Source organism: Amycolatopsis thermalba, assembly GCF_003385215.1.
Taxonomy (GTDB): domain Bacteria; phylum Actinomycetota; class Actinomycetes; order Mycobacteriales; family Pseudonocardiaceae; genus Amycolatopsis_E; species Amycolatopsis_E thermalba.
This window is the reverse complement of the sequence record NZ_PQHW01000003.1, coordinates 107825-156100: the sequence shown is the minus strand read 5'-3', so window position 1 is coordinate 156100 and position 48276 is coordinate 107825. Positions and strand designations below refer to the sequence as shown.

The 48276-nt window shown below is 71.2% G+C and carries 37 protein-coding genes (1 of these 37 running past the window's edge); 24 read left to right on the top strand and 13 right to left on the bottom strand.

Features of this window, described 5'->3' with window-relative positions:
- Positions 1-81 precede the first annotated feature (81 nt).
- From D0D15_RS02645 to D0D15_RS02625, 5 genes are read left to right on the top strand one after another with little or no spacing between them, the layout of a single operon-like run.
- On the top strand, positions 82-5148 hold the full coding sequence (locus tag D0D15_RS02645; RefSeq protein WP_115944206.1) for a toxin glutamine deamidase domain-containing protein: 5067 nt from the start codon (positions 82-84) through the stop codon (positions 5146-5148).
- Positions 5149-5176: 28 nt separating this feature from the next.
- On the top strand, positions 5177-6685 hold the full coding sequence (locus D0D15_RS02640; RefSeq protein ID WP_115944205.1) for a TNT domain-containing protein: 1509 nt from the start codon (positions 5177-5179) through the stop codon (positions 6683-6685).
- Positions 6685-8793 (top strand): ADP-ribosylglycohydrolase family protein, encoded by a 2109-nt coding sequence (locus tag D0D15_RS02635; RefSeq protein WP_115944204.1) that lies wholly within the window; start codon positions 6685-6687, stop codon positions 8791-8793. The genes D0D15_RS02640 and D0D15_RS02635 overlap by 1 nt, the downstream gene beginning before the upstream one ends.
- Entirely contained in the window at positions 8760-10544 is a 1785-nt protein-coding gene (locus tag D0D15_RS02630) for an ADP-ribosylglycohydrolase family protein (RefSeq protein WP_115944203.1), read from the top strand. Before D0D15_RS02635 ends, D0D15_RS02630 begins: the two co-directional genes overlap by 34 nt.
- A 5-nt stretch (positions 10545-10549) precedes the next feature.
- A complete protein-coding gene (locus tag D0D15_RS02625) occupies positions 10550-12397 on the top strand; it encodes a TNT domain-containing protein (RefSeq protein ID WP_233157027.1) in 1848 nt (615 codons plus the stop codon).
- Here D0D15_RS02625 and D0D15_RS02620 read toward each other — a convergent pair.
- From D0D15_RS02620 to D0D15_RS02610, 3 genes are all read right to left on the bottom strand, one after another.
- Entirely contained in the window at positions 12394-12786 is a 393-nt protein-coding gene (locus tag D0D15_RS02620) for a hypothetical protein (protein WP_094003304.1), read from the bottom strand. The two genes, D0D15_RS02625 and D0D15_RS02620, sit on opposite strands and share 4 nt — an antisense overlap.
- 72 nt (positions 12787-12858) lie before the next feature.
- Positions 12859-14148: a sensor histidine kinase gene (locus tag D0D15_RS02615; protein WP_094003305.1), complete on the bottom strand. Its 1290-nt coding sequence runs from the start codon at positions 14146-14148 to the stop codon at positions 12859-12861.
- Positions 14149-14182: 34 nt separating this feature from the next.
- Complete coding sequence (locus D0D15_RS02610) at positions 14183-15616, bottom strand: CCA tRNA nucleotidyltransferase (RefSeq protein WP_115944202.1); 1434 nt, start codon at positions 15614-15616, stop codon at positions 14183-14185.
- A gap of 131 nt (positions 15617-15747) precedes the next feature.
- On the opposite strand from D0D15_RS02610, the gene D0D15_RS02605 reads away from it, so the two are divergent.
- The 9 genes from D0D15_RS02605 (at position 15748) to D0D15_RS02565 (ending at position 26458) form a co-directional block, all read left to right on the top strand.
- On the top strand, positions 15748-16272 hold the full coding sequence (locus D0D15_RS02605) for an NUDIX hydrolase (RefSeq protein ID WP_162830491.1): 525 nt from the start codon (positions 15748-15750) through the stop codon (positions 16270-16272).
- A complete protein-coding gene (locus D0D15_RS02600) occupies positions 16269-18398 on the top strand; it encodes a DUF6049 family protein (RefSeq protein WP_115944201.1) in 2130 nt (709 codons plus the stop codon). Before D0D15_RS02605 ends, D0D15_RS02600 begins: the two co-directional genes overlap by 4 nt.
- A 355-nt stretch (positions 18399-18753) precedes the next feature.
- Entirely contained in the window at positions 18754-20589 is a 1836-nt protein-coding gene (murJ, locus tag D0D15_RS02595) for a murein biosynthesis integral membrane protein MurJ (RefSeq protein ID WP_094003308.1), read from the top strand.
- Positions 20590-20668: 79 nt separating this feature from the next.
- The gene (locus D0D15_RS02590; RefSeq protein WP_115944200.1) at positions 20669-22258 is read left to right on the top strand and encodes a protein kinase family protein; all 1590 of its coding nucleotides are present in this window, start codon (positions 20669-20671) and stop codon (positions 22256-22258) included.
- Positions 22259-22268: 10 nt separating this feature from the next.
- Positions 22269-22904: an RNA polymerase sigma factor SigM gene (gene sigM / locus D0D15_RS02585; protein ID WP_094003369.1), complete on the top strand. Its 636-nt coding sequence runs from the start codon at positions 22269-22271 to the stop codon at positions 22902-22904.
- Positions 22901-23665, top strand: a complete 765-nt coding sequence (locus D0D15_RS02580; protein ID WP_094003310.1) for an anti-sigma factor — start codon at positions 22901-22903, stop codon at positions 23663-23665. Before sigM ends, D0D15_RS02580 begins: the two co-directional genes overlap by 4 nt.
- A gap of 101 nt (positions 23666-23766) precedes the next feature.
- On the top strand, positions 23767-24759 hold the full coding sequence (gene trxB, locus D0D15_RS02575) for a thioredoxin-disulfide reductase (protein WP_094003311.1): 993 nt from the start codon (positions 23767-23769) through the stop codon (positions 24757-24759).
- A gap of 35 nt (positions 24760-24794) precedes the next feature.
- Entirely contained in the window at positions 24795-25121 is a 327-nt protein-coding gene (gene trxA, locus D0D15_RS02570) for a thioredoxin (protein WP_094003312.1), read from the top strand.
- A 203-nt stretch (positions 25122-25324) separates the two neighbouring features.
- Positions 25325-26458: an N-acetylmuramoyl-L-alanine amidase gene (locus tag D0D15_RS02565; RefSeq protein ID WP_094003313.1), complete on the top strand. Its 1134-nt coding sequence runs from the start codon at positions 25325-25327 to the stop codon at positions 26456-26458.
- Positions 26459-26536: 78 nt separating this feature from the next.
- Here D0D15_RS02565 and D0D15_RS02560 read toward each other — a convergent pair whose 3' ends face one another.
- Positions 26537-27184 (bottom strand): GNAT family N-acetyltransferase, encoded by a 648-nt coding sequence (locus tag D0D15_RS02560; RefSeq protein WP_027933192.1) that lies wholly within the window; start codon positions 27182-27184, stop codon positions 26537-26539.
- 180 nt (positions 27185-27364) lie between these two features.
- Here D0D15_RS02560 and D0D15_RS02555 point away from each other — a divergent pair, with 180 nt between their 5' ends.
- Together D0D15_RS02555 and D0D15_RS02550 are read left to right on the top strand one after the other, a co-directional pair.
- Complete coding sequence (locus D0D15_RS02555) at positions 27365-28678, top strand: aminotransferase-like domain-containing protein (RefSeq protein ID WP_094003314.1); 1314 nt, start codon at positions 27365-27367, stop codon at positions 28676-28678.
- Positions 28679-28729: 51 nt separating this feature from the next.
- A complete protein-coding gene (locus D0D15_RS02550) occupies positions 28730-29680 on the top strand; it encodes a D-alanine--D-alanine ligase family protein (protein ID WP_115944199.1) in 951 nt (316 codons plus the stop codon).
- A gap of 95 nt (positions 29681-29775) precedes the next feature.
- Here D0D15_RS02550 and D0D15_RS02545 read toward each other — a convergent pair whose 3' ends face one another.
- From D0D15_RS02545 to rpmH, 8 genes are all read right to left on the bottom strand, one after another.
- The gene (locus D0D15_RS02545) at positions 29776-30774 is read right to left on the bottom strand and encodes a ParB/RepB/Spo0J family partition protein (protein ID WP_094003316.1); all 999 of its coding nucleotides are present in this window, start codon (positions 30772-30774) and stop codon (positions 29776-29778) included.
- Entirely contained in the window at positions 30771-31673 is a 903-nt protein-coding gene (locus D0D15_RS02540) for a ParA family protein (protein ID WP_162830490.1), read from the bottom strand. The genes D0D15_RS02545 and D0D15_RS02540 overlap by 4 nt, the downstream gene beginning before the upstream one ends.
- 90 nt (positions 31674-31763) lie before the next feature.
- Positions 31764-32420: a 16S rRNA (guanine(527)-N(7))-methyltransferase RsmG gene (rsmG, locus tag D0D15_RS02535; RefSeq protein ID WP_094003318.1), complete on the bottom strand. Its 657-nt coding sequence runs from the start codon at positions 32418-32420 to the stop codon at positions 31764-31766.
- Positions 32421-33219: 799 nt separating this feature from the next.
- Complete coding sequence (locus D0D15_RS02530; RefSeq protein WP_017985942.1) at positions 33220-33756, bottom strand: Jag family protein; 537 nt, start codon at positions 33754-33756, stop codon at positions 33220-33222.
- A gap of 29 nt (positions 33757-33785) precedes the next feature.
- Entirely contained in the window at positions 33786-34871 is a 1086-nt protein-coding gene (gene yidC / locus D0D15_RS02525) for a membrane protein insertase YidC (protein ID WP_094003319.1), read from the bottom strand.
- Positions 34872-34875: 4 nt separating this feature from the next.
- Positions 34876-35184 carry a membrane protein insertion efficiency factor YidD gene (gene yidD, locus D0D15_RS02520; RefSeq protein WP_094003320.1) on the bottom strand — a complete coding sequence of 103 codons (309 nt, stop codon included), beginning with the start codon at positions 35182-35184 and terminating at the stop codon, positions 34876-34878.
- On the bottom strand, positions 35177-35596 hold the full coding sequence (gene rnpA / locus D0D15_RS02515) for a ribonuclease P protein component (RefSeq protein WP_094003321.1): 420 nt from the start codon (positions 35594-35596) through the stop codon (positions 35177-35179). The genes yidD and rnpA overlap by 8 nt, the downstream gene beginning before the upstream one ends.
- A gap of 22 nt (positions 35597-35618) precedes the next feature.
- A complete protein-coding gene (rpmH, locus tag D0D15_RS02510) occupies positions 35619-35762 on the bottom strand; it encodes a 50S ribosomal protein L34 (protein WP_017985946.1) in 144 nt (47 codons plus the stop codon).
- A gap of 521 nt (positions 35763-36283) precedes the next feature.
- On the opposite strand from rpmH, the gene dnaA reads away from it, so the two are divergent.
- Positions 36284-37897 carry a chromosomal replication initiator protein DnaA gene (gene dnaA, locus D0D15_RS02505; protein ID WP_094003322.1) on the top strand — a complete coding sequence of 538 codons (1614 nt, stop codon included), beginning with the start codon at positions 36284-36286 and terminating at the stop codon, positions 37895-37897.
- Here dnaA and D0D15_RS02500 read toward each other — a convergent pair.
- Positions 37875-38795: a LysR family transcriptional regulator gene (locus D0D15_RS02500; protein ID WP_094003323.1), complete on the bottom strand. Its 921-nt coding sequence runs from the start codon at positions 38793-38795 to the stop codon at positions 37875-37877. The genes dnaA and D0D15_RS02500 overlap by 23 nt on opposite strands.
- Before the next feature lie 75 nt (positions 38796-38870).
- Between D0D15_RS02500 and D0D15_RS02495 the strand changes: the two genes are divergently transcribed.
- From D0D15_RS02495 to gyrA, 7 genes are all read left to right on the top strand, one after another.
- Positions 38871-39683, top strand: coding sequence for an EamA family transporter (locus D0D15_RS02495; RefSeq protein WP_094003324.1), 813 nt, complete (start codon positions 38871-38873; stop codon positions 39681-39683).
- A gap of 586 nt (positions 39684-40269) precedes the next feature.
- The gene (gene dnaN, locus D0D15_RS02490) at positions 40270-41403 is read left to right on the top strand and encodes a DNA polymerase III subunit beta (RefSeq protein WP_094003325.1); all 1134 of its coding nucleotides are present in this window, start codon (positions 40270-40272) and stop codon (positions 41401-41403) included.
- A 31-nt stretch (positions 41404-41434) separates the two neighbouring features.
- Entirely contained in the window at positions 41435-42325 is an 891-nt protein-coding gene (gene gnd / locus D0D15_RS02485; protein ID WP_094003326.1) for a phosphogluconate dehydrogenase (NAD(+)-dependent, decarboxylating), read from the top strand.
- A gap of 10 nt (positions 42326-42335) precedes the next feature.
- A complete protein-coding gene (gene recF / locus D0D15_RS02480) occupies positions 42336-43493 on the top strand; it encodes a DNA replication/repair protein RecF (protein WP_094003327.1) in 1158 nt (385 codons plus the stop codon).
- Positions 43494-43719: 226 nt separating this feature from the next.
- Positions 43720-44205: a DciA family protein gene (locus D0D15_RS02475; RefSeq protein WP_094003370.1), complete on the top strand. Its 486-nt coding sequence runs from the start codon at positions 43720-43722 to the stop codon at positions 44203-44205.
- Between the two features lie 177 nt (positions 44206-44382).
- The gene (gene gyrB / locus D0D15_RS02470; RefSeq protein WP_094003328.1) at positions 44383-46350 is read left to right on the top strand and encodes a DNA topoisomerase (ATP-hydrolyzing) subunit B; all 1968 of its coding nucleotides are present in this window, start codon (positions 44383-44385) and stop codon (positions 46348-46350) included.
- Between the two features lie 44 nt (positions 46351-46394).
- Positions 46395-48276, top strand: the 5' portion of a protein-coding gene (gyrA, locus tag D0D15_RS02465) for a DNA gyrase subunit A (RefSeq protein WP_094003329.1). It continues 638 nt past the right edge of the window; 1882 of the gene's 2520 nt are visible here — the first part of the coding sequence; it begins with the start codon at positions 46395-46397; the stop codon falls past the right edge of the window.

Below are 48276 nucleotides of genomic sequence, written 5' to 3'. Positions count from 1 at the left end.
GATCAGCGCCCGCCCCACCACGACAGCGCACCCCAACCGGACCGGGCTCCCGACGACGCGACGCCCCAGCGCGACCGTCCGGTGGTCGACGAGCCGTACATCGCGGACCCGAACTTCCGCACCCACGACCGCGCCGACTTCGACGCCCTCGGCGAAGCCCAGCTCGAGACCGGCATCGTCGACGAGCGCACGGGCCGGCTCACCCACGAGCACGAGTTCCTCGAAGCGCTGGCGATGCGCGACCTGGACGCGGCTCTGCGGCACATGACCGACAACGGCGCCTACGCCGTGCACAGCTACACCTCGAGCGCGGTCTTCGCCACGATCAACGAGGCCCTGCGCACCGGCCGGAACCTCGACGAGGTCATGCCGATGGTCCGTGCGCTCGTCTCCGGCCTGAACGAAATGCCGACCCACCAGGGCGAAACCGTGCGCCGGGTCAACGTGCGCGGCGAGGCGGCGGCCATCGTCGCGAGCCGGTACGAACTCGGTGCCGTCGTGGTCGAGTCGCAGTTCCTCAGTTCGAGCCGTGCCGATCTGGGCCCCGCGAAGTGGCCCGGCGACGTCGAGATGATCATCGAGGGCAAGACCGGTCGCTACATCGAGTCGATGGCCTCGAACAAGGCGGAACACGAGGTCCTGTACAAGCCCGGCACCCAGCTCGTCGTCAAGGAAAAGATCGAGGTCGAGACCCCCGGCGGCGGCAAGAAGTGGGTGATCCGGCTCGAGGAGATCACGCCGGACGACCCGCGCTACCTCCCGCCCGAGGCCGCCAAGCAGCACATGGACCGCAACCGCGACCTGGCCGAAATCCAGGCAGCGGAGATCGAGGCCGCGTCCAGGCGGGGCTTCGCGCGGATGGTGGGCGGCGAGGCCGCGGTGCCGGACACCCCGCCGAAGTCCGAACCGGAGACCAGCCCCAAGACGGAGACGCCGGAACCCCCGAAGATCGGCGAGCCGGCGAACGGCTGGGGCGACATCCGCCGGTCGTCCGACGTCGTGGGTGAGCCGGCGATCCACGCGCGCAGCACGGATCCCGTGGATCCGCGCGTCCAGACCACCGGTCCCAGCGCCCCGACCCGCAACGCCCACCAGGAGGTGCGGTTCCTCCGCGAGCACCTGCCGGAGATCGCGGACGTCAACACCCGCGGCTACTACGCCGACGGCATGCCGGAGGCCTACCGGAACAACTCGGCCGAGTCCGTGCTCGCGTTCGAGCTGCGGATGGAAGGCATCGAGGCCGAGGCACAGCCGGGCAGGCCGGATGACCCGCGCGGCAGGGACTTCCTGTCCCGGCAGCTCCGCGGCGAGTTCCACCAGCTGCCGGACTACAACAGCGTGGTGCGTGAGATGGCCGGGCAGCCGGTCGGCTCGCGGGCCGTGCTGTCGGTCGACACGCCGGATGGTCAGCGCGCGTTCAGCGTGGTCAACACCGAGCACGGCGTGGCGCTGGTCGACCCGATGACGAACCGGCTCGCCGACCTGCCGCCGAACCCGTCCGGTGTGCACCTGATGCAGACCCACACCGGGGACGGCACGCCGCTGTCCAGCAAGAGCGAGCCGACGCCGGCCGCCCAGCCGGAACCGCCGGTCAACCGGATCAGCGAGCTGCTCGGCGGGGGACCCGCACGCACCGAGCCGGTCTGGAACGCCGGCGACGGCAGCGCGCTGCGCAATCGGCTGGACGGCGAACGGCCGCAGCCCGGCGGCTGGAACCCGTTCCGCCGCTCCGAGGAACCCCCCGCGACGCACGGGCACCAGCAGCAGCCACCCCACCAGGGCGCACCCGTGCACCAGGCCGGCCCGCCGGTTCAGCACGGCTGGCCGCAGCAGCAGTACGGGCAGGGCGCGCCGCATCACCAGGTGCCGCCGATGCACAACCCGTACCAGCAGCCCGCGCCGACGCACCCGAACCAGCCGCCGCAGCAGGGCTGGCCCCAGCAGCAGTACCAGCAGGGCGCGCCGTACCAGCAGGCGCCGATGCACAACCCGTACCAGTCGGCGCCGCCGCAGCAGTACGGGCAGGGCGCACCGCACCAGGCGCCCGTGCAGAACCCGTACCAGCAGCCCACGCACCCGAACCAGGCACCGCCCCCGCAGCAGTACCAGCAGGGCGCGCCGCACCAGCAGGCGCCGATGCACAACCCGTACCAGGCGCCGCCGCCCCAGCAGTACGGCCAGGGCGCGCCGTACCAGCAGGCGCCGGTCCACAATCCGTACCAGGCGCCGCCGCCCCAGCAGTACGGCCAGGGCGCGCCGTACCAGCAGGCGCCGGTCCACAATCCGTACCAGGCGCCGCCGCCGCAGCAGTACGGGCAGGGCGCACCGCACCAGGCGCCCGTGCACAACCCCTACCAGTCGGCGCCGCCGCAACAGGGCTGGCCCCAGCAGCATCAGGGGCCACAAGCGCCCTACCAGGAGCAAGGGCCGTTCCAGCACCCGCAGCAGGGACCGTTCCAGCACCAGCCCGTCCCGCCGGTGCACCAGAACGTGCCGCTGCTGCAGAACCAGCTGGTGCCCTGGTCGAACTTGGCCGGCGCGACGCCGGGGCTGCACAGCCTGCCCGCCATCCACGCCGGCACGGCCGGCCCGCACGAGGGCGCTTACGTCGCGGCGCGGCACCCGGAGTTGCCGAACGTCAACCCGAACCGCAACGTGCCGAACGCCGTCGACAAGGGCTACTGGCACAACTGCAGCCGCTGTGTCGTGGCGTACGCGCAGCGGCTGATCGGGATCGACTCGCAGGCCGATCCGGTTCTGCCGAGGGACCTCGGCGCCTTCGACCGGATGAAGTGGCTGGAGGACCAGCTCGGCGCCAGGTGGGTGGACGGGATCGGCACCTACGACAACGCCATCGCGCACGTGGCGAACATGCGGCACGGCGACCACAGCGTGATCTACGTGTCGTTCAAGCAACCGGACGGTTCGGAAGCGGCGCACGTCGCCCTGGCCGTGAACACGCCCGAAGGCGTCACGTTCATCGACCCGCAGAACGGCGGGCTGATGGAGCTGCCGACCAAGCCGACGAGCGTCAGCCTCCTGCCGTTCGGGTCGCTCGCCACCAGCAACGGGGTCGCGGCGAACCCGCAGATGGCGTTGCCGTACGGGTCGTCGCAGGCGCCGCACACGCCTGCCCCGACCGTGCCGAACCCGCCGGTGCAGCAGATCCCGCAGGTCCACCACACGCCGACGACGCCGCTGCAGCACGGCGCGCCGACGCCGACCACACCGATCACGGTGGGGCCGGTCGCGCCGGTGCATCAGCAGCCGCAGCCGCCGGTGCAGCACCAGCAGCCGCCCGTGCAACAGCCGCCGATGCCCCATCAGGCGCCGGTGCAGCAGCCACCGATGCCCCATCAGGCGCCGGTGCAGCAGCCGCCGGTGCAGCAGCCGCCGGTGCAGCAGCCGCCGGTGCAGCAGGCGCCGGTTCAGCAGGCGCCGGTTCAGCAGGCCCCCGTGCAGCACCAGCCGCCCGTCCAGCAGCCGCCCCAGGCGCCGGTGCACCAGCAGCCGCCGGTCGATCCGCGGGTGGCCCATGGGCAGTCGCCGCAGGTGACCGCGCCGGACGTGCCGGTCAACCCGCAACGCCCGCACGCACCTGGCGAGGCCGCGGGGCTTCCGGAAGACGGAATTCCGGACCCCGACCGGCGAGAAACACCGGAGCTCCGGCGCGACGACGCACCGGCGGAACCGGCACCCGCCCGCGACGAGACACCGGCCGAGCCCGAACCGTCGCGCGACGGCACCCCCGCCGAACCCGAGCACACCCGCGACGGCACCCCCGCCGAGCCGGAACCGTCGCGGGACGACGCGCCCGAACCGGAACGGCGCAGCGACGAGCCGGACCGGACCGCCGACGATCTGGCGCCGGGCGATGACACCGTCGTCGTCGACGGGCAGACCATGCGGATCGACGACGCGTTCCGGCGGCTGCTGGACGAGCACCCCGAACTCCGGGACGCCGTCGACAACAACCCGGGCCTCCGGCGCCTGCTGCTCACCAACCTGGGCCTCCTCGTCAACCTGATCACCTACCCGGACGCGATCCCGGTGGTCGAGGAAGCCTGGGAAGAGCAGCTGCCGATGCCGAACATCCCGGACCACGTCCAGGCGAACTTCGGCATCACCCCGGGAGACCACCCGCAGCAACCCGAGCAGCCCCAGCCGGCCGGCTACCCACCGGCCACCCCGGGCAGCCCGGCCAGCACCGCCGGCATCGGCGACCACCTGCAGCCCGGCTTCGACCACTCGCGCGCCGCCGACCCCGCCTACTCCGACGCCTACCTGCGCGATCAGCTCGCGCGGGCCGCGGCCGCCCGGCAGGAGCTGGACTCGGCGCTGGGCGGGATCGCCAACGCGGTCGGGGGCACCGCCGTCCCCGCGTCCTCGCCCAGCTGGGACGAGCTCCAGCGCGACCTCGCCGGCTTCGACGGCGACGCCTCCCGCCTGACGGGGCTGGCGTCGGCCGGCATGCAGGTCGGCAGCGCCGACGACGCCTACCGCGCCGCCGCGCAGCTCGCCGGCACCCCGGGTCTGGAGGTCCTGTCCGCCGACGACCGCCTCGCCCAGGGTGGCCCGCTGGACATGCAGGTGCGCACATCCGACGGCACGGTCGGCGCGGTGAGCATGATGCCGCCGCTGCCGGGCATGCCCGCACCAGGCGCGGCCGGCACGAGCCGGGGCGGCAGTCACCGCAAGCTCGACGGGCCCCAGCAACCCCTGGTCGAGGACGTCGTCGAGATCCCGACGCCGCAGTACTTCAAGTGCTTCAACAAGACCTACAAGGTCGACCGCGACGGCGACGGCAACCTCACCGGTTTCCTGCTCAACGTGCGCACCGGCCAGTTCGAGGAGAACAGCGCGCACCTGGAGAAGGTCCTCCAGGACGAGCTGCCGTCGAACTTCCGCGCGCTGACCGAATCCGAGTTCATCGCCGAAACCGAGCGGGAGCGCGCCTTCTACCTGCGGGGCGAGGGCCCGGTGTTCGCGCTGTACGCCACCGTCGACGGGATGCGCAAGCAGGCCAAGGAAGAGGGCCGCTCGCTGACCGCGCAGGAGGAGTCCTTCATCGCCTCGGTGCAGCGGCGCACCTTCGGCATGTGGGAGGCGCAGCAGGCTGGTTTCCCGTGCACCTCCATCCTCGCGTGAGCTGGTTACAGTGAGCGGCACTACGGAGATGCGCAGGGAGGCGACGGCAAGCATGGAGCCGCACCGTCCGTTGCTCGTGCGCATCGGCACGCTCGCCCGTGCCGACGCGCCGTCCGGATGGGAACGGATCGAGCTGCACTTCCGCCAGGTCGGCGACCACACCGAGCTGGAGCCGATCGCGTTCACGCGCGGCTCCGGCCACGCCTACCCGGCACCGGCCGAGCTGACCGCGGTGTTCGGCGAGCTGCGCGACGCCATGTACGAGCCGGGCGTGGGCGCCTGGCTGCAGGCCCGCTACGCGCTGCACCCGTCCGGCGAGTTCGACCTGGACGTCAGCACCACCGCGCGACCGTGGTGGCAGACCCCGCCGGACGACCTCGCCGCCGCGCTCGAGGCCGAACTGAAAGCGTTTCCCCGCGACCCGGAGCACCTGCCGGACTGGTGGCGCCGCGCCGCCGGACTGCCGCTGGGCACGAAGTTCCGGCACGCCCGCGTGGTCGACTCCTACGCCGACGGTGACGCGCCCGTCATGGGCCGTCCGCCGGTGCCCACGGACGAGGTGCCCGCGCTCCTGCGGTACCTGGAACGCCAGCCCGCGGTGCTGGTCGGCAGCGGTCTCGGGCCGGACATCTTCAGCGGTGGCACCGAATCCGACGTGCCGGAGAGCTACCACACCGACGGCACCTGGATCTGGCACGCGTCGGTGCCGCACTACCTGCGCAAGTACGGCACGCCACCCGAGCCGGACTTCCTCACGCACATCCGCGACCAGGACTTCCAGCCGCCGTACGTCGACAAACTGACCCGGCGCACCGCGGCCGCCGACCTGCTGAGCCGGTCCCGCCCCAAGGCCGATCCCGGCGAGGCGCTGCCGACCACCGGGGACATCGCCGCCGAGCTGGAGACCCGCACCGATCCGGCGCTGGAGGACCCCGCGCTGCTGGTGGTGCTGGCGCAGCGGCTCGCGGAGCACGGCGTGTGGCCCGCGGCCTACCGGCTGGCGTCGCGGGCCGACGGCGCGTGGTGCCTCAACCCGACCGACCGCGGCTGGGAGGTCGCGCGCTACGCCGGTGGAGCGCCGGTACGCCCGCAGTACTTCGAGCGCGCCGAGGACGCGGCGCAGCACCTGCTCGGCGCCCTGCTGCTGCACCCGGCGCGGATGACGGGCGGTGCCGAAACGCCGCTGGAGACCTCCGCCGAACTGGCGGACTGGCCGATCCAGCCCGCCGAGGGTGACCCGCCGCTGACCCTGCTGCGCAACAAGCGCGTGGTCCGCCTGCCGGCCGGCACGGTCGTGCTGCGCTTCGGCGACGAGAGCGGCAACCTGGTCCACCACGACGAAACCCGCTTCGCCGCGACCTCGCTGCCGATCGAGCGGGATCGCGAGGAGCGGCGCTACCGGCTCCGGCGCACGCTCGCGGTCGTGATCGGCGTGGCGATCCCCTGGGCGAACCTGCCCGGCGGGGGCGTCGCGTACGTCCTGCCGAAACCGCTGAGCGAGCACGTGGCCGACGGAAGCCTGGAAAGGATCGAGTAGTGGAAGCGGCAGAAGCGGTCGCGAAGGTCGAGGAGTGGCTGCGCGAGGTCCACGGGCCGAGCGCGGACCTGCGCGTCGACCAGGCGAACCTCGTCCGGCGCCCGGAAGGCTGGTACGTCCCCTACAACTCGGCCGCGTTCCTCGACGGCGGCGACCCCGGCGAGCGGATCGTCCCGCCCCCGGCCCTGATCGTGCGGGACCCCGAGGGCGATCTGCGCCACGCGTCCCCGATCTTCGGCGGGCTCAGCATTCCCGCCCAGTACCCGGGCCGCGACCACTGGGCCGAGATGGTCGACCCCGAGTACGCCGGCTCCGGCCTCGGCCGCCTCGCCGTGCCGCTGGCGGCGATCATGGGCTGGCGGCGCTACCTGCCGGACGGCACGGAAACCGGCGAGACCCGCGCCAACCCCGAGTACCGGACGGGGCCGAGCCGCCGGGGCTACCCGATGCCGTGGACCACGCTCGACTCCCTCGTCGAGTTCCGCCACGTCGGCTGGCTGGACCAGCGGAAGTTCGTCCTCGGCCTGCTCGAGGAGAGCGTGCTGGTGCCGCTGGCCGACGGCCGCGTGCGCCACCAGTCCACAACGGACGGTCGCCGCCGGGTCGAGCTGTGGACGTCGTCGCGCTTCTTCCCGCCGGGCAGCCGGGAGTGGTTCTGGCTGGACCCGGTCACCCTCCTCAGCCACGTACCGGAGGCCGACCTGGTCATCCACGGTCCGTGGCAGCTGCCGGTCGAGGTCACCACCGAGGAGATCCGCGCGGCGCACGCGGAGTTCCCGCGCTACAGCGACAAGATCGAGGTCACCGGCGAGTGCGTGGAGGCCTCGGCGGACCTGACGCGGTGGGCCACCGACACCGCGGCGCGGATCGGCCTGCCCGAGCCCGTCGAGCCGCCGGTGGATGCCGGGGACAGCGCCCGCGCCCACGGCTTCGAGCTGACCGGGGACGAGTGCTACCGGGTGGTCACGGGACGCTCCTGGGTGCGGCGCATGGCGATGGCGCTGCCGCCACGGCCGCCATACGACCCCGCCGCGTTCGGCCTCACCCCCGGGTACGACGACGACGGCAGGCCCACGTTGCGCGTCGATTCGTTCGGCAAGTTCGCCGACGTCGGGCAGGACACCAACTTCAGCTGGCAGCGGCTGCTCGGCGCGTACGTCGGCTTCGCGCTCGGCGAGGCTCTCGGCGCGCCGGTCGACCGCCTCAGCCGCGAGGAGATCGTGCGCGCGCACGGTCCGGACCAGCTGACCGATCTCTCCGCGCCGGGGCGGATCGGCCCGCTCACCCAGCGGCTGCTGTTCCTCACCGAGGCCGTCCTGCGCGGCGGCGCCGACGCGGCCCGCGAGGCGACCACCCGGTGGCTGCACACCCAGGGCGAGACGGTGCCGGGCATCGACGGGTGGCTGCCGAACCTGGACGAGCTGCACGCCGTCCGCGACCCCGATCCGGCCGACCTCCGCTCCGGCCCCGCGGTCCTGCTCGGCGCCCTGCCCGGGGTGCTGACCATCGGCGGCCGGGGCGAGGTGCCCTTCGGCGCGTCCGAGGCGGCGGTCCGGGCCTTCGCGGCGCTGCCGGAATCGGACGAGGGCGACCTGACCTTCGCCGTCTTCCTCGGCCTGCTGTTCGAGCGTTCGCTGGAGCGCGAGTTCAGCCCGGCGTTGTGGGTGTCGGCCGGTGCCGTGCTGCGGGACCGGGAGGGCCCCGGCTGGGACGCGGTGCGTGACCTGGCCGCGCGGTCGCTGATCGCCATTCCGGAGCAGGGGATGTACTACCTCCCCGACCCGGAGGAGGTCGGCGACGGCCGCGACACCCCGTCCGTCCTGGGCCGCGCGCTCGCCGCGGTGACCGGGTTCGAGAACAACCCCGAGGTCGCGCTGCTGCGCGCGGTGAACCACTCCGGGCGCAGCGCGCTGACCGGGGCGATCGCCGGTGCGCTGGTCGGCGCCCGCAACGGCGTGCCCGGCCTGCCGCCGAAGTGGGTGGACCAGCTGGAGCTCAAACCGCTGATCGAGCGGGTCGTCACCGACGTCACCCGCCGGTTCGAGGGGATCCCGGAGGGGGAGGAAGGACAGCGATGGCTTCGGCGCTATCCGGCGATCCGGCCGTGACGGTGCAGCACTTCACCGACTGGAAGACCGTGCTGGACCCCGAGTTCCGGCGCAACGAGTTCCCCGGGCTCGCCACACCTGAGCCGGCGATCGTGCGGTGGATCGAGGTCGACGAGCGCGAGCAACCGACCGGCAACGTCCGGGAGAACCCCGCGCACCGGCCCGGTCCGGAGTGGTTCGGCGGTCCGAAGGCGACCACGCCCGCGGCGAAGCTGATGGGCATGCGCCGGGTCGGCTGGATCGACGACGCGACCCTGCGGCGGCAGCTGCTCGACTGCGAGGTCCTCGTTCCGCTGGGCGGTGACGGCGAGCCCGTCCGCAGCCGAACCCGCGACGACCGGGTCGTCATCCCGGCCTACAGCGCGACGGTCACGATCCCGGCCGGCATCCACCGGTGGCGCCGGATCCGGCCGCGTGACCTGCTGCGGCCCGGCTCGGGAGAGACCCGGCTGGACCTGGATCCCGGGCACGCCCTGTCCATGGCCGTCGACTTCGCGGAGGAGATCAGCGGCATCGAGCCCGAGCCGGGTCGATATGCCGACGAGGTCGCGCCCGAGGTTTCGCCGCACGTCACCGAGCTGGCCACCCGCCTCGGCGCCGAGTACGAGCTGGGCGGCGAACTGGTCGTGAAGCGGCTCACGGCGGTCGCCGGCTGGGCCCGGAAGAACGGGTACGAACTCAGCGCCGACGAGTGCGAGCGCTACGCGCGTGCCTACGCCCGGTGGGTGCGCAACCTGCGGCTGCGCCACGACGGCCGGCCCGTCGAGTGGCCCGCCGACCTCGCCGGGAACGGCCTGGTCAACCACTACGACGACAGCGGACGGCCCGCGCCGCGGCCGTGGACGATGGGCAAGTTCCAGGACACCGGCACGCCGTCGGGGTTGTTCGCGTGGCACCGCGTCGTCGGCGCCTACGTCGGGTTCGCCGTCGGGGAGTGCCTCGCCCTGGGCAACGGTGACGTGCTCGGCCCGATGACCCGGCAGATGCTGCGGCACACCGAAACCGTCCTGCGCGGCCTGCCGTTCATGAACGCCACGGGCGACCTGCCGCCCGGGTTCCCGCCCGCGCCGAAGCCGGACAGCTGGCTCGCGGTCGCGCTCGGGGCCGGTCCGGAGGCGCCGCCGAACCCGCTCACCGCCGTGCTCGCCGCGACCATGACCGCTGGCCTGGAGCTGGAGAGCACCGGCCTGCCGTACCAGCTGACGGTGGCGCGGGCACTGACCGGCGCCGACGGCGAGACCGCCACCGCGATCGAACTCCTCGTGCGGATCCTGAGGAAGGTGCTGGTCAACGGCGAGCCGCCGTGGCCGTTCCACGCCGTCCTGGGCGAGTTGCGGAAGTCGGGGCAGGCGCCGTTCGACGAGATCGCCGCGATCGTCCTCGCGCTGCGCGACGGCCGCGACATCCCGGACGCCGAGCAGATCGAGACGCTCGGCGACCCGGCGAGCCCGCTCGCGGTGGCCGGCCGGGCCGTGTTCGCCGCCGCCAAGCGGCACCACGACCCGTTCGCCGCGATCCAGGTCGCCGGCCTGCAGTCGGCCGACCCGCCGCTCACCGCCGCGCTCACCGGAGCGCTGATCGGCGCCCGCGTCGGGGTGTTCGGCCTGCCCGCGGACCTGGTCGGGGCGCTGACGCCGCTGGGGCTGCTGGACAACCTCGCCAACGACGTCTACCTGTACTTCAACCTGTACGGCGTCGCGCGGAGCAGGTCGTTGCAGGAGACCTGGCCGCAGCGGTATCCGAAGGACTGACGGTCGTGCGGTATCGAGTGGAGTTGGCGGAGCGGCCGGACGGGCTGTACGCCGTGTGGCAGGGGCGCGTCTTCCCGGCGCAACGCTCCAGCGCGGACGGCACCGTGCTGCTCGTGACCCCGCCCGGCGAGGACGCTCCGCCGGACTTCGACGAGGAGTACTCCGGGCGCCCGGCGAAGGTCCTGCCGGAGGCCGAGGTCGCCGCGACGTTCAGCCTGCAGACGCACTGCCTGTTCGACGACGACATCTACCGCGTCGCCCCGGGCGAGGGGCTGACGCTGCGCTGGAACGGCACCGACGAGGTGCGGGCGCAGCAGCTCGGCCTGCGTGAGTTCAGCGTCGAGGCCACGGAAGCCGAGATCACCGCGATCTGGCAGGAGCGGCACGACTTCGCCGCCGGTGCGCGACAACTCGGCGCCGGGGATCCGCAGGAGCTGGTGCGCCAGATCGCGCGGCTGCTGCGGGACGTCGTGCCGGACGGCTGGGAGCGGATCGCCGCGCAGTTCCGCCAGGTCGGGGACTACGCGGAGATCGAGATCCGCGCGGCCGGCGAAGGCGAGTCGGTGTCGCTGCCCGCGTCGCCGCGGCTCGGGCAGCTGTTCAGCGACCTGCGGGCCGCGATGTACCAGCCGGGCGTCGGGACGTGGTTCAAGGGCACGCTGACGCTGGTCGCGCCCGCCGAGTTCACGTTCGACTACGACTCCGCCGCCGAGCCGAACTGGCGCCAGTCACCGGCGGGGCGTCCGACGGCCCGGGCGTACGAGGCGGAGCTGGAGCACTTCCCACGGGACCGCAAGCAGGTCCCGGACTGGCTCGCGGCGAAGGCCGGGCTGCCGGTGGACGTGGCGTTCCGGCACGCGGCCGTCGTCGACGGGCCCGGCGAGCCGCCCGTGGTCAACCGGCAGGCCCTGCCGCCGGACGAGGCCCGCGCGTTGTTCGACTACCTCTACCGGGCGCCGGTGGCCGTGGCCCGGCCGAACCGGCTGCCCGACCTGTTCGCGCCGGCGATCCCGCCGGACGTGCCCGACGCCTTCCACACCGACGGGGTGTGGATCTGGGCCGCGGCGGTGCCGCACTACCTGCGGAAATACGGTCTGCCGCCGCAGCCGGAGCTGGCCGCGCACGTGCGGGCGCAGGGCTACCGGGTGCCGACGGTGCCGGCGCACGTGCTCGCCGCGGCGGAGGCGGAGCTGCTGGGCAGGCCGCTGCCGCCGCAGCCCGAGGCCGGTGAGGTGGACGCGGTCACGCTGACCGACCGCGGCGGCGACCCGCCGTACGGGCTGCGGGCGTCGGAGGTGCTGGCCGTGCTGGAGCGGCGGCTGGCGGAGTACGGGATCGCGCCGTCGGCGTACCGGATCGGCGCGCGGGCCGAGGGGGCGTGGAGCCTGCGGCGGACGGAGTCGAGCTGGGAGGTCACCGGCCCGGACGGCGCGGAGCCGGCGGCGTTCGCGCGGGTCGAGGAGGCGGCGCGGTTCCTGCTCGGATCGCTGCTGCTGTACCCGGTGCGCGTGGTCGACGACGAGGGCGACTGGCCGATCGCGCCGCTGCGCGGTGAGCCGCCGCTGACCTTCTACCGCGCGAAGCGGCTGATCACGCTGCCCGCCGGAACGGTGTTGGTGCGGTTCGGCGGCGAGGCCGGAAACCTGGTGCACGACGAGACGGCGCGGTTCCCGGAGACGTCGCTGCTGCCGGAGCGGGAGGGTCAGCGGGCGCGGTACCGGGTGACGCGCGCGGTCCGCGTGCTGACCGGCGTGACCCAGCCGTGGGGAACGATGCCCGGCGGGGCGGTGGCGTACTTCCTGCCGCACCCCGTCGGGCACCACGTCGAGACGGGCGGGTTGGAGCGGCTTTAGCGCTTGCTGCTCTTGATCAACGCAGTCAGCTGGTCGAACCTCGCGTTCATCTGGTCGACGACCTGCTCGAACCTCGCGTCCACCTGCTCGAACCGCCGGTCCACCTGCTCGAACCTCGCGTCCACCTGCTCGAACCGCAGGTCCACCTGCTCGAACCTCGCGTCCACCCGCGCGAAGCCCTCGTCCACCTTCCGTTCGAGTCGATCCAACCGAGCGCCCTGCTCGAGCTGGGTTTCGCGCAGCGCGTGGAGCACCGTGATGTGCCCTCTCAACTGAGCTGAGACGTCGCCGACTTCCTTCGAGGCTGCGACGGCGAGCACACGGGCTTCGCGGGCGGTCTCCAGTGCTTCGATGGCGAGCCTCCGGGTGTCCTTCTGTTCTTCGGTCATGCGCGGCAAGTTATCCACCCGGAATCAGCCCCTTTCAGCGCGAGCGCGCCATACCGCGCGATACCCCGTCAATCATCGCGGCATCCAGAGCGTCACGCGAGTTCCGCTGCCCGGGCTCGACTCCACCCGCGCCTGGCCGCCTGCCTCCGCGAGGCGCGCCGTGATCGACTCGCTGATGCCGAAGCCCGGCGGGCGGTCCGCCTCGTCGAAGCCGGCGCCGTGGTCGCGGATGATCACCGCCACCCCGCCGTCCCGCTCCTCGGTCCGGACGACGACCCGGTCGGTTCCCGAGTGCTTCAACGTGTTCCGCAGCGCCTCGCGGGCCGCGTCGCGGATGGCGGCCTGCCGGACCTCCGTCAGGGTGTCCGCGTCCAGCTCCGCCATGACCAGCTGGGCGCGCAGGCCATCGCGGGCCATTTCCGCGGCCAGGGCCGCCAGTTTCTCCCCGAGGGGGCCGCTGCCTTCCGCGCCTTCGATCGTCTGCCGCACCTCGATCGCCTGCGCGCGGGCCAGCCGTCGCACCTCGCTCAACTGGTGTTCGCTGCTGCCGGAGCCGGGCAGGGCGATCGTCTCCAGCGTCTGCAGCACCGTGTCGTGCAGCATCCGGTGCTGCCGCGCGCGCTCCGCCTCACGGCCGTGCCGGATGCCGTACGCCAGCGCCAGCCGCGTGCCGAGGCCGAGCAGCACCAGCGCGCCGGTCGCCGTCACCAGAACGCCGACGATCGTCCCGACCCCGGCGAAGGCTTGTTTCACGTTGAACACGCCGCTGTTGAGCCACCACGCCACCCCGGCGAGCGGGATGCTCACCAGCATCAGCCCGAACCCGTACCCGAGGCCCAACGCCAGCGTCAGCAGCGCCACCCCACCCAGGAGGTGCTTGCCCGGCACCGCCATCGCCGTCGCGAAGGCCGGCGACGGCACCGTCGCCGCGACCACCACGTTGGCCGCGAGGGTGAACACCACGTCGAGCACCAGCAGCCGCGCCGCACCGCGACCGTGGAACGGCGCCGACCGGAACAACCACCGCAGCCCGTACAGGTTCAGGGCGATCGAGCACACCGCGACCGCCACCACCGGCGCCACCCCGCCGTGCCCGGCCGCGAGGAACGCCACCAGCGACCCGGCCACCGCCAGCACGCGGTACACCAGCGGGACCATCGCGACGTACCGGGTGGCGCGGAGCAGCAGGTTGTCCCGCGCCGCGAGGTCGACCGGCCCCGCCATGCGCCGCATCCGCGCCAGCGGGGACACCGGCGCCGGATCGGCGATCTCGTCGTCCAGCCCGCCGGTCGCACCGGCCATCGCGGGCGCGCCGCGCCGCAGCAGGGTGCCCAGGTAACTCGCCGCTCGCGGTGGGGACATCACGACCTCCCGGTCGTCTCGACGCCCCCTGAAGTTACAGCCCGTTCTCCGCGGCCCAGCGGCGCAACTCGGCGACGGCCTCGTCGTGGTCGAGCGGCCCGCGGTCCAGGCGCAGCTCCTTCAGGTGCTTCCACGCCTTGCCGACCATCGGGCCGGGCGGCAGGCCGAGGATCTTCATGATCTCGTTGCCGTCCAGGTCGGGCCGCACCTTGGCGAGGTCCTCCTCGGCCTGGATGCGCGCGATCCGCTCCTCGAGCTCGTCGTAGGTGCGCTGCAACGCGGCCGCCTTGCGCTTGTTGCGGGTCGTGCAGTCGGCGCGGACCAGCTTGTGCAGCCGCGGCAGCAGCTCACCGGCGTCGGTCACGTACCGGCGCACGGCCGAGTCGGTCCACTCGCCCTTGCCGTAGCCGTGGAACCGCAGGTGGAGGAACACCAGCTGGCCGACGTCCTCGATGATCTGCTTCGGGTACTTGAGGGCGCGCAAACGCTTGCGGGCCATCTTGGCGCCGACCACCTCGTGGTGGTGGAAGCTCACCCCGCCGCCCGGCTCGAACCGGCGGGTGGCCGGCTTGCCGATGTCGTGCAGCAGCGCGGCCAGCCGCAGCACGAGGTCCGGCTCGGCGTCCGGGTCGTCCCGGCGTTCCAGCGCGATCGCCTGCTCCAGCACGGTCAGCGAGTGCTGGTAGACGTCCTTGTGCTGGTGGTGCTCGTCGATGGCCAGCCGCATACCGGGCACCTCGGGCAGGACGTGCTCCGCGAGCCCGGCGTCCACCATCAGCTCCAGCCCGCGCCGCGGGAACCGGCCGAGCATCAGCTTCGACAGCTCGGCCTGCACCCGCTCGGCGGTGATGCGCTGGATCTCGCCGGCCATCTCGGTCATGGCGGTGACCACGCGCGGCGCCGGATCGAACCCGAGCTGGGCGGCGAACCGCGCGGCCCGGAGCATGCGCAGCGGGTCGTCGGCGAAGGACTCCTCCGGGGTCGCGGGGGTGTCCAGCACCTTCCGGCGCAACGCATCCATGCCGCCGTGGGGGTCGACGAACTGCTTGGTCGACAAGTCGATCGCCATCGCGTTGACCGTGAAGTCGCGGCGCTTGAGGTCACCCTCGATCGAATCCCCGAAGGTCACCTCGGGATTGCGGCTGACCCGGTCGTAGACGTCCGCGCGGAACGTGGTGATCTCCAGCGTCGAGCCGCGCTTGGTGACGCCGACGGTGCCGAAGGCGATCCCCGCCTCCCACACCCCGTCGGCCCAGCCGCGGACGATCTTCAGGATCTGCTCCGGGCGCGCGTCGGTGGTGAAGTCGAGGTCGGCGGACAGGCGGCCGAGCAGCGCGTCCCGCACGCTGCCACCCACCAGGTACAGCCGGTGCCCGGCCTTCGCGAACAGCCCGGCCAGCTCGTCGGCCAGCGGCGAGATCCGCATCAGCTCGGTCACCGCGTTCCGCTTCGCGGTCAGTTCGTTCACCGGGATCGAACCGCCTCGGGGGTGGACTCAACCATGACAGACACGAGGAACCAGCCTACCCATCGACCAGGAGTGAACAGTCAACTACGCAGTAGCGGCCGGAATCGGCAGCCACGCACTAGCATCGCAGCATGTCTGGATCGGCCGGTCGCTCCGGCGGCGGTAAGCCGCGACGCCGGTCGCGACGCCGCCGCGGCCGGCGGATGACGACCTCCGTGGAGACCTCCGCCGGCGGTCTGGTGGTCGACCCCGCCCGGGAGAACGCGGTGCTCATCGGCAGGCTGGACCGCCACGGCAAGCTGCTGTGGTCGCTGCCGAAGGGCCACATCGAGGACGGCGAGACGATCGAGCAGACTGCGGTGCGCGAGGTGAAGGAGGAGACCGGGATCTCCGCGGACGTGCTGCGGCCGCTGGGCACCATCGACTACTGGTTCGTGGCCGAACGACGCCGGGTGCACAAGACGGTGCATCATTTCCTCCTGGAAGCCACCGGCGGCGAGCTGTCCGACGAGGACTCGGAGGTCACCGAGGTGGCCTGGGTGCCGATCGCCGATCTGGAGACCCGGCTCGCCTACACCGACGAGCGGTCCCTGGTGCGCAAGGCGCGGGAGCTGTTCGACGACGACACGCGAGCGACAGAAGGAGCGTCGGAGTGAAGCGGTTCGCCGCCACCGGGTTGGTTGCGTTCCTCCTCGCGATGTTCGTCCCGGTCACGGGGAGTGCCCAGACCGAGGCACCCAGTCGGCTCCGGCTGGACGTGGCGCAGGTCAACCCGCGCGTGATCACCATGAACTCGGTGACGCTCAACGTCACCGGCACCGTCACCAACGTGGGCGACCGGCGGATCAGCGACCTGCAGGTCCGGCTCGAGCTGGGCGAGCGGCTCACCACCGAGCGCCAGGTGCGCACCGCGATGAGCGGCGCGGCCGCGGCCGCCGCGTCGAGCACCGACTGGGTGGACGTCGAGCCCGCGACGCTGGATCCGGGGGAGAGCGCCCAGCTCAGCGTCACCGTCCGGCTCGACGGCACGCGCGGCAACCTGCGGGTGAACAGCGCGGGCCTGTACCCGCTGCTGGTCAACGTCAACGGCACCCCGGCCTACGGCGGCGCGGCCCGGCTGGCGTCGATGAGCATGCTGCTGCCCGTCCTGTCCGCGCCGGGCAAGAGCGCGACCGGCCAGAACAGCTCGCCGGCCCCGTTCACGATGCTGTGGCCGATCGCCGACACCCGGCCGCGGATCGTGGCCGCGCCGCTGGGGGGCACCGCGGTGCTGTCCGACGACGTCCTGGCGACCGAGCTGCGTCCCGGCGGGCGGCTGTACGGGCTGGTCGAGTCGGCGGCCGCGGTCCGCGACGACCCCCAGCTCAGCCGCGCGCTCTGCTACGCCATCGACCCCGACCTGCTCGACACCGTGGACGCGATGTCCCGCGGATACCAGGTCCGCACCGGGACCGGGACCGTCGGCGGAACGGGCGCGGAGGCCGCGAAGACGTGGCTGCGGTCGCTGCGGGAGCTGATCACCGGGCAGTGCGTGGTCCAGCTGCCCTACGCCGACGCCGATCTGACCGCGCTGACCAAGGTCCGCGGCGGTGACCTGCTGCCGTTCGCGCTGGACACCGGCGCCCGGGTGCAGGAGCTGCTCGGCGTGACGCCGCAGAACGGCGTGCTGTGGGCCGACGGCGCGCTGGACCAGAGCACGCTGACCGCGCTGAGCGCGGCCGGCGTGCGCACCCTGATCACCGACCCGGTCGACTCGTCGACCGGCAGCCAGTCGTCCGGCGCGGTCACGCTGGACGGCACCGCGCTGCGCGCCCAGCAGGTCGACTCGCTGGTCCTGTCCGGGCTGGCCGGCACGTCCGGCAGCACCGAGGTGACCGCCGCCACGCCGGTGGACGACCCGGACATCGCGACCCAGAACGGCCTGGCCGCGCTCGCCTTCCGCGGCGGGCTCGCCGGTGGCACGTCCCGCCCGGTGCTGGTCGCGCCGCCCCGCCGGTGGACGGCGACGCAGGACGAGCTGACCGGTTTCCTGCGCAACGTCGGCGACTTCGTGGACCGGAACATGCTGGCCCCGCAGCCGCTGCCCGCGCTGCTGGCGACCGCGAGCACGGGCAGTGCCCGGATGAGCTACGACTCCGAAGACCTCGCCACCGCGACCCCGACGTCGGTCACCGACGAGATGTCCTCGATCGAGACCACGATGACCGACCTGCAGGGCGCGATGCAGATCGACCCGGCCGCCCAGGTGGAGCCGGCCGAGCTGGCCGGGCTGGTGCGGTTCGCGCTGGTCCGCAGCACGTCGGGGGCCTGGCGCGCGTGGCAGGGCGCCGCGGAGGCCTCGGCCGCCGACGCCCGCGCCGAGCTGGACGGCCTGCTCGGCCGCGTCACGGTGGACACCCCGCCGGTGCCGATCTCGATGGCGTCCGGGTCGGCGCCGCTGCCGGTGTCGTTCAACAACCGGCTGCCGGTGCAGATCGCGGTGCGGATCCAGCTGAGCAACACGCCCGGCCTGCGCGTCGAGCAGGTGCCGGACCGCCTGGTGCCGGCCGGCCTCGGCGGCAGCGAGCGGATCCCGGCGGAGGCCCTGCGCGCCGGTGTGTTCAACCTGACCGTCTCGCTGACCACCCCCGGCGGCACGCCGCTGGGCAACCCGGCGCGCTTCGAGCTGCGGTCCAACGAGTACGGCGTGGTCACGCTGGTCCTCACCATCGCCGGCGCCGCGGCCCTGGTGCTGCTCTCCGCGCGGCAGATCTACCGTCGCGTCCGGGCCCGCAAGGCCTGACCGACTACTCTGGGGCACCAGAACCGGACCGGCGAGGATTGGGCGCGCGTTGGACAGAGACCCGGGGTGGCCACCCGAGCGTCCCGCCGACCGCGGACCACGGCGCCCGCCGCCGGATCGCGCTCGGCAGGAGCAGACCCGCCGGATCCCGCCTGCGGCGAAGGGCAAGCCACGGCCCCCGCAGGTGAACCGCCAGCAGGGCCAGCTGCCACCGCCGCAGCCGCCGCAGCCGCCACGCCGTCAGCCACCGCCGCCGGATCGCAGGCAACCGCCGCCGACCGGCCGCCAGGCCCCGCCCGACCGCCGCCAGCCGGTGCGGCCGTGGCGTCAGGAGCGGCCGCGCCACCAGGACAGCATGCCGTTCGGTGCGCCGCCGTTGCCGCCGAACGACCCGGACGCGACCATGCTGATCCCGCGGATCAGCGGCGTGCAGGGCGGCAACCGCTGGCCGGTGGCAGACCCGGACGTGCTGCGCCCGTACGACGCGCTCGCGACGCGGATGATGCCGCGGATCTCGACCTCGCCGTCGACGTCGTTCGGCGAGGGGCCGGGGCTCGACGCCACCGGGTTCATCCCGCCGGTCGAGGCGCCGGAGAAGCCGGCCGCGCCGTCGCTGGCGAGGTCCAGCAGCCGGATCGCGATCGCGTCGCTGATCAGCCGGATCACCGGGTTCTTCTGGAAGATCATGCTGGTCTGGGCGGTCGGCACCAGCGTGGTGAACGACTCGTTCAACATCGCCAACACGCTGCCCAACATCGTCTTCGAGCTGCTGCTCGGCGGCGTGCTGAGCAGTGTCGTGGTGCCGCTGCTGGTGCGGTCGCAGGACGACAAGGACGGCGGTCTGGCCTACACGCAGCGGATGCTGACCGTGGCGTTCGTGCTGCTGGTGATCGGCACGATCGTCGCGGTGGCCGCCGCGCCGTGGCTGACCTCGCTGTACCTGGACGGCGACCCGGGCAAGACCAGCTCCGAGCTGACCACGGCGTTCGCGCGGCTGCTGCTGCCGGAGATCCTGTTCTACGGCCTGTTCGCGCTGCTGTCGGCGATCCTCAACGCCAAGCAGATCTTCGGGCCGCCGGCCTGGGCGCCGGTGGTGAACAACCTGGTCGTGATCTTCACGCTGGCCGTGTTCATGCTCACCCCGGGTGAGATCACCTGGAACCCGGTCGAGATGAGCCAGCCGAAGCTGCTGCTGCTGGGCATCGGCGTGACCATGGGCATCGTCGTGCAGGCCGTCATGCTGGTGCCGCCACTGCTGCGCACCGGGTTCCGGTTCAAGTGGCGCTGGGGCATCGACAAGCGCATGAAGGAGTTCGGCGGGCTCGCGCTGTGGATCCTCGGTTACGTCGCGGTCAGCCAGATCGGCTTCACCGTCAACACCCGCGTGCTGACCAGCGGTGACCCGGGCGGTGTGACGATCTACTCCAACGCCTGGCTGCTGTTCCAGCTGCCGTACGGCGTCATCGGCGTCTCGCTGCTGACCGCGATCATGCCGCGGCTGTCGCGCAACGCCGCCGACGGCGACACCCGCAAGGTGGTCGCCGACCTGTCCTACGCCTCCCGCATCTCCACGGTGATGCTCGTGCCGATCGCCGCGGTGATGTCGGTGATCGGCACCTCGGTCGGTGTCGCGTTGTTCAGCGGCGGGGAGAACTCGACCGCGGACGCGTCGCGGCTGGGCGAGGCGCTGGCCATCTCGGCGTTCGGCCTGCTGCCGTACGCGCTGGTCATGCTGCAGCTGCGGGTGTTCTACGCGATGAAGGACGCCCGCACGCCGACGCTGATCATGGTCGTGATGACCCTGGTCAAGATCCCGCTGCTGTACCTGTGCCCGGTGCTGCTGTCGGACCAGAACATCGTGCTCGGCGCGATGATGGTGAACTCGCTGACGTTCGTGGTCGGCGCGATCATGGGCCAGGTCTGGCTGTGGGTGAGCCTGGGCAACCTGCGCAGCAGGCGCGTGCTCGGGGTCATCCTGTTCACCGTCGTGGCCAGCGGGCTGGGCGTGCTGGCCGCGATCGCGGTCGGCTGGGTGGTCCCGGACCTCGGCGAGCGGCTGACCGCGTGGATCAAGCTGATCCTGCAGGGCATCGTCGGCCTGGGTGTGTCGTTCGGCGTACTCGCGCTGCTCAAGGTGGACGAGCTGGCGCCGGCCACGAAGAGAATCACCCGTTTGATCAAGCGCGGGTAACGAACCACTCACGGATAACCCTGTCTCACCCCACGTGTTCACGTACCCTCGATCTCAGACGCGGGAGAGAGAGCGTGGGGTGAACGAGAAGCGGAGCGAGCAGTCCGGTCCGATCCGGACGGGCGTCCGCGCGAGGGGAGGCTCCCTCGCGCCGGGCAGCGTCGTCGGAGACGGCCGGTACCGGTTGCTCGCCCAGTTCGGCATCGACGAGCGGGCGGGCGCCCACCTGTGGCGTGCGCGGGACGGCCAGCTGCGGCGGGACGTCGCGCTGACGCTGCTCGTCGGCGACCCCGCGGACGCCGAAGCCGCACGTCAGGCCCGCAAGACGCTCGAGCGCGCCACGCACGCGGCCAAGTTCAACCACGAAGCGGTCGCCCGCGTGCTCGACGTACTCACCCTCGGCAACGGCATCACCTCCGGTGAGGGCCTGCTGGGCGTGGTGGTCACCGAGTGGACCAAGGGCACCGACCTGATCGACCTGGTCGCCGACCGGCCGGTCCAGCCGCTCGCCGCGGCGCGGATGGTGCAGCGGCTCGCCGAGGCCGTGGAGCGGGCCCACCACTCCGGTCTCGTGCTCGGCCTGGACCACCCGCAGCGCCTGCGCCTGACCACCGAGGGCTCGCTGCGCCTGGCCTTCCCCGGCCCGCTGCCGGACGCGACGCTGCGCGACGACGTGAAGGCCATCGGCGGCATCCTGTACCTGCTGCTCACCGGTCGCTGGCCGCTGCCCGGCGGGCCGGCCGCGATCCCGGCCGCGCCGCACGCCCCGAACGGGCGCCTGGTGCCGCCGCGCTCGCTGCAGCCGTCGGTGCCGCAGGAGCTGTCGTCGCTGGCGGTGCGCACCGTCGAGGACGGCGGCCCGGGCGGCATCCGCACCAGCGTGGCGATCGTGCGCGCGCTGGAGATGGCCGCCGAGGCCGAGGAGCGGACCCAGCTGATCAAGGCCCAGATGGAGGCCGACGGCGACGGCACGATCTGGACGACGAAGAAGCCGGTCAAGGACCGCGCGCGGCGGCGCAAGCTCGCGCTCGGCGTCACCGTGCTGGTCGTCGCGGCGGTCGCCATCCTGGCCTGGCTCGGCATGCTGGCGATCAGCTTCTTCCAGGACGACCCCAGCTCGGGCGGGCCGCCGATCAACGTGGCGAACCCGACCCCGACGGCGTCCGCGTCGGCGCCGGTCAACCCGTCGCCGAACCCGCCCCCGTCGACCGGTGGGCAGGCGCAGATCGGCGCTGCGGTCGGGCCGGAGAGCGTGACGGTCTACAACCCGGACGGCAACGGCGACAACACCAGCCGCGCCCGCAACACCGTGGACGGCGACCCGGGCACGATCTGGCGGACCGACCAGTACCGGCAGCAGTTCCCGGCCATCAAGGAGGGCGTCGGGCTGCTCGCGAGCTTCGACAAGCCGATCAACCTGGCGAAGATCACGGTGGCCGCGGACAGCCCGGGCACCTCGATCGAGGTCCGGGTGGCCGACTCGCGCAACCCGGAGCTGGCCGACACCCGGGTGGTCGGCACGGCCACGCTGAACGGGCAGACCACCGACATCACTCTTCCGCAGCCCCAGCAGGCGCAGTACGTGATCATCTGGATCACTCAGCTGAGTGACACGGACAAGGGCTACCAGTCCCAGATAGGCGAATTGACCTTCCTGCCCGCCCAGTAGTGTGCTGCGGGTGACCGCAGCTGCACCAACGGACGCCGACCTCATCGCGGCGCACGCGTCGGGCGACCCGCACGCGTTCAGCGAACTGGTCCGGCGGCATCGGGACCGCATGTGGGCGGTGGCTCTGCGCACCCTGCGCGACCCCGAGGAAGCCGCCGACGCCCTCCAGGACGCCTTCATCTCCGCCTTCCGCGCCGCCGCGAACTTCCGCGCCGAATCCCAGGTCACCACCTGGTTGCACCGGATCGTGGTGAACGCGTGCCTGGACCGGGTCCGGCGCAGGCAGGCCCGCCCGACGGTGCCACTGCCCGAGACCGGCGTGAACGAACCGGCGACCCCGCGCGACTCGATGGCCGACCGGGAGACCCGGCTGGTCATCAAGGAGGCGCTGGCGCAGCTGCCGGAGGACCAGCGGATGCCGATCGTGCTGGTCGACGTCGAGGGGTACTCGGTCAGCGAGACCGCGCGGATGCTCGGGATCGCGGAGGGCACGGTGAAGAGCCGGTGCGCCCGGGGCCGCGCCAAACTCGCCAAAGTTCTCGGCCATCTCCGGAACCCGGATGCAATAGCGAACGTCCCAACTTCCGAAAGCAAACGGGAGCGCGGCGGCCGGTCTGGGGCACAGCGCGAGAGGGAGGGACGATGACGGACGAGAGTCGGGGGATCGAGGCCGCCGGCCCGCCCTGGTCTGTCGACCTGCTCGCGGACCTGCACGCCGGCGTCCTGGACGACGACGAAGCCGCCCGGTTGTGGCCGCGGGTGCAGGCCGATCCCGAGGCGCGCGCGATCATCGAGGCACTGGAGGCGACCACCGCCGACCTGGCCGGCTTGAGCGCGGACGTCCCGCCGATGCCCGCGGAGTACGCCGCCCGCCTGGACGCGGCGATCGCCGAGGAGGCCCGGCGGGCGTTCCCGCAGCAGCAGTCCGGCGTGGCGCCGGTGGTGAGCCTGGACGCGGCCCGCCGTCGCCGCAACAAGCGCATCGGCTGGATCAGCGGGGTGGTGGCCGTGGCCGCCGCCGCGGTGGCCGCCGTCGCGATCGCCATCCCGAGCGGCACCTCGCCGTCCCCGGGCGGCAACGTGGCCGCGCCGCCGCCGGGCCAGAGCGCCGCGCAACCGCCGCTGAACCTGCGCAGCGACCAGACCGCGAGCGCGGTCGGCCAGCTGCAGGGCACCTTCGACTACGGGCCGCTGGGCAACGCCGACGCGCTGCAGGCGTGCCTGACCGCCGCGGGCTTCGCCGACACCGCCAAGCCGATCGGGGTCCGCCAGGGCTCGATCGACGGGCAGCCGGCCGTGCTGACCCTGCTGACCACCGGTCAGCTGGCGAAGTTCCGGCTGGTCGCGTTCGCCCCGGCCTGCGGCGCGAACGACGCCGGGGTGCTGGTGGACAAGGTGATCGGGTAGGCGCGTTCCACGTCACGGGCGACGCGTGTCACCTCGGGAACACCGGACCCTACGATCGTGTTGAGCCTGGTACGCAGGTCACGACGAGCGGAGGTCTACGGGTGGCAGCGGAAAACGTTCGGAACCTCATCATCGTGGGGTCGGGTCCGGCCGGGTACACGGCCGCGGTGTACGCCGCGCGTGCCCAGCTCGAACCGCTGGTCTTCGAGGGTTCCCAGTTCGGCGGCGCACTGATGACCACCACCGAGGTCGAGAACTACCCCGGTTTCCGGGACGGCATCCAGGGCCCCGACCTGATGGAGGAGATGCGCAAGCAGGCCGAGCGCTTCGGCGCGGAGCTGCGCGCCGAGGACGTGGAGAAGCTCGAGCTGGAGGGCGACGTCAAGTACGTCACCGCCCACGGCACGCGCTACGCGGCCAAGGCCGTCATCCTCGCCATGGGCTCGGCGGCGCGCTACCTGCACGTGCCCGGTGAGCAGGAGCTGCTCGGCCGCGGTGTCTCCGCCTGCGCCACCTGTGACGGCTTCTTCTTCCGCGACCAGGACATCGCCGTCCTCGGCGGTGGCGACTCCGCGATGGAGGAGGCCACCTTCCTGACCAAGTTCGCCCGATCGGTGACGATCGTGCACCGGCGCGAGGAGTTCCGCGCCTCCAAGATCATGCTCGAGCGCGCCCGCGCCAACGAGAAGATCAAGTGGGCGCTGAACAAGCAGGTCGTCGAGGTGCTGGGTGACACCACCGTCGCCGGCCTGAAGCTGGCGGACACGGTCACCGGCGAGGAGTCGGTGCTCGACGTCACCGGCTTCTTCGTCGCGATCGGCCACGACCCGCGCAGCGACCTGGTCAAGGGCCAGGTCGAGCTGGACGCGGAGGGTTACGTCCTGACCAAGGGCCGCACCTCCTACACCAACCTGCCGGGCGTGTTCGCCGCCGGTGACCTGGTCGACCACACCTACCGGCAGGCCATCACCGCTGCCGGCTCGGGCTGCTCCGCGGCCATCGACGCCGAGCGCTGGCTGGCCGAGCACGCCGGCAACCCCGACGCCGAGGTCGCGCCCGAACTGGTGGGCGGCGGCTACGGCTCCGCGAACTGACCGACCGCAAGCCCGTACCGAACTAGGGAGATGAAATGTCCGACACCGTCAAGGTGACCGACCAGTCCTTCGCCGACGACGTGCTGACCAGCGACAAGCCGGTTCTCGTCGACTTCTGGGCGACCTGGTGCGGGCCGTGCAAGATGGTCGCCCCGGTGCTCGAGGAGATCGCCGCCGAGCACAAGGACAAGCTGACCGTCGCGAAGCTGGACATCGACGAGAACCCGGGCACCGCCCGCGACTACCAGGTCATGTCGATCCCGACGCTGATCCTGTTCCAGGGCGGCAAGCCGGTGAAGCAGATCGTCGGCGCCAAGCCGAAGGCCGCGCTCCTGTCGGACCTGTCCGACGTGCTCGCCTGACGCAGGCAACCTCGACCCGGGGGTGAACGTCTTCTGGAGACGGGCCCCCGGGTTTTTCCATGCCACCCGCCCGGATGACGCACCGACCGGCCCTGCGCGGTCACGGAGAGTTCTCAGGGCAGAATGGGTACCCGAGGCTAGCCCGATATCTGTTTGTGCCGCATCGGTTTTCGATCGATGCCCAAGGAAAGAGCGAGGAGTGCATGCGGGTGCTCCGCCGCGGCGACGTCGGGGACGACGTCGCTGAGATCAGGTCGATGCTGGCCTCGATCGGACTGCTCCGGCCGGATGCCGGCAACCTGTTCGACCACGAGGTCGAACGGGCCGTCCGCGGCTTCCAGCAGCGCCGTGGCCTGCTCATCGACGGTGTCGTGGGCCCGGCCACCTACCACGTGCTGCGCGGCGCGACCTTCCACCTGGGCAGCCGCCCGCTGGCCTACCTGATCTCCTCGCCGGTGCACGGCGACGACGTGTTCGCGCTGCAGGACCGGCTGACCGAGCTGGGCTACGACGCGGGCCGCCCCGACGGCGTGTTCGGCCCGAAGACCGAGCAGGCGCTGCGCAGCTTCCAGCGCGACTACGGCCTGGTCATCGACGGCATCTGCGGCCCGGCGACGGTCCGCGCGCTGCGTCAGCTCTCGCCGCGTGCCCGCGGTGGCCGCCCGGTGCTGCTGCGTGAGCAGGAGCAGGTCCGCCAGTCCGGTCCGCGTCTGCGGGGCAAGCGCATCGTCATCGACCCCGGTCACGGCGGCGCCGACGCCGGGGTGGAGATCGGCGGCCTGCGTGAGGCCGACATCGTGTGGGACCTGGCGCGCCGGCTGGAGGGCCGGATGAAGGCCACCGGCATGGAGGCGCTGATCTCGCGCGGCCCGGACCACGGTCCGGCCGAGGCCGAGCGCGCCGCGTTCGCCAACAACGCGGGCGCCGACCTGTTCCTGTCGCTGCACTGCGACAGCAACTCCTCGCCGCACGCGCAGGGCATCGCGTCGTTCCACTGGGGCAACGGGCTGGGCACCACGTCCACCGTGGGTGAGCTGCTGGCCGGCTACCTGCAGCGCGAGGTGGCCGCTCGCACGGGCCTGCTGGACTGCCGGACGCACGCCAAGACCTGGGACATCCTGCGGCTCACCCGGTGCCCGGCGGTGCGGATGGAGATCGGCTACCTGAGCAACCCGGGCGACCGCGCGAAGCTGTCCGACCCGGCGTTCCGCGACATCGTCGCCGAGGGCATCCTGATCGCCGTGAAGCGGCTGTACCTGCTCGGCGAGGGCGACCAGCCGACGGGCACCTTCACCTTCGCCGACGTGCTCGCGCACGAGCTCGCCAAGGCCGAATAGTCACCGACACACAGGGGTTGTCCACAGGAAGCTGTGGACAACCCCTGCCTTGTGGACGGTTTCTGTGGATAACTCGGCTCAAGCGCGCGCGGTACTCGGCTCCGCGGTCGTGATGGTCACCTGGCCCAGGAGCCGTTCGAGGGCCGCTTCGACGTCTTCCTTCCAGGACAGCGCCGAGCGGATCTCCAGGCGCAGCCGGGGCCACTTCGGGTGCGGCCGCACGGTCTTGAACCCGACCGCGGTGAGGAAGTCGGCGGGCACCACACAGGTGTGCCCGAGCAGCTCGTTGTCGGCGTCGTCCGGGCTCGCGTCGCCGAAGGCCTCGATCGCCCGCACCCCGCGGCGCGTCATGTCCTTGGCGACCGCCTGGACGAGCGTGCGACCCAGCCCGCCGCCGCGGAACTCCGGCAGCACCTGGAAGCTCGTCAGCAGCACCGCGTCCGCGCTGGGCGGCGACGTGGGGAACGCGACCGAGCGCGGCACCAGGTTCGGCGGCGCGTACAGCACGAACCCGACGGGCAGCGAGTCGCTGTAGATGATCCGGCCGCAGGAGCCCCACTCCAGCAGCACCGAGGAGACCCAGGCCTCCTTTTCGACCTCGGTCTGGCCGAACTCCTCCGCCTGCGCGCGCAGGTGCGGCGCGAGCTCCCAGTACACGCACCGGCGGCAGTTCTTGGGCAGGTGTTCCAGGTTGTCGAGGGTGACGCCCACGACTCGACGCGACACCTGATCCCCTCCCCGGATTCGCGGCGGCCGGCCTGAGGTGAGGCAGGGCGTGGCGGATCGCCACAGCCTGCTCGGCCGCATCCGAGGATAGGCGCCTGTGACCCACGCCGAAAGGCCGGGAACATCACAAGGACGAGTGGTTACACTCGGGAAACTGACCATCCGACAGAGCGAAGTGCGATGACTGCGAATCCACCCGAGCACACTGGCCGCCGAGACCTCGATCCCCACCTCGCCCGTTACGCCGCCCGCACGGCCGGCATGACGGCGTCGGAGATCCGAGCTCTCTTCGCGGTGGCCAGCCGCCCCGAGGTGGTCTCGCTCGCCGGCGGCATGCCGAACCTCGCCGCGCTCCCGCTGGACAGCCTGTCCTCGCAGGTCGGGGAGATCATCGCGGAGGACGGCCTGGCCGCCCTGCAGTACGGCTCCGCGCAGGGCGTGCCCGTGCTGCGCGAGCAGATCTGCGAGGTCATGGCGCTGGAGGGCATCAACGCGCACTCCGACGACATCGTGGTGACGGTCGGCTCCCAGATGGGCCTGGACATGGTCACCCGGCTGTTCTGCGACCCGGGCGACATCGTGCTGGCCGAGGGCCCCTCCTACGTGGGCGCGCTCGGCTCGTTCGCCGCCTACCAGGCCAAGGTCGTGCACGTCGTGATGGACGACCAGGGGCTGGTGCCGGAGGCGCTGCGGGAGGCCCTCGCGCAGGCCGAGAAGGCCGGCCAGCGGGTCAAGTTCCTGTACACGATCCCGAACTTCCACAACCCGGCCGGCGTCACGCTGGCGGTCGAGCGGCGGGCCGAGATCCTCGCGATCTGCCGGGCCCACGGCGTGCTGGTGGTCGAGGACAACCCGTACGGGCTGCTCGGCTTCGACGGCCAGACCTACCCGGCGCTGCGGTCGCTGGACCCGGACAACGTCGTGTACCTGGGCTCGTTCTCCAAGACGTTCGCCTCCGGCCTGCGGGTGGGCTGGGTCCTGGCGCCGCACGCGGTGCGGGAGAAGCTGGTGCTGGCGGCCGAGTCGGCCACGCTGTGCCCGCCGACGTTCAACCAGCTGATCGTGTCGCGATACCTCGCCACGCACGACTGGCAGGGCCAGATCAAGACCTTCCGCGAGAACTACCGGGAGCGGCGGGACGCGATGCTGTCCGCCCTGGAGCAGCACCTGCCGGCCGGCTGCAGCTGGACGAACCCGGACGGCGGGTTCTACGTGTGGGTGACGGTGCCGGAGGGTGTCGACACCAAGGCGATGCTGCCGCGCGCCGTCACGGCCCGGGTCGCGTACGCGTCCGGGACCGGTTTCTACGCCGACGGTTTCGGCAGCAGGCAGATGCGGTTGTCGTACTGCTACCCGACGCCCGAGCGGATCAAGGAGGGCGTGCGGCGCCTGGCCGCGGTGCTCGAGTCCGAAATGGACCTGGTGCGCACGTTCGGTAACGTCAGCATGCGCGCGATCCCCGGCCCGGAGACGCCGGCGCCGGACACGGCCTGATCGCCGCGCTGCTGAGTCCTATTTAGACTGTTGATTGAGGAGAGTGCCGGCGTGGTTATGCCGACCGTCGCCGTTCTCGCGGGCGGGCTTTCGCATGAGCGCGATGTCTCGCTGCGGTCCGGCCGCAGGCTGTCCGCCGCGCTGCGGGAGCAGGGACTGACCGTCGTGGAGTGGGACACCGACGCGGGCCTGCTCGACCGGCTGCGGTCCGAGCGGCCCGACGCGGCCGTCGTGGCGCTGCACGGTGGTCAGGGGGAGAACGGGTCGGTGCAGACCGTCCTGGAGATGCTGCGGGTGCCGTACGTGGGCACCAGCTCGCACGGGTGCCGCCGGGCGTGGGACAAGCCGACCGCGAAGGCCGTGCTGTCCGCCGCCGGGTACGCGACGCCGGACTGGGTCGTGCTGCCGCACAGCACGTTCCGCGAGCTGGGCGCGCAGGGCGTGCTGGACGCGATCGTCGACCACCTGGGCCTGCCGCTGATCCTCAAGCCCGACCAGGGTGGCTCCGCGCTCGGCGCCCGGGTCGTCCGGGACGCCGCCGAGCTGCCGGCCGCGATGGTCGGGTGCTTCGCCTACGGCGACACCGTGCTGGCCGAGCGGCTGATCGAGGGCGTCGAGGTCGCGGTGGGGGTCGTCCAGCGGGACGGCGAGCCGGAGGCGCTGCCCGCGGTGGAGATCGTGCCGGAGAGCGGTGTCTACGACTACACCTCGCGCTACACGGCCGGGCTGACGGACTTCTTCGCCCCGGCGCGGCTGCCGGAGGAGTCCGCGAAGGCGGTCGGCGAGCTGGCCGTGGCCGCGCACAAGCTGCTCGGGCTGCGGGACATCTCGCGGACCGACGCGATCGTGGCCGCCGATGGCACGGTCCAGTTCCTCGAAGTGAACTCCTCGCCGGGGCTCACCGAGACGTCGACCGTGCCGATGGCGATCGAGACCGCGGGCACGTCGCTCGGGGCGGTGTTCGCCGATCTCGTCGCGCGGGCGATCCGCCGGTCCGCCTGAGGGCTTCCGGAAACCACTGAGGGCCACCTTCCCGAGCGGGAGGTGGCCCTCGGTGTTGTCAGATCAAATCATCACCGTGACGAAACGACCTGGGGTCATTCCTCATCGGTTCTCGGGGCCTGATTTGCCCGATTCGGGTCCATGATCGAGACGATCCGCTCCAGATCGTCGATCGAGCCGAACTCGACGACGATGCGTCCCTTGCGGCGGCCGAGGTCGACTTTGACGCGGGTGTCGAAGGTGTCGGACAGCCGGTTCGCCAGATCCTGGAGACCGGGCGCCTGCATCGGCTTGCGGGGAGCGGCCTTGGGCTTGGCCGGCGCCTCGCTCTTCTTGAGGGTCACCGCCTCTTCGGTCGCGCGGACCGAGAGCCCCTCGGCGACGATGCGGGTCGCCAGCTCCTCCTGCGCCTCGGGGTCTTCGAGGGAGAGCAGGGCGCGGGCGTGCCCGGCGGAGAGGACCCCGGCCGCGACGCGGCGCTGCACGGGGAGGGGGAGCTTGAGGAGCCGGATGGTGTTGGTGATGACCGGGCGGCTGCGGCCGATGCGCGAGGCCAGCTCCTCGTGCGTCACCTCGAACTCGTCGAGCAGCTGCTGGTAGGCGGCCGCCTCTTCGAGCGGGTTCAGCTGGACGCGGTGGATGTTCTCCAGGAGGGCGTCCCGCAGCATCGCCTCGTCGGCGGTCTGCCGGACGATGGCCGGGATGTTCTCCAGCTCGGCCCGCTGGGACGCACGCAGCCGACGCTCGCCCATGACGAGCTCGTACTCACCGCCGCCGAGCTCGCGGACCACGATCGGCTGCATGAGGCCGAACTCGCGGATCGAGTGCTCCAGCTCGGCGAGCGCGTCCTCGTCGAAGACCTGCCGCGGCTGCTTCGGGTTGGGCTTGACCGCGCTGGTCGGGATCTCGCGGTAGACGGCACCGGCCACCTCGCCGCTGGGGACGACCTCGCTGTTGGCGGCGAACCAGTCCTTGTCGCCGTTGCGGGACGGCGTCTCGGGACGGGCCGGGCTGGGGGTGTTCTCGCCGGCGGGCGGTCCGGTCGGGATCAGCGCGGCCAGGCCGCGCCCCAGGCCACCCCTGCGTTCGGTCATAACGTGCCCCTCCTCGATCCGTTGCTGCTGCCGCGCTCGGCCAGCTCACGTGCGGCGTCGACGTAACTCATCGCTCCCCGCGAGCCCGGGTCGTACGCCAGCACGGTCTGCCCGTAGCTGGGCGCCTCGGACACCTTCACGTTGCGGGGGATGACGGTCTTGAGGACGACGTCGCCGAAGTGGTCGCGCACCTCGGCGGTCACCTGGTCGGCCAGCTTGGTGCGGCCGTCGTACATGGTGAGGAGGATCGTGGAGACGGCCAGGGCGGGGTTGAGGTGCTTCTGCACCAGCTCGATGTTGCTGAGCAGCTGGCCGAGGCCTTCGAGCGCGTAGTACTCGCACTGGATCGGGATGAGCACCTCGCGGGCGGCGACCATGGCGTTGACCGTGAGGAGGCCGAGCGAGGGCGGGCAGTCGATGAAGACGTAGTCCATGCCGAGCTGATCGACCACGTCCCCGGCGAGCGCCTCCTTGAGCCGCGATTCGCGGGAGGGCATCTCGACGAGTTCGATCTCGGCACCGGCGAGGTCGATCGTGGCGGGGACGCAGAACAGGTTGGGGGACTGCTCGCTGACGGCCATCGCTTCGCCGAGGGGGAGATCGCCGAGGAGGACGTCGTAGATGGAGGGGGTGCCGGAGCGGTGGTCCACGTTGAGCGCGGTGCTGGCGTTGCCCTGCGGATCGAGGTCGATGACGAGGGTCTTGAGGCCGTGCACCGCGAGGGCCGCGGCGAGGTTGACGGCGCTGGTCGTCTTGCCGACGCCGCCCTTCTGGTTGGCGACGGTCAGGACGCGGCGCTGATCGGGCCGGGGGAGGGAGTTGGGGTCGGGGTGCAGCACGCGGGCGGCGCGCTCGGCCTCTTCGGCAATGGGGGTCCAGTCTGACGCAGGCGGGGTCACCGGCCGAGCCACCTTTCCGCAATCGACGCTGTTGGTTTCACGTGGAACATGGGTCGCATCATGCTGATCTGGCCTTTCCAAGCCATCCTGTCATCCCGCACGGCGCGGGCGACGGGCACTTCGTACGCGCTCCACCCGCACCACGGTCGTCGGCGTTTCGAGCACGCCGACCCCGCACTCAGAGACCGTTGGAGCACCCCCACCGACGCGGGCAACCGCCTTCGCATCACGGGCAACTTCGTCCCGGGCGCTAGCTCCCTTGACTGCGAGCATCATGCCACCCTCCCGGACGAGGGGGAGGCACCAGCCCGCCAAACGCGCGAGGGGAGCCACGGCACGCGAGGTAACGACATCAGCCGCGCCGACGCGCTCCCGCAGCGCCTTCTCTTCGGCCCGCCCACGCACGACGGTGACGTCCAGTTTGATGCTCTCGGCGACTTCGTTCAACCAGTCGGCCCGCCTCGCCATCGGCTCAACGAGAACGAGGTCGAGATCCGGCCGGGCGATCGCGAGCGGCACCCCAGGAAAGCCGGCCCCGGAGCCAACGTCGATGACTCGCACGCCGGAGTCGATGTGTTCCCCGATGACGGCCGAGTTCAGCAGGTGCCGATCCCAGAGCCGCTCAACCTCCCGCGGGCCGATGAGCCCGCGTTGGACCCCGTACCGCTCGAGCATCTCCGCGAACTGGACGGCCTGCCCCAGCCCGTCCCCGAACACTCGCCCCGCCACCTCGGGCACCGGCACCACTCGCCACTCCTCGGGTTTCACGTGAAACGACCAACGCCCCAATTCTCCACGACGGGAACATCAACACGGGGAGGCAGACCACAACTGTGGACGGTTTCACGTGAAACTGCCCCCACCCGCAGCGGTGGTTCCACGTGAAACATCCCGCGCCACCGCCGGGAGCCGGGGGCCAAGGCCGCGCGCGGCTCGCCACCGCCGCACCGTCCGGCGAGGGGGTCCAACGAGGTGAGCCAGCTTCACCGGACGCAATCCTCACGCCTCGGGCATCACCACCCCCGAGCGGCCCCACCGAAGTGGGTCACCTCAGCCAAACGCCAATGCATCCGGAGCTACAACACTGCGCGCCGCTCCCCGCCCCACGGTCGTCGCGAGCGCCGAAGAAGAAGCCGTCGCCGAGCGGGCCGACTTCTCGGCCGCAACGGTCGCACCTCGGGCATCACCAGCCGCGGCCTCGTCTCACCACCCACCGCGACCGCCGCCGCTGCCGCGAGCCTCCCGACCGCGGGGCAAAGAAAAAGGCGGCCCACCGAAGTGGACCGCCTCCTCAACCGGACGCCTGCGCATCCGGCACTGCAACACCGCGCGCGACTCCGCGAGCCACCGTCGTTGCCAGCGCCCAAAGAAGAAGTCGTCACCGGGCGGGCCGACTTCGCGGCCGCAACCCTCACGCCTCGGGCATCACCACCAAGCGGCCCTACCTCACCACCCACCGCGACAGCCGCCGCAGCATCGCCCTCCGGACCGCAGGGCATAGAGAAAGGCGGCCCACCGAAGTGGACCGCCTCCTCGACCGGATCGCTTACGCGTCCGGCATCACCACCACACGCCGCTTGGGTTCTTCGCCCTCGCTTTCGCTCTTGACGCCTCCCACGGCCGCCACCGCGTCGTGCACGACCTTGCGCTCGAACGGGCTCATCGGCTGCAGTCGTACCTTCTCGCCGGTCGCCTTGACCGTCTCGGCCGTCGTGCGGCCCAGCTCGGTCAGCTCGGCACGTCGGCCGGCCCGCCAGCCCGCGATGTCGAGCATCAGCCGGCTCCGGGTGCCGGTCTCCTGCTGCACCGCCAGCCGCGTCAGTTCCTGCAGCGCCTCGAGCACCTGGCCGCGCCCACCGACCAGCTTCTCCAGGTCGTCGCCGCCGTCGATGCTCACGATCGCGCGACCGCTTTCCACGTCGAGATCGATGTCCCCGTCGTAGTCGAGCAGGTCCAGCAGCCGCTCCAGGTAGTCGCCCGCGATGTCGCCCTCGCGAACCAGCAAGTCCTCCGTCGACGACCCCGTCGCCTCCGCAGCGGGCGCCTCGTCGTCAGCGTCGATCGCTTCGACCGTCTCCGCCATCGTCATCTCCTTTCACCGGGCTCCAGCGCTCAGCGGCGCTTCTGCCCCGAGCCCTTCTGTCCTGAGTTCTTGCCGCCCTGCGCCGGCTTCTTGCGCTTCTGCGCCGAGCCGTTCTGCGGGCGTTGCCCCTGCTGCGGGAAGCGGTGCGGCGAGCCGGCCTTCGAGCTCGGCTTGTTCTGCCCGGCGGCCTTGCCGTCACCGGCCGCCGTCTCGTCGTCCGCCTTCTTCTGCTGGACCGGCTTCTGGCCCGGCTTCGGCTTCGCACCTGGGCGCGGCGCCAGCGAGTTGCGCTTCTCGGCCGCCTCGGCCTTCTTCTGCGCCTCTTCCTTGTCGATCCGCGTGTAGACCAGGCGCTGCTGCATCAGGGTCCAGCCGTTGTTCGCCAGCCAGTAGACGAGCAGACCGATCGGGAAGAACGCACCGAACACGAGCACACCGAGCGGGAAGATGTACATCGTCAGCCGCTGCATCATCTGCGTCTGCGGCGTGATCGACTCGGGGTTCAGGTTCTGCCGCTGCGCCGAGTGCCGCGCCGTCAGGTGGGTCAGGATCGCCGCGAGGATCATCAGCGGGATCGCGACCGGCGCGACGTGCCAGTGCCAGCCGCCACCCTGGCCACCCAGCATGGTGGCGTTGTGGATGGCATCGCCGATGTTGACGCCGAACAGCTTCGCGTGAACGTAGGACTCGACGCCCGCCTGGTCGAAGAAGTAGTTCTCCGTCTTCGGGCTGCCGTCCGCGGGCTGGATGGAGAACGCCCGCAGCACCCAGTTCAGACCGATGAACACCGGGATCTGCAGCAGCATCGGCAGGCAGCTGCCCAGCGGGTTGACGCCGTGCTCCTTCTGGAGCTTCTGCATCTCCATCGCCTGGCGCTGGCGGTCGTTCGCGTACTTCTTCTGAATTTTCTTCAGTTCCGGCGCGAACTCCTGCATCTTCTTCATCGACCGGACCTGGTTCACGAACGGCTTGAACATGATGCCGCGAACCGTGAAGGTCAGGAAGATGATCGCCAGGAGCCAGGTGATCGCGTTGTCGGCCCCGAAGACGAACCCGAAGACCTTGTGCCAACACCACAGGATGAAGGACACGGGGTAGTAGATGAAGTCGAGCACTGAGCTACTCCTCGGTTGACAAACCAGGTCTCTGGTGGCGCCACGAGAACACCTCAGGCACCGGATCGCGGCCGGGCATCGTCCACGGGCCGCAGCGCAACAGCCGGCGGAGGGCCAGATAACTGCCCTTCGCGGCGCCGAAACGGGTCAGGGCCTCGACCGCGTACGTGCTGCAGCTGGGGTAGAAGCGGCAGCTCGGCGGGAGGTAGGGCGAGATGAAACGGCGGTAGAACCGCAGCGGGAGCAGCAGGACCTGGGCGACCGGCCCGGGGCGCTCGACCGTCTGCGATGCATCGGTGGTGGCGTCATTCACCGGCGTGGCCCCTCGTTTCCGCGGCCGTTCCCGATCCGCGTGTCGCCGGGCCGTCGGACGGGCGACCCGGGAGCAGGCTCAGCCGTTTCAGCGCCGCGTCCAGATCGGCGCCGAGTTCGGCGCTGGACGCGGTGGCCGCCGGCGGCAGGGCCCTCACGACCAACGAACTGCCGGGCGGCACGGTTCCGAGGCGCTGCAGGACGAGATGCCGCAGGCGCCGGGTCACTCGGTGGCGCACCACCGAGTTGCCCACGGCCTTGCTCACCACAAAACCCGCCCGCGGCGTTCCCGCGGACGGGTCGGTGGACTGCACCGCGTGCACCACGAGGCGACGCCGACCTGCCCGAGCACCCCTGCGCATGACCTCGCGGAAGTCCTCACTGCGCCGCAACCGGGCGGCACGGGGCAGCACGACGCGCCTCGAAGCGGCGCTATCAGGCGGACAGCTTCTCGCGGCCCTTGCGACGGCGGGCCGACAGGATGGCGCGACCGGCACGGGTACGCATCCGCAGCCGGAAGCCATGGGTCCGGGCGCGTCGACGGTTGTTCGGCTGGAAGGTGCGCTTACCCTTGCTCACTGCTTACTCCTGGTCTCGACATACTCGGCGGCAAGCTGGAGCCACCGATCAGCTCGGGGGTGTCTCGAATCGCGCGCATGCGAACAAACCCGTCGCGCGCGGGAGACCTATCGAGAGTACGCACCCCGCTCGAGGGCCCGGCAACCGGCCCCCGGAACCACTCGGGGGGACCGAGTGGCGACGCGGCGTGAAGCATGGAATCCTGGCCCCCACGGTGCCTTGTGGGACGGCACGGGCCTTTGTTAGCGTGTCTCCTCTTGAGTCACCCGTTCGAGGTGCTCGGCGCCGCCGTCGGAAGGTGTGGAGGCTCTGGCTGGCGTAGGTTCGCACCCGCAGGTGGAGTGACTGCGGGCCGCCGTACATTAGTACACAGTTGTGGACAACTCTGTGGATACTTGCTGCGCGCGGTGACCAGGGGGCCCGCGCGATACCGCTCGACGGGGTGAGCCGGCCGCCCGCCTCGGTGATTATCCGCAGGTCGGTGGGGTCTTCTGGGGTGACGAGGGGAGGGGACGAAGTAGGTGTCCGAGCACCAGTTGAATCTGGGCGTGGTCTGGGACCAGGTGGTCCGGGAGCTGTCGGACGGCACTCTGTCGCCGCAGCAGCGCGCCTGGATGCGAGTCACCCGCCCGATCGGCCTGCTCGACGGCACGGCCCTGCTCGCCGCTCCGAGTGACTTCGCCAAGGAAGCGATCGAGCGCGCCCTGCGGGACCCGATCACGCACGCGCTGTCGCGCCGCCTCGGCCGCCCCGTCTCGCTGGCGGTGAAAGTCGACACCGCCGAAGTCAGCCCGCCGCCGCCACCGCCGGCCCCGTACCCGTCACCCGCCCGGGTGGAAACGGCGCCTGTCGCCGCCACCGAGGTGCCGGTGATGCCGCCGAAGATGCCACCGCTCGACGACGGCATGCTGCCGCCGCTGCGCCGGGTGCGCTCCCACCCCCCGGAACCCGTGAAGCCCGTCCTGCCCGAGGACGACGGTGACGAGGAAGTCGACGAAGAGGGCGAGGCACTGGCCGCGGCGCACGAGATCTGGCCGATGTTCTCCGGCCAGCCGAGCGCCGGCCAGCCCTACACCGCCCCGGCCCAGCCGGAGACGTCGAAGACGCGGCTCAACGAGAAGTACACGTTCGACACCTTCGTCATCGGCGCGTCCAACCGCTTCGCGCACGCGGCCGCGTTCGCCGTCGCCGAAGCACCGTCCCGCGCGTACAACCCGCTGTTCATCTGGGGCGAGTCGGGGCTGGGCAAGACGCACCTGCTGCACGCCGTCGGCCACTACGCGCAGCGGCTGTTCCCGGGCATGCGCGTGCGCTACGTCTCGACCGAAGAGTTCACCAACGACTTCATCAACTCGCTGCGCGACGACCGGAAGGTGGCGTTCCAGCGGCGCTACCGGGACATCGACATCCTGCTCGTCGACGACATCCAGTTCCTGGAGGGCAAGGAAGGTACTCAGGAGGAGTTCTTCCACACCTTCAACACGCTGCACAACTCGAACAAGCAGATCGTGGTGTCCTCGGACCGGCCGCCGAAGCGGCTGGAAACCCTGGAGGACCGGCTGCGCACGCGGTTCGAGTGGGGCCTGATCACCGACATCCAGCCGCCCGAGCTGGAGACGCGCATCGCGATCCTCCGCAAGAAGGCGGCGCAGGACCGGCTGGCCGTGCCGGGTGACGTGCTCGAATTCATCGCCTCGCGCGTCGAGGCGAACATCCGGGAGCTCGAAGGCGCGCTCATCCGCGTCACCGCGTTCGCCTCGCTGAACCAGCAGCCGGTGGACGTCAGTCTCGCGGAGATCGTGCTGCGCGACCTGATCCCGGACTCGCAGGCGCCGGAGATCAGCGCGCCGACGATCATGGCGACCACGGCCGAGTTCTTCGACGTGACGGTCGACGACCTGTGCGGCCCCGGCAAGACGAAAGCCCTTGCCACGGCGCGGCAGATCGCGATGTACCTGTGCCGCGAGCTGACGGACATGTCGCTGCCGAAGATCGGGCAGACGTTCGGCGGCCGCGATCACACGACGGTCATGCACGCGGACAAGAAGATCCGCAAGGAGATGGCCGAACGCCGGCGGATCTACGACCAGGTGCAGGAGCTCACCGCGCGCATCAAACAGCGCGCCCGTCAGTAGCCCGCTCCGCGCACACCGCTTCGATCGCCCCGATCGCGCGGGCGATCGGCCACTGCTCCTCGCTCCCGCGCCGGACGCAGCCGACGATGCGCCGCGACGGACGCGGGTTGCCGCGCAACGGAATCCGCACCACCTCGTGCTGCGGTGGCAGGGGAGCGAGCCGCGGGACGAGGCACACCCCCAGCCCGGCGGCGACGAGCGCGGACACCGCGAACCACTCCTTGGCTTCGTGCGCGATGCGCGGCGCGAAACCGGCGGCGGCGCAAGCGACCTGCAGGAGCGCGTACGTGTCGTTGTGGCGCGGTTTCACGATCCACGGTTCACGCGCGGCGTCGGCGAGTTCCACCGCGTCCTGCCGCGTCAGCGGATGCCCTGCGGCGACGAGGAGATCCTGCGGGTCGTCGAGGAGCGGCCACTGCGTGAAGCGGGGGTCGTCGACGGGCGGCGCTTCGGGCGTGGGCAGCACGACGGCGATGTCGGCCGCCTCGGCGAGCAACAACTCGTAGCAGTCAGCGCTTTCCTCTTCTATTACGCGCGCCGTCAGCCGCGGGTGCTCCTGCCGTAGCCGCGTGACCGCCGGACCGAGCAACGCGGCGACCGTCGAGGAGACGCCGCACATGCGCACGGCTCCGACCTCTTCGCCCGCGGTCAGGTCGGCCCGTGCTCGTTCCCATTGCGCGAACAGTGAATCCGCGTGTTCGAGCAACACGACCGCGGCGGGGGTCAACCGGACGCGGCGTCCGTCGCGACGCAGTAGTTCGACGCCGACCTCCTTGGCGAGCAACCGGAGTTGCTGGGAGACCGCCGACGGGGTCAGGTGCAGCGCCTCCGCGGCGGCCGTGACGGTGCCGTACTCGGCCAGTACCCGGAGGACGCTCAGGCGCCGGAGGTCGATCATGTAGTGGAGGCTAAAGAGTTCCGTGCGCGAAGTCTCGATGGATCTTCACCGGATCCACGCCAAGACTCGGAAGGCATGGGAGCCGCACTTCTCGTCCTCGGCAGCGTCGTCAGCGTGCAGACCGGGCAGGCGTTCGGGAAGCAGCTCTTCGCCGTCGCCGGCCCCGGCGGGGTGGTCGCCTTGCGGCTCTCCTTCGCCGCGCTCGTCCTGCTGGCCATCCACCGCCCGGCGTTGCCGTCGCGCCGGAACATGCCGCCGGTGCTGGGTTTCGGCGTGGCCATCGCCGGGATGAACCTGATCTACCCGGCGCTGGGTTTCCTGCCGCTGGGCGTGGCGAGCGCGTTGCAGTTGCTCGGTCCGCTCGGGGTCGCGGTGGCGACGGCGCGGCGTGCGCGCGATGTCGGTTTCGCTGTGGTCGCCGCCTTCGGGGTGTGGCTGTTCCATTCGCCGTCCGGGACGACGCTTCCGGCGGCGGGAGTCGCGCTCGCTCTGTTGTCCGCCGTGTCGATGGGCGGATACCTGGTGCTGAGCCGGAAGGTCGGCGCGAGTGTCCCGGATGGATCGATCCTCGCGCTCGCGGTGACGGTGGCCGCGATCCTCGCGCTGCCCTTCGGCGTGACCGCGCCGGTGTGGCGACCTTCCTTGCTGTTGGCGGGATTCGGCGTCGCGGTGCTGTCGGCCGTGATCCCGTACTCGCTCGATCTCGCCGCGCTGCGCCGGGTTCCACCGCGCACGGTCGCGGTGCTGGAGAGCCTCGAAGCGGCGGTGGCCGGAGTGGCCGGCGCGCTCGTGCTCGGCGAGCGGCTGCCGTTCGCCGCGTGGGCCGGAATCGCTTGTGTGACAGCGAGTGCGGCCGCGGCGGGCCGCGCTGCGACGCGGAATCTGTGATCCCCGTAACGAGAACGCATCGATCGCCGCGACCCCGGTCACCCACTGGGTGGGTTCTGCGGCGACCGCGTCTGTGCGCGGCCATGGGGACGAACATCCCCACAACTGGGGACAGTCTGTGGACAGCTGGGGACAACTGTGGATCATCTGGGGAGCGCCCGAAGTTGTCCACGGACCGCCCGAGTTGTCCACCGGAAGTACTCCACAGCTGTCCACACCCCGCCGCGCGAGCGGACCTGCGACAACGGCAGTAGTCCCCAGAATCCACAGCCCCTATTACTGTCACTGCCCTTGGTTTTTTCTCAAGAAGTCCTTCGGAGAAAAACAGGGGGCTGTGGACATGGGGACAGAGCTCCGGACGAGATCGTCTTGTCGACAAGTCGATGGCGTGCCCCGAGTGACGGCGGTGCCGCTCACGTTCTAACGTGGGTATCCACACCCAGCCCGCTCGTCGTTGGCGACATCGGCACCGGGCCACACCACACTGCGAGATCCCTGGTCAGCGCGCTGCTCGAGGCCTGCCCGGGGACGTTTGTCGATCTTCTCGGGCCGCGATGAGGGGCTCGGCTGTCGAAAGGATGGGCACATGAAGATCCGCGTCGAGCGCGACGGGCTCGCGGACGCCGTCGCGTGGGTGGCACGCAGCCTGCCGTCGAGGCCACCGGTCCCGGTCCTGGGCGGGGTGCTGCTCGACGCCGGATCGGACGGCTCGACCGACGCCCTCACCGTCTCCGGCTTCGACTACGAGGTGTCGGCGACGGTCGGCGTCCCGGCGACGATCGCCGACGGGGGACGCCTCCTGGTGTCCGGGCGGCTACTCGCCGACATCACCAAGGCGCTCCCGGCCCAGCCGGTCGAGATCTCCGTCGACGGCTCCCGCGCCTCCATCACCTGCGGCAGCGCCCGGTTCAGCCTGCCGACCATGCCCGTCGAGGACTACCCGCAGCTCCCGGCCCAGCCGACGTTCGCCGGTGAGGTCGCCGGTGAGGCGTTCGGCCAGGCCGTCACCCAGGTCGCCGTCGCGGCCGGCAAGGACGACACCCTGCCGATGCTGACCGGCATGCGGCTGGAGATCTCCGGCAACTCGCTCACCCTCGTGGCCACCGACCGCTTCCGCCTGGCGATGCGCGAGTTCGCGTGGGAACCGGTCGAGGGACTGGCCGACGCCGCGGTCCTGGTCCCGGCGCGCACCCTCGCCGAGGCGGCCAAGTCGCTCGGCACCGCGGGCAACAAGGTCTCGGTCGGGCTCGCCAGCGGCGAGGGCCTGCTCGGCCTGTCCGGCAACGGCCGCTACACGACCACCCGGCTGCTCGACGCCGAGTTCCCGCCATACCGGCAGCTCCTCCCGAACCAGCACTCCTCCCGCGCGGTGATCGAGGTGTCCCCGCTCTCCGAGGCGATCAAACGCGTGTCGCTGGTGGCCGAGCGGGGTACCCAGGTCCGGCTGGAGTTCGGGGACAACTCGCTGCGCCTGTCGGCCGGCGGTGACGACGAGGGCAGCGCCGAAGAGGAGCTGCCGGTGGAGTACGAAGGCGAGCCGGTCACGATCGCGTTCAACCCGGGCTACCTCGTCGACGGCCTGGGCGCGCTGCACCACGACCGGGCCGAGCTGACCTTCACCACCCCGAACCGTCCGGCTTTGATCAAGCCGGCCGACGAGCAGGGCCAGGTCGTTCCTGGTTACCTCTATCTACTGATGCCGGTCCGCCTACCCGGCTGACCGCGACGGAGAAAGCACGAAGGGGAGTTCCATGGTTCAGCTGGGACTGGTCGGCCTCGGCCGGATGGGCTTCAACATGCGCGAGCGGCTGCGCGCCGCCGGGCACGAGGTGGTCGGCTACGACCGCAACCAGGCGGTCTCGGACTCGACCTCGCTCGCCGACATGGTGTCCAAACTGGACGCGACGCGCATCGTCTGGGTGATGGTCCCGGCGGGCGGGCCGACCCGCGAGACGGTGGCCGAGCTCGGCGAGCTGCTCGCCGAGGGCGATCTGGTGATCGACGGCGGCAACTCCCGGTTCACCGACGACAAGCACAACGCCGAGGTGCTGTCCGCGAAGGGCATCGGCTACCTCGACTGCGGTGTCTCCGGTGGCGTGTGGGGCAAGGAGAACGGCTACGGCCTGATGGTCGGCGGTGACAAGGCGCTCGTCGAGCGCGCCATGCCGATCTTCGACGCGCTGCGCCCGGACGGTCCCCGCGAGGAGGGCTTCTCGCACGCCGGCTCGGTCGGCGCCGGTCACTACGCGAAGATGATCCACAACGGCATCGAGTACGGCCTGATGCAGGCCTACGCCGAGGGCTTCGAGCTGCTCGAAGCCGCGAAGGTGGTCGAGGACGTGCCGGCCGTGATCAAGGGCTGGCAGCGCGGCACCGTCGTCCGGTCCTGGCTGCTCGACCTGCTGGTGCGCGCCCTGGACGAGGACCCCGAGCTGGACGACCTCGAGGGTTACGTCGAGGACTCCGGCGAGGGCCGCTGGACCCTGGAGGAGGCCATCAACCACGCGGTGCCGGCGCCGGTCATCTCGGCCGCCCTGTTCGCGCGGTTCGCCTCGCGGCGGAAGGACTCGTCCGCGATGCGGGCGGTCGCCGCGCTGCGCAACCAGTTCGGCGGTCACGCCGTGAAGAAGGTCGGCGAGTAGGCACTGCGCCGTGCACGTACGGCATCTGCAGGTCACCGACTTCCGTTCCTGGGAGCACGCGGACCTGCCGCTCACACCCGGTCCGACGGTGCTCGTCGGCCAGAACGGCCGCGGGAAGACCAACCTGCTGGAGGCGATCGGTTACCTGGCGACCCTCGGGTCACACCGGGTCGCGACCGACGCCCCGCTGGTGCGGCACGGTTGTGAGCGGGCACTCGTGCGGGCGGCCGTGGTCAACGAGGACCGCGAGCTGACCGTCGAGCTGGAGATCAACCCCGGCCGGGCGAACCGCGCCCGGGTCAACCGCGGTGCGGTCGGCAAGCCGCGCGACATCCTCGGGATCCTGCGCACCGTCTTGTTCTCCCCGGAGGACCTGGCGCTGGTGCGCGGCGACCCGGGCGAGCGCCGCCGGTTCATGGACGACCTGCTGGTGCAGCGCGCGCCCCGGTACGCGGGGGTGCGCGCCGACTACGAGCGGATCCTCAAGCAGCGCAACGCGCTGTTGAAGACGGCGGGCAAGAAGAAAGGTGCCGCGCGCGACGACCCGTACGCGCTGTCGACGCTCGAGGTGTGGGACAACCACCTCTCGGTGGTCGGCGCCCAGCTGCTCGCCGCGCGTCTCGACCTGGTCGCCGACCTCGGTCCGCACACCACCGCGGCCTACGCCGGGGTGGCGCCCGACTCGCGGCCGGCGACGATCTCCTACCGGTCGAGCCTGGGGGCGGCCCTGCCCGAGGGGTACGGGGCGCCGGACGGGAAACGCGCCGAGCCGGAGGTGCTGACCGGTATCCTCGTCGAGGCGATGGCGCAGGTGCGGCAGCAGGAGCTGGAACGAGGGATCAGCCTGGTCGGCCCGCACCGCGACGAGCTGGAAATCATCCTGGGGGAGGCCCCCGCGAAGGGCTACGCGAGCCATGGGGAATCCTGGTCGTTCGCCCTCGCGCTGCGGCTGGCGTCCTACGAGCTGCTGCGGCGGGAAGCGGGGGAACCGGTGCTCCTGCTCGACGACGTCTTCGCCGAGCTCGACCGGCGGCGCCGGTCGCGGCTGGCCGAGGTGGCCGCCGGTGCCGAACAGGTGCTGGTCACCGCGGCGGTGGACGAGGACGTGCCCGGGGAACTGGCCGGGGTCCGGTTCACCGTCGCCGACGGGGAGGTGAAGCGTGCCTGATGAGCAACGGCGAGTGACCGGGACCACAGGAGTTACCCACCGATCTGGGGACAACTCTGTGGATAGTGTGGATAACACGGTGAACGCGTTATCGCCGCGCGTGACCAAGCGGCCGAACGAGCGATCTTCAACCGCGTCAGAAGCGGCGCAAACTCCCCAGAAGAGTGGATCAGATACGGACGGTGATGGCCCGGCTGGGCCGAACGGGAACACTACCGGACGTGATCTGGTCCGCTCCGCCCTGGCCGCCGCTCGCGCCAAGGCCGACGCCCGGGGCACCGAGCCGGGCCGTCGCAAGTTCGAGCTGAGCGGCCAGAACCCGCGCCGCCGCCGCTGGTCGGGGCCGGGCCCGGACGCCCGCGACCCGCAGCCGCTCGGCAGGCTCGTCGGCAGGCTGGTGTCCGAGCGGGGCTGGCAGGAGCGCGTGACCAGCAGCCGCGTCTTCGGCGAGTGGGCTCGCCTGGTCGGCGAGGACGTCGCCGAGCACGCCCAGCCGGTGACGTTGAAGGACGGCGAACTCACCGTCCGCGCCGACTCGACCGCCTGGGCCACGCAGCTGCGCCTGCTCCAGGGCCAGCTCATCGCCAAGATCGCGGCCAAGGTCGGTCACGGCGTGGTCAAGCGGATGCGCATCCACGGTCCGACCGCCCCGAGCTGGCGGAAGGGCCCGCGGCACGTGCCCGGTCGCGGGCCGCGCGACACCTATGGGTGACTGAGCGCGTCATATCGCGGCTCGACCCCGGCCGGATAGCGCCGGACCCGTCCTCGCTCGCGTTCGGGCCTCTGTGACGAAATCAGGGGTGTCCTTGCGGCATGTCAGCGGAGCTGGCCAAGTAGAATAAACACGAGTGGGGAGCCCCTTGGGCAAGACTGAGGAGAAAGCAGGCTCGTGGCAGCTCAGCAGAACGACTACAACGCGTCCTCCATCACGGTGCTCGAGGGTCTCGAGGCGGTCCGCAAGCGACCCGGCATGTACATCGGTTCCACCGGTGAACGCGGCCTGCACCACCTGATCTGGGAGGTCGTGGACAACTCGGTCGACGAGGCCATGGCCGGTTACGCGACGAAGGTCGAGGTCACGCTCCTGGCCGACGGCGGCGTCCGCGTCGTCGACGACGGCCGCGGCATCCCGGTCGAGGAGCACCCGGTCCACAAGAAGTCGACGCTGGAGATCGTGCACACCGTGCTGCACGCCGGCGGCAAGTTCGACAGCGAGAGCTACGCGGTCTCCGGCGGCCTGCACGGCGTCGGCGTCTCCGTCGTGAACGCCCTGTCCAAGGCGCTCGACGTCGAGGTCTCCCGCGACGGCAAGAAGTGGCGCCAGCACTTCGACCACTCCAAGCCCGGTCCGCTGCAGGAGGCCGGCCCCGCCGAGGGCACCGGCACCTGCACCACGTTCTGGGCCGACCCGGACATCTTCGAGACCACCACGTACAACACGGAGACGGTCTCGCGCCGCCTGCAGGAGATGGCCTTCCTGAACAAGGGCCTGAGCATCACGTTGCGCGACGAGCGGGTCACCGAGGCGGAGACCGAGGCCGACGCCGACGGCAAGCAGGCGCGGGTCAAGGAGCGCGTCTACCACTACCCGGGCGGACTCGAGGACTTCGTCAAGCACATCAACGGCTCGAAGGACCCGATCCACTCGAGCATCATCTGCTTCGAGGCCAAGGGCGAGGGCCTCGAAGTCGAGGTCGCGATGCAGTGGAACAACTCGTTCACGCCCTCGGTGCACACCTTCGCCAACACCATCAACACCCACGAGGGCGGCACCCACGAGGAGGGCTTCCGCGCCGCGCTGACCCGGGTGGTCAACGCCTACGCGCGGGACAAGAAACTCCTCAAGGAGAAGGACGAGAACCTCTCCGGCGACGACGTGCGCGAGGGCCTCACCGCGATCATCTCGATCAAGCTGGCCGAGCCGCAGTTCGAGGGCCAGACCAAGACCAAGCTGGGCAACAGCGAGGCCAAGTCGTTCGTCCAGTCCAAGACCAACGAGTGGCTGTCCGACTGGTTCGAGCGCAACCCGAGCGAAGCCAAGACGATCATCAACAAGGCGCTGTCCAGCGCGCAGGCGCGGATGGCCGCCCGCCGGGCCCGCGACCTGGTGCGCCGCAAGGGCGCGCTGGAGATCGGCGGCCTGCCCGGCAAGCTCAAGGACTGCCAGTCGACCAACCCGGAGGAGTGCGAGCTCTACATCGTGGAGGGTGACTCCGCTGGCGGGTCGGCCAAGGAGGGGCGGGAGTCGCGGTTCCAGGCGATCCTGCCGATCCGCGGCAAGATCATCAACGTGGAGAAGGCCCGGATCGACCGGGTGCTCAAGAACAACGAGGTCCAGTCGCTGATCACCGCGCTGGGCACCGGCATCCACGACGACTTCGACATCTCGAAGCTGCGCTACCACAAGATCGTGCTGATGGCCGACGCCGACGTCGACGGCCAGCACATCCGCACCCTGCTGCTGACGCTGCTGTTCCGGTTCATGCGCCCGCTGATCGAGCACGGCCACGTCTACCTCGCGCAGCCGCCGCTCTACAAGATCAAGTGGCCGCGGTCGGAGCCGGAGTACGCGTACTCGGACAAGGAGCGCGACGGCCTGATCGCCGCCGGCGCCGAAGCCGGCCGCAAGCTGCCGAAGGACGACGCGATCCAGCGGTACAAGGGTCTCGGCGAGATGAACGCCGAAGAGCTGTGGGAGACCACCATGGACCCGGCCCGCCGGCTGCTGCTGCAGGTCACGCTGGACGACGCCGCCGCGGCGGACGAGCTGTTCAGCGTGCTGATGGGCGAGGACGTCGAAGCCCGGCGCTCGTTCATCACCCGCAACGCCAAGGACGTCCGCTTCCTCGACGTGTAGCGCGCCCCGACTCCGCCTTGCCCATTCGTCAGTAGAAGGACCCCATGACGGAAACCATGCCGCCGGAACACGACCGCACCGAGCCGGTCGACATCCAGCACGAGATGCAGCGCTCGTACATCGAATACGCGATGAGCGTGATCGTGTCGCGCGCCCTGCCGGACGTGCGCGACGGGCTCAAGCCGGTGCACCGCCGGGTGCTGTACTCGATGTACGACTCGGGTTTCCGGCCGGACCGCGGGTACAACAAGTGCTCGCGCGTGGTCGGCGACGTGATGGGCAACTACCACCCGCACGGCGACTCGGCGATCTACGACGCCCTCGTGCGGCTGGCCCAGCCGTGGGCGCTGCGGTACCCGCTGATCGACGGCCAGGGCAACTTCGGCTCGCCGGGCAACGACCCCGCGGCGGCCATGCGGTACACCGAGTCGCGCCTCGACCCGCTGGCGATGGAGATGCTGCGGGACATCGAAGAGGAGACCGTCGACTTCTCGCCGAACTACGACGGCCGCACGCAGGAGCCGGACGTCCTGCCGTCGCGCATCCCGAACCTGCTGGTCAACGGCACGTCGGGGATCGCGGTCGGCATGGCGACCAACATCCCGCCGCACAACCTGCGCGAGGTCGCCGACGGCGTGATCTGGGCGCTGGACAACTGGGAAGCCGGCGAGGACGAGACGCTGGCCGCGCTCATGCAGCGCATCAAGGGGCCGGACTTCCCGACGAAGGGCCTGATCCTGGGCACGTCCGGGATCGAGGAGGCCTACCGCACCGGCCGCGGCTCGATTCGGATGCGCGCGGTGGTCGAGGTCGAAGAGGACACCCGCGGCCGGACCACCCTGGTCGTCACCGAGCTGCCCTACCAGGTCAACCCGGACAACCTGGTGGAGAACATCGCCACCCTGGTGCGCGACGGCAAGCTGACCGGCATCGCCGACATCGCCGACGAGTCGAACAGCCGGCGCGGCATGCGGATCGTGGTCACGCTCAAGCGGGACGCGGTCGCCAAGGTCGTGCTGAACAACCTCTACAAGCACACCCAGCTGCAGTACAACTTCGGCGTCAACATGCTGGCCCTGGTCGACGGGGTGCCGCGCACGCTGCGGCTGGACCAGGTCGTCCGGCACTACGTCAAGCACCAGATCGAGGTCATCGTCCGGCGGACCCGGTTCCGCCTGCGCAAGGCCGAGGAACGCGCCCACATCCTGCGCGGCCTGGTCAAGGCGCTGGACCAGCTGGACGAGGTCATCGCGTTGATCCGCCGCTCGCCGACGGTCGACGAGGCGCGCACCGGCCTGATCGAGCTGCTGGACATCGACGAGATCCAGGCCACCGCGATCCTGGACATGCAGCTGCGCCGCCTGGCCGCCCTGGAGCGCCAGAAGATCGTCGACGAGCTGGCGAAGATCGAACTCGAGATCGCCGACCTGCAGGACATCCTGGACAAGCCGGAGCGGCAGCGTCAGATCGTCAAGGACGAGCTGACCGAGATCGTCGACAAGTTCGGCGACGACCGGCGCACCCAGATCATCCCGTTCGACGGCGACGTGTCGGTCGAGGACCTGATCGCGGTCGAGGACGTGGTGGTCACCATCACGCGCACCGGCTACGCGAAGCGGACCAAGACCGACCTGTACCGGTCGCAGCGCCGCGGCGGCAAGGGTGTGCAGGGTGCCCAGCTCAAGCAGGACGACATCGTCCAGCACTTCTTCGTGTGCTCGACGCACGACTGGATCCTGTTCTTCACCAACAAGGGCCGCGTCTACCGCGCGAAGGCCTACGAGCTGCCCGAGGCGAACCGCGCCGCGCGTGGCCAGCACGTGGCGAACCTGCTCGCGTTCCAGCCGGACGAGACGATCGCGCAGATCATCGAGATCCCGAACTACGAGGTCGCGCCGTACCTGGTGCTGGCCACGAAGAAGGGCC

Excerpts from the sequence above, each read along its gene's own strand:
- D0D15_RS02545 (WP_094003316.1), bottom strand. The coding sequence starts at position 30,774 with ATGACCGAACGCAGGGGTGGCCTGGGGCGCGGCCTGGCCGCGCTGATC.
- D0D15_RS02605 (WP_162830491.1), top strand. The coding sequence starts at position 15,748 with ATGTCTGGATCGGCCGGTCGCTCCGGCGGCGGTAAGCCGCGACGCCGG.
- D0D15_RS02565 (WP_094003313.1), top strand. The coding sequence starts at position 25,325 with ATGCGGGTGCTCCGCCGCGGCGACGTCGGGGACGACGTCGCTGAGATC.
- D0D15_RS02620 (WP_094003304.1), bottom strand. The coding sequence starts at position 12,786 with ATGACCGAAGAACAGAAGGACACCCGGAGGCTCGCCATCGAAGCACTG.
- trxA (WP_094003312.1), top strand. The coding sequence starts at position 24,795 with ATGTCCGACACCGTCAAGGTGACCGACCAGTCCTTCGCCGACGACGTG.
- D0D15_RS02580 (WP_094003310.1), top strand. The coding sequence starts at position 22,901 with ATGACGGACGAGAGTCGGGGGATCGAGGCCGCCGGCCCGCCCTGGTCT.
- D0D15_RS02530 (WP_017985942.1), bottom strand. The coding sequence starts at position 33,756 with ATGGCGGAGACGGTCGAAGCGATCGACGCTGACGACGAGGCGCCCGCT.
- D0D15_RS02500 (WP_094003323.1), bottom strand. The coding sequence starts at position 38,795 with ATGATCGACCTCCGGCGCCTGAGCGTCCTCCGGGTACTGGCCGAGTAC.
- D0D15_RS02615 (WP_094003305.1), bottom strand. The coding sequence starts at position 14,148 with ATGTCCCCACCGCGAGCGGCGAGTTACCTGGGCACCCTGCTGCGGCGC.
- dnaN (WP_094003325.1), top strand. The coding sequence starts at position 40,270 with ATGAAGATCCGCGTCGAGCGCGACGGGCTCGCGGACGCCGTCGCGTGG.
- D0D15_RS02495 (WP_094003324.1), top strand. The coding sequence starts at position 38,871 with ATGGGAGCCGCACTTCTCGTCCTCGGCAGCGTCGTCAGCGTGCAGACC.
- D0D15_RS02630 (WP_115944203.1), top strand. The coding sequence starts at position 8,760 with ATGGCTTCGGCGCTATCCGGCGATCCGGCCGTGACGGTGCAGCACTTC.
- gnd (WP_094003326.1), top strand. The coding sequence starts at position 41,435 with ATGGTTCAGCTGGGACTGGTCGGCCTCGGCCGGATGGGCTTCAACATG.
- murJ (WP_094003308.1), top strand. The coding sequence starts at position 18,754 with ATGCCGTTCGGTGCGCCGCCGTTGCCGCCGAACGACCCGGACGCGACC.
- D0D15_RS02555 (WP_094003314.1), top strand. The coding sequence starts at position 27,365 with ATGACTGCGAATCCACCCGAGCACACTGGCCGCCGAGACCTCGATCCC.
- D0D15_RS02640 (WP_115944205.1), top strand. The coding sequence starts at position 5,177 with ATGCGCAGGGAGGCGACGGCAAGCATGGAGCCGCACCGTCCGTTGCTC.